The following is a 57,671-nucleotide window of genomic DNA, read 5'->3' as shown; positions in this document are numbered from 1 at the left end:
GCGGCGTCGTTGGTCACCTGCCCGCTGCCCTTGTACGGGATGTGGTTGAACTGCACATGCGCCTTGCGCGATATCTGCGCCAGCATCAAGTGGCCCACGCTTCCCATGCCGCTCGTGGCGACGCTCAGTTCGCCTGGGCGCTCCTTGGCCTGGGCGATGGCGTCGGCGAAGGTCTTGCCCTTGAACGCGGACGTGGCGACCACATAGACGGGCGAATACATCACGCGTGCAACCGACACGAAATCCTTCTGCGGGTCGTAGGGCACCTTGCCCAGATGCGGATTGAGGGTGATGGGGCTGACGGCCGCGAAGGCCAGTGTGTGGCCGTCGGGCACCGATTTCGCGACGGCGTCCATGCCGGTCATGCCGCTCGCCCCGGCGCGGTTCTCTACGACCACCGCCTGGCCGAGTTGCATGCGTTCGGCCAGCAGGCGCGCAACCGCATCGCTCGGGCCGCCGGGGGCATACGGCACGATGAGGCGAATGGGTTTGGAAGGCCAGCCCTGCGCCTGGACGGAGGCCGCAACCAAGGCGGCGGCTGTGATGAGAAAGGTACGGCGGGGAAGATGGCGACTCATGGCGGATGGGGCCTCGGCGTGTGTGAACGGTTCAGTCCTGGCATTTTCCGCGAAGATTTTCACGGGTAGCCGGCACCCTCCCCGATCCGCAACCAGGGCCACCGCGACTGGTAAGACCGCGCCTTCGCCTCAAACAGCGCCCGGTGCGGCACCAGCGGGTTCGGCGTGAGGTGGCCCTCGTACACCAGCGCCAGCCCGTTCGGGGCGTACACCTCGTACCCGTCTCCAGCCGGCCGCACGCCCACGCAGGTGGCCGGCACCAGGAACCGGTCGATGCCCTCGCGTGAGCTGTGCAACGCCGGATACGGGTGGCCGAACCATTCGGGGTACCAGGTGTGCACGCGGGCCTGGTTCTTCGCCTCGACGGTGATGCCGAGGTCCGGAATCACGGCGTCCACGCGTGCCTGCACCGCGGTTTCCGCCTCGGCGGAGAGGTCGCTGGCATCGAAGTAGAAGAGGTCGTAGTCCTTGATCTGCGCCTCGGCAGGAAGGCCCGAACACCGGTTCCACACGCTCTGGAACAGGCAGCCCGCGACGAGCCAGCCATCGGGCAGCGCGAGGCGGTCCCAGCGGTCGAGGATGGTGCGGTTGTGGCGGTTGGACAGGATGTCCTGCAGGAAGCGGGTCTGCATGTCAGAGAGCCTGCCACTCGCCAATGCAATGCCGCGCCAGTGCCGTGACCCAGAACGGTTCACTCGGGTCGAACGCCAGCCCGAACCGCGGGCTCACGAGGAAACCGGCCCGGCGGAACGCGGCCTCGTCCTGGGCTTCGACAAACGCCTCCAGGCGGGCGAAGGGTACCGCTACCACCCCGAGGTGCAACACGGCGGTGGCCAGCGTCACCTCTTCGAGCCTGCCGCTGTCCTGGAAGCGGAACACCGCGTCGCCGTAGTCGAGCGCGGTGAGGCCCACGCCGTTGCGCACTTCGGAGCGAGGGGCGCCCCGCGCGCGGACGATGTCATCGCGGGTTGCCGAAAAGGGCGTCGTGCCGACGCACACAAAGGGATCGAGTTTCATCGGATCAAGAGAATGCTTTTTTTGCCGTGGCCATCAATATTTCCCGCGATGATGCGTCTTCCCCTGCATGGACCTGACGCCGAGCCTCCCCAACGCCATGAGCACGACCGAAAGCGGCATCACCGCCACCATCGTGCGCGAGCGTGGCCGGCTGAAGGCGTTCATCCGCCGCCGCGTGGCCGATCCCGGCGAGGCGGAAGACATCCTGCAGGACGTGTTCTTCGAACTCGTGCAAGCCTACCGGCTGCCCGAGCCCATCGAGCAGGTGGGGGCGTGGCTCTTCCGGGTGGCCCGCAACCGCATCATCGACCGTTTCCGCAAGAAGCGGGAGGAACCGCTTCCGGCCGACGACGACCCCGAGGATGGGCTCGGCTGGCTCGATGACTCGTTTTCGTCCGAGTCCGGCCGGCCCGAAAGCGCGTACTCGCGCAAGGCCCTGCTGGTGGCGTTCCAGCACGCACTCGACGAGCTGCCCGACAACCAGCGCGAGGTGTTCCTCGCGCACGAGTTCGACGGCCGCAGCTTCAAGGACCTGGCCACGGACACCGGCATCAACGTGAACACGCTGCTCTCGCGCAAGCGCGCCGCCGTGTTGCACCTCCGATCGCGGCTGCGGCCGCTGCATGACGAATTCAATCGCTGAAGGACAACTCACCATGAACGACAAACGCTGGATCGCCGCGAAGGTGCTCTTCGTGCTGCTGGTCATCCCGCTGATGGGCGCGGTGGTCATGGGCCTCTGGAACTGGGTCGTCGTCGACCTGTTCACCGGCGCCCGCGCCATCGACTTCCCCCATGCCGTGGGCCTGCTGGTGCTGAGCCGCATCCTGTTCGGGGGCTTCCGGGGCCGCGGCGGCTGGCACCACCGGCGGCATGGGCACCCCCGCTTTCGCGGCGGCGAAGGCTGCCGGAACCGCCAGGCCCGGCCGCAGGAAGAACTGAAGGCCGACCTGGCCGCAGGCGCTCGGTAAGCCCCCCGGGGCCACGCCCCGGAACCCTCCCCTACCTCCCTCAGGAGTTCCCATGTTCCTCCCGGTTTCGTCACCCCGGGGCGGCGCCCTGCGCGCGCCCCAAGACCCACCCGGCCTGCTGGGCCAGACCGTGCTGCGGTGGCTGACCCACCGGGCCACCGTCGTGTCGGCGCAGTCACTGACGCCGAGCTTCCGGCTCGTCGCGTTGCGCGCCACCGCGTTCGGACAGGCGGACTGGGCGAACGGCGACAAGGTGCAGGTGCGTGCCACGGGCATGTCGTTCCGCACCTACACGCCGTTCCGGCTCGACGGCGACACCGACGTGGTGCACCTGCTGGGCTACGTGCACGGCGCGGCGCCCGGAGCCCATTGGCTGAGCCGCGTGGCCCGCGGCGACACGTGCGACGTGATGGGCCCGCGGCGGTCGGTGAACCTCGGCGGGGTGCCGGACTCGGCCACGTTTTTCGGCGACGAAACGTCCATCGGCCTGGCGGCGGCGCTGGGCCACGCGGTGCACCGGCACGTCTTCGAGGCCAACGACCCCGACGAGGCCCGGAACGCGCTGGGCGCGGTGGCCCCGGGTGCTGCGAATGCGGCGCGTTTCATCGGCCGCACCGCGGACGACGGCCACCTCGCCCACGCCGAGGCTCTGCTGGACGAACGCGCGGCCGCGTCCCTGCACCACGTGCTGAGCGGCAAGGCGTCGTCCATCCAGCGCCTGCGCCGGCACCTGGTCGCACGCGGGGCACAGCCCGCGCGCATCGTGTCGAAGGTGTACTGGGCGCCGGGGAAAAACGGGCTGGATTGACGCCGGCGTCAGCCCGCCGCCTGCGCATAGATCGGCCCCAGCCGCCGGTCGAGTTCGGTCAGGACCCAGCTCGACCCGTCTGGTGACATGTGGCCGGTGTTGGTGACGGCAAACGCGGCGTGGGAGCCGTCCGCGGCCACCGCCACCTCGGCCATGAACCCGCCCAAGTGCCCGGTGTGCATCCAGAGCCGACCGGTCGGCACGGTGACACTCTGCCAGCCCACCGCGTAACGCTCGGGCGCGGCGTTCATCAGCCGCTGCACGTATCCCACGGCCAGTGGCGACGGCCCGCCGCGAAAAGCCAACAGATGCCACCTCAGCCAGTCGGCGTAGCTGGCGGGCGTGCAGTGCCACGAACCCGCCGGGTCGAGCACCTGCAGCCACGGGTCGGCGGCGCGCGTCTCATCGTCGGGGTCGACCACGACCAGCGCATCGACGGGGCCTTCGTGCCCGGCCGGTGCGCCTTCGGCCGGAGGCATCGACGCGCGGTGCCACGTGCCGGCCAGGCCCAGCGGCCGGGTCAGCACGGTCTCGAACAGCGCCTCGAATGGTTCGCCGGCCAAGGTCTCGACGATCGATGCGGCCACGGCGTAGCCAGCGTTCGAATAGAAGAAGTCGCGTCCCGGCACGATGTTGCCGGGAGGCGCCTGCGTCAGCAGCCACGTCGCGAAGGCGTGCCGGCGTTCGGCGATGGTCGCCGGCACGGGCTGCCCGGATTCGGCCCACGCCGACAGGAAGCGCACCTCGTCATCAGCGGCGCCGTTGAAGGCGAGCAAGCCGGCGCGGTGGTCCAGCAGGTCGCCCAGCGTGACCGCGGCGTGTGGCGAACCGGCGGGCAGCGGGAACACCTGCGACAAGGGCGTGGTCCATGCCGCCACGCCGCGGTCGATCAACGCGGCGATCGCGGCGGCGCTCATGGCTTTCGTGTTGGAACCGAGGCCGAATGTGTCTCCGGGCTGGATGGCCTCCGCGCGGCCGAGCCGTCGCCGGCCGGCCACCGCGATGTCCCGGCGGTCGACGCGCACGCTGCCCACGGCCAGGCCAACCAGGCCGGCTGAGACGCCCTCGCGGGCGGCTCGGGCGGTCTCGGTGTCGGCAGGCGGCTGCACCGTGTCATCGTCGCCGCCGCATGCAGCGAGCGCAGCGGAGGCCGCGGCGGCGAGCAGGAGGGTACGGCGGGTGAGTCGGGTGGGGCGGGCGTGGATGGGCAGAAACATGATCGGCTCCAGGTTTGAGGTGCCGCGATTCTTGGGCGCCGAACCTGAGCCGATGCCCAAGGCCGCGCACGGCGTCTTTGGCAATGCCAAAGGTTCGGCTTGCTACATTCCGGCCCATGCACCTGCTGATCGTGGAAGACGACCTGGATCTCGGACAGGCCCTGCTGGCCGCGCTGCAAGGCGAGGGATTCACGTGCGTGTGGATCCGCCGCCTCGCCGACGTGCCGGCGCGGCCACAACCCGAGGTGGACGCGGCGTTGCTCGACCTGACGCTGCCCGACGGCGAGGGCCTCGCGCTGCTGCGCCGCTGGCGCGCCTCGGGCGTCACGACGCCGGTGCTGGTGATCACGGCACGTTCCGCGCTGGATGACCGGCTGGCCGGGCTCGACAGCGGGGCCGACGACTACATCATCAAGCCGTTCGCGATGGCCGAACTGATATCGCGCCTGTGGGCGGTGCACCGGCGCACGGTGCAGCAGGCGAGCGCCGTGTGGTCGTTCAACGCGCTGGCGATCGAACCCCGTGCACACCGCGCCACGCTCGCCGGCCAGCCGCTCGACCTGTCGGCCCGCGAGTTCCACCTGCTCGTCGAACTGGCTCGGGCGCCGGGCGAGGTGGTGTCCAAGGGCATTCTTGGGGAAAAGCTCGAGCCATCCGGCGATCCGGTGGACCCCGCCACCATCGAGGTGCATGTGTCGAACCTGCGGCGCAAGATCGGCGCCGCCCGCGTGCGAACAGTGCGCGGTGTCGGCTACCAATTCGTGCCATGAACACGTGGTTCGCCCCGTCGCTGTCGCGCCGTGTCGTGCTCGCGCTGGTGATCGCCTTCGTGCTGGTGTGGCTGGTGCTCGTGGCCATCGACGCCGCGGCGTTCAGATCGGCCGTCGCGCGGCAACAGGTCCTGCGCCCCGCCGCCGAAACGCTGATCGAAACCCTCGCCAACGCTGACGCCGATGCGGCAGCGCTGATCGTGGGGGCGTCGGAGGTGCAGTTCAATCGGTCGCGCCAGGGCGTGGGGCTCGACGGGGTCGGTGACCTGTTGTTCCGCGTCGAATCCCCCGACGGGCGGCTGGCGTATGCGTCGGGGCCGCTCGCCCCCCTGCCCATCCGCTCCGTGGCCGCGAAGGGCGGACCGGTCACGGTCGCCGGCATCGCGTACGACTCCATCGTGGTCGACTCGCCGGCGTGGCGGCTGTGGCTCCTGGAGCCGGTGGTGAGCACCCCGGCCCTGCTGCGATGGCTGTCGGCCGAACTGCTCGTGCCCCTGTTCATCGCCTTCCCGCTCGTGGTGCTGCCCGCCTGGATCGCGGTGCGCCGCGGGCTGGCCCCGCTGCGAACGTTGGCCGAACAGATTTCTGCCCGCACGCCGTTCGATGTGTCCCCTCTCGGCGTGACACCCCGCCATGCCGAGCTGCGCCCGCTCATCGAGGCCTTCGAGACACAACTGAAGCGCTCCCGCGAGGGCATCGCGCGGGAGCGGGCTTTCGTACAGGACGCCGCGCACGAGCTGAGAACACCCCTCGCGGTGATCTGCGCGCAGGCACACCGGCTTGCCCGCGCGGACGGCGAATCCGAACGCGCCGAGGCACGCTGCGCGCTGGAACGGGCAACCGACCGAACGTCGCACCTCGTGCACCAGCTGCTGACCCTGGCGCGCCTCGAGGCGGGAACGATCCGCCCGGCAAACCCGATCGACCTGGTGGAAACGGCGCGCCAGGTGCTGATCGGCCTCGCGCCGCGGGCCGAGGAGGCCGCTGTCGAGGTGTGCCTGCAGTCGCCAGACCGGCTCGTCGTCGTCGCAGATGCGGGTGCCCTCCACTCGATCCTCGAGAACCTCGTCCGCAATGCCCTCACGTACTGTCCTGCGGGGTCGATCGTGGAGGTGGCGCTCGGCCAGGACGAAGGGGGCGTGCAGATCGCCGTGCGCGACGATGGACCAGGCATCGCACCCGCGGACATGCCGCGCCTGTTCGAGCGGTTCGAGCGTGGTGCAGGCGTGGAGGCCGTCGGCACGGGACTGGGTCTCGCGATCGTGCGCGAAGCGGCTCGGCGCCTGGGTGGCTTCGTGTCCACCGGGCCGGGCCTGCACGCCCGCGGCGCGGGGTTCACGGTGCGCTGGCGTGCGCCCGCCTCATGACGCCGGGCGCCTGGCGACGCCGATCTCAGCGACGGGGGGCGCGCCCCACCGCGCGGGCGGGCTTCACCGCACCGCGCCCCAGGTTCGCGGCCAGCAGCGCCGCGGCGAGGGTCACGAGCCATGAGAAGTACACCCACAGCAGGAACACCGGGAACGTGGCGAACGCGCCGTACACCGCCTTGTACGTGGGGAACTTGAGCACGTAGGTGGCGAACACCCGCTTGCCCAGTTCGAGCACCCCGGCGGCGAGCACGCCGCCGAGTGCTGCCTCGTGCCAGCGCACCGGGGCGTTGGGCACGAAGCGGAACATCGCCGTCAGGCCCAGGGCCCCGAGCACGACCGGGCCGAGCGCCAGCGCGAACTGCGCCGCTGGCGGCACGGTGCCGATGAGGCCGATGGACACCCCGAGCACATACGACATGGCCCACAGGCTCACGCCCAGCGCGGCCGGCCCGATGGCGAGCATCAGCACGTACAGGCCCACGCGCCGCAGGATCGGGCGCGGCTTTTTCACGTCCCAGATCTGGTTGAGGGCGTTCTCGATGGTGAGCAGCATCGCCACCGCCGTCACCAGCAGGAACAGCGACCCCACCAGCGTGAGGCCGCTGGCGTTGTCGGCGAACTGGTGCAGGTACCGCAACACCGTGCGCGACATCTCGGCCGGCAGCAGGCTCTTGAGCAGGTGTTCCTCGATGGCCCCCTCGAACCGGCGGAACAGGGGGAAGCGCGTGAACAGCGCGAAGGCCACCGTCAGGAACGGCACGATGGACAGCACGGTCGTGAAGGTCAGGCTGCCCGCCACCTGGGCAAGGCGTTCCTGGCGGGCACGGCGGACGGTGATGCGGATCAGGCTGAACATGGCGGGGCGCATCATCACACGGCCTTGGCACCCGCCCGCCCGCGCCAAGCGCCAAATCGGCGTTTGTTCACAGCGCCGGAGCTTGTGCGATGCGAACCTGAAGAGCGCCCAGTTCGGCGGCGCCGACCTGCGCTCCGTGGACCTCGGCAAGGGAGCCATCATGTCGACCGACCAGGCGGCGATGTTGATCGGCGGCCTCGGGGTGCGCGTGGTGTGAACGGCAAGCACTGAGCGGCGGCCTACCGCGAAATCGCGCCAACGCGCCCCCCGCGATCAGTGGGGTTTCGAGCCCTCCCCCCTAGAACACCTCCTGATACAGCTCTGGCCCATTTCCGTGACGGATTGCACGGGAAAATCCTGATATTCGGTTTCGGACAAGTCTGCTTTGCGCGGGCACGACACCCGGCCGAACAAACCAGAATTTCGAGAACAGACAGTCCCGCGATTTCCATGGATGCGGGCTGGGGAGTGGTCTGCGTGTCCTTTTCTTTGTATCCCCGCCGCGTGCGGGGCCGGTCTTGTGTTGCCGTTTTCGTTCTTTCAGCAGGGCTGGTCGTTGGCGGGTCCAGTGTGGCCGCCGACCCGACGTCACCCGACGCCGTGGGCGCCGCGGCCGCACAGGAACAGCGCCGCTTGCAGGAGCGCGAACGCGCACAGTCCCAGCAGCTGCGGCGTGCGCCCGACGTCCGCCTCGACACGGCCACCGTGCCGGACGCGCTGCTGCCGCTGCCCACCGATGAAACGCCGTGCTTTCACATCGTGCGTGTCGAGCTGGGCGGTGCTTCGTCCGAGAAATTCCAGTGGGCATTGAACGCCGCGTACCTGCCCACCGATCCCCCGCCCCAGGCGATCGGCGACGCCGCACCCGGGCGCTGCCTGGGTTCCGTCGGCATCAACCGCATCATGAAGCGCGTGCAGAACGCGCTCATCGCACGCGGTTTCATCACCAGCCGCGTGACGGCCGCGCCACAAGACCTGCGCAGCGGCACGCTCGCGCTCACGCTGGTGCCCGGCCGGGTGCGCGCGGTGCGTTTCACGGACGGCACTTCACCGCGGGCCAACGCGTGGAACGCGGTGCCCACCCGGGCGGGCCAGCGCCTGAACCTGCGCGACATCGAGCAAGGCCTCGAGAACTTCAAGCGGGTGCCCACCGCCGAGGTCGACATGCAGATCGCACCGGCCGAGGGCCCCGATGCGCAACCAGGCGACAGCGACCTCGTGATCGGCTGGCAGCAGGGACGCCCGGTGCGCTTCAACGTGTCCGCCGACGACTCCGGCACACGGGCCACCGGCAAGTACCAGGGCAACGCCACGGTGTCGCTCGACCATGGCCTGCGGCTCAACGACCTCTTCTACGTCAGCGTCAACCACGACCTGGGCGGCGGTGACCCGGGGGCCCGCGGCAGCAAGGGCGGTGTCGTCCACTACTCGGTGCCGTTCGGCCACTGGCTGCTGTCGATGAACGTGGGCCGGTCCGACTACCACCAGACGGTGGCCGGCGTGAACCAGAACTACACGTACCACGGCGACAACAGCAACCGCGACCTGCAGGTGTCGCGCCTCGTGTACCGGGATGCGGTGCGCAAGACCACGGTCAGCGTGCGCGGCTGGGCCCGCTCGTCGCGCAATTTCATCGACGACACCGAGGTGGAAGTGCAGCGCCGCCGCATGGCCGGCTGGGAGCTTGGCGCCGCGCACCGCGAGTACATCGGCGCGCGCACGGTGGACCTGCGGCTGGTCTACCGGCGCGGCACCGGCGCGCAGGGGGCGATACCTGCGCCCGAGGAAACCCACGGCGATGGCACGGCCAGGCCGCGCCTCCTGACCGCCGACGTGCAGTTCAGCGCGCCATTCAGGCTGGCCGGGCAGCCGCTGCGCTACACCGGCAGCTGGCGCGCGCAATGGAACCGCTCGCCCCTCGTGCCGCAGGACCGCTTCTCGATCGGCGGGCGTTACACCGTCCGCGGTTTCAACGGCGAAAGCGTGTTGTCCGCCGAACGCGGCTGGCTCATCCGCAACGACGTGGGGCTGCCGTTGCGGGACACGGGGCAGGAGCTGTACCTCGGCATCGACCACGGCACGGTGGGCGGGGCCTCCAGCGCGCAGCTGGCGGGCAAGTCGATGTCGGGCGCGGTGCTGGGCCTGCGAGGCGCGTGGAAGTGGGTGAACTACGACGTGTTCGCCGGCGGCGCCTTGCACAAGCCCGGCGCCTTGAACGCCTCCGGCCTGGTGAGCGGGTTCACCGCCGGCGCGGCCTTCTGACCTCGTCCCGATCTCGTTCCGACCTCGAACACCGCAGGCGCGCAGCGCCTTGCCACACCGCATCCAGGGATAGACCATGAACCAGCAACTGCACCGCGTCGTCTTCAACCGGGCCCGCGGCCTCTACATGGCGGTGGCCGAGACGGCGCTGGGGCACGGCCGCGCGGCCGGCGCCCGCGTGGGCGGTTCGTCGCACCTGCAGGTGGCGGTGCGGCCGCTGGCCTTGTCGTTGTGGCTGGCGTTGGGCATGGTGGCCGTGGCCGGGTCCGCCACCGCCCAGATCGTGGCCGACCGCAACGCGTCCCGCAACCAGCAGCCCACCGTGCTGCCCACACCCACGGGCGCGGTGCAGGTGAACGTCCAGACGCCCAGCGCTGCCGGGGTGTCCCGCAACACCTACAGCCAGTTCGACGTGGGTGCGGCCGGGGCGGTGCTCAACAACTCGCGCACCGGTGCGGCCTCGGCGCTGGCCGGCGCGGTGGGAGCCAATCCGTGGATGGCCGCCGGCACCGCGCGGGTCATCCTCAACGAAGTCAACTCCAGCAACCCCAGCCAGCTGCGCGGCTACATCGAGGTGGCCGGTGACCGCGCGCAGGTGGTGATCGCCAACCCGGCAGGCATCACCTGCGACGGCTGCGGCTTCATCAACGCGAGCCGAGCCACCGTCACCACCGGCACGGCCGTGATGAACCAGGGCAACCTCGAGGGCTACCGGGTGGAACGCGGCACCGTGGCCGTCGAAGGCCGCGGCATGGATGCGCGCGGTGCGGACTACACCGACATCATCGCGCGCAGCGTCAAGGTCAACGCGGGTGTGTGGGCGAACAAGCTGAAGGTGACGCAGGGCGCGAACCTCGTCAGCATCGACAACAGCCAGGTCACGGCCACCCGCAGCCAGGACGCCGCACCCGCGGTGGGCATCGACGTGTCGAACCTCGGGGGCATGTACGCCGGCCACATCACGCTCGTGGGCACCGACGCCGGCGTGGGCGTGCGCAACGCCGGCACCATCGCGGCGCAGGCCGGAGACGTGTTGGTCACCGCCGACGGCAAGCTCGTCAACGTGGGGCAGGTCAACAGCAGCGGCGCCCTCGTGGCCGATGCCGCTGGCGGCATCGACAACAGCGGCAGCGTGTACGCCAAGGGCGATGCCCGGCTCCAGACCCGCGGCCACCTCCGCAACACGCAGGGCGGGTTCATCGGTGCCGCCGGCGACCTGCGCCTGCTCGCCACCGGCGCCGACAGCCAGGTGCAGAGCGACAAGGACACCACCCTCGCCGCGGGCCTCACCACCAGCGACGACGGCAAGACCACGCAGATCGGCACCACCGGCGGCCTCTTCGTCCAGGCCGGCGGCCGCGCGCTGATCCACGGGCAAGGCGTGGCCGGCGGCGACATCAACGTCACCACCAAGGCCATCGACGCGACCGGCGCGCAATTCAGCGGGCAGAACCTGATGTTCGTCGCGCTCGAAGGCGGGTTCGATGCAACGGGTGCGGCGCTGCTGGCCACCGGCACGCTGCACGGCAGCATCGCCCAGACCTGGCGCACCGACGAGGCCACGGTGTCCGCGGCCTCGTTCGAGGTGTCGGCCCACGACCTGTCCAACCGCCACGGCCAACTGGTCCAGACCGGCGCGGGGGCGCTCGACCTCGCCGTGCAGGGCGGCATCGACAACACCGACGGCATCCTCGTGGCGCAGGCGGGCGGCCTCGGGCTGGCCGCCGCCACGCTGTCCAACCAGGGCGGCCACGTGAGTGCCAAGGGCGCGCTGACCGTGGCGGTGGCCGGCGCACTCGACAACCACGGCGGCACGCTGGCCGCCGAAGGCGACCTCGGACTCCAGGCCGGTGCGCTGGACAACCGCGACGGGTACGTCGGTGGGCGCAACGTGTCGGTCGACACGCGCGACGGCACGCTCGACAACCGCACCGGGCTGATCCAGGCCGATGGCGCCCTGCGCGTCGACACCCATGGCCAGGCGCTGCTCAACAGCCAGTCAGGCGACAAGGGCGGGCTGCTCAGCACCGGGATGATGACCATTCAGGCCGGGGCCATCGACAACGCTGCGGGACGCATCTGGACGGGCGGCGGTGGCACGCTCAACGGCCAGGCCATCGACAACTCCGGTGGCGGCAGCATCGGCGGCATCGGCAGCGCCTCGGTGGTGGGCGCCGGGCTCGACAACCGGGGCGGGCAGGTGCAGTTCACCGGCGGCCTCCAGATCGACGTGGGCACTGGCACCCTCGACAACACCGGCAGCCTCATCCGCGCGGGCGATGCGCTGGATGTCCAGGCCGGCACGGTGATCAACACCGGCACCCGCGAAGGCACCCTGGGCCTGCAGGGCCACGACGTGCGTGTCAACGCGGCGGCCATCGTCAACCAGCGCGGCGCCATCCTGGCCGACAACGACGTGACGCTGGGCAGCACCGGCCACCTCGACAACACGGGCGGCCTGCTGTCGGCCGTGGGCACGCTGACGCTGCGCGACACCGGGGCCACCGACCTCCAGCACCAGACGCTCGAGATCACCAACACCGGTGGCACGCTGGTGGCCGGACGCCACGTGGGCATCGACGCCAGCCAGGTGGGTTTCGACGGCAAGGTGTATTCGGCCGGCACCCTCGACCTGCGCGTGAACGCCGACCTGGGCGACGTGGGCGACCTCCATGCCGCGGGCCGCACGAGCCTCACCACCACCGGCCGCTTCGCGCTCGACGGCCAGATGGAAGGCGGTGAAGGCCTGGCGATCCACGCCCAGCGCATCGACCTCGGCGCCAACGCCAGCATCATCTCCGCGGGCGACACGCTGCTCCAGTCGGACACCAGCATCAGCAACCGCGGCCTTGTCGACGGCGCCCACACCACGGTGCAGGCCGCCACCACCGTCGACAACATCGGCGGACGCATCTACGGCGACCACACGAGCGTGCAGGCCGAGACGGTCAACAACACGTCCGCGACGCGGCGGTCCTACACGGTGACCAACGCCCAGACCGGCGAGGTGAGCACGTACCACACGCCCTGGAACGCCTCCTACTACCGCGGGTTCGGGCGCCACCGCGGTGACGTCGAGACACGCAGCGGGGTCATCGCCGCGCGGGACCGGCTCGACGTGGCCGCGGGCCAGGTGAACGTGGGGTCGGGCGCGGAACTGCTCAGTGAAGGCACGGTGCATTTCGGCCGCACGCTCGACGCCCAGGGGCAGGCGCAGGGCATCGGCGACCTGCTGCGGGTCACCGGGGGGGCCGTGCGCGCGGCCGGCGAGATCACCTACGGTGTCGACCAGGTGATCGTGGAGCGTGACCGGCCCGTGGTGATCTCCACCCGCCCGGCCACGGGGTTCGTGCCCACCAGCACCCACAGCGTGCTGTGGGACACGGGTGGCAGCGGCAACTACCGCACCGAGCAGACCCGCACCACGACTCAGACGGAGAGCTACTTCAACGAAGCGGCGAGTGGCCGCGCCGGGGTGCTGGAGTCAGGCGGGGCCATGCACTTCGGAGACGCCCGGGTGCACAACGACCAGAGCCGCGTCGTGTCGCTCGGCACCGTCGACCTGCGCCTGGACCACTACACCACCGGCACGTACAGCGGGGAACGGGCCACCACCGTCACCACGACCACGTTCATGCTGCATCGGGACAAGTGCAGTAGCGGCAACTTCTGCAGCTACAAGAATCGTCGCACCGACACCCGCACGGAATCCGTCACCAGCACCCTCGACAATCCCGACAACACGAGCGTCGCGCTCGACCTGAGCACGGCCGAACTGCGCGGCGCCAACGTCAACCTGCACGGCCAGGGCAACGGCGTGCAGGCGGTCACGGTGGCCGACGCCGCGGCCACCGGCCCCGCCACGGGCGCGCCAGCCGCGGTGGGCACCACCGGGACCACCGGCCCGGCACCCGGCGCCGCAGGCACGGTCGCGGACCCCACCATCCTCCACCGCGCCGCCACCGTCGACCTGACCCTGCCCACCAGCGGTCTCTACACGCGGCACCGCGATGCGGGCGCACCGGTGCTGGTCACCACCGATGCCCAGTTCTCGGGCTACCGCACCTGGCTCGACAGCAACTACCTGCTCACGCAGCTGGGCGTGGCGCCCGGCAGCCTGGGCCCACGGCTGGGTGACGGCTACTACGAGCAGCGCCTCGTGCGCGAGCAGACCAGCCAGCTGCTCGGCACCCGCCTGCTCGATGCCAACCAGAACAACGAAACCGAGTACGTGCTGCTGATGAACGCCGGCGTGGCGTTCGCGCGGGCCCACAACCTGCAGCCGGGCCAGGCCCTCACGGCCGACCAGCTGTCCAAGCTCACCACCGACATCGTGTGGATGGTGCGGCGCGACGTCACCCGCGCCGACGGCTCCACCGTGCAGGCCCTGGTGCCGCAGGTGTACGCACGCACCACCGATGCCGAGGTAGGTGCCACCGGCAGCCTCATCGCGGGCAACCGCGTCAGCGTCACCACCGCGGGCGACTTCACCAACACCGGCACGGTGGTGGGCCGCGACACCGTGCGGGTGAACGCCGAGAACATCCACAACCCGGGGTTGATCCGGGGCGGCAGCATATCGCTGCAGGCCCGCAACGACATCACCAACCTGGGCGGCCAGATCACCGCCGACAGCCAGCTGGTGCTTGACGCCGGGCGCGACCTCACCGTGGCCAGCACCACCCGCACCACGGGTTTCCAGATCGACCTGGGCGGCGTGAAGCTGCAGGAACAGCACACCGACATCGACCGCCTCGCCAGCCTCACCGTGCGTGCGGGCCAGGGCCAGCTGTCGCTGCAGGCGGGGCGCGACACCACGCTCACGGCGGCCGCGCTGAACCAGGCCGGCAGCGGCGGCCAGACGTGGATCGACAGCGGCCGCGACCTGCGGTTCGGCACCGTGGACGTGCACCACCGCAGCGGCTTCCATGCCGGCGACGACCTCAACCACCTCGAAGACCAGCGCGGCGAGGCGGGCACCGTGGTCGCGGGCCAGGGCGACATCACGCTGCGCGCCGGCGATAACCTCATCGCACGCGCGGCCACCGTCAGCAGCGAAGGCGGGTTGCTGTCCGCCCAGGCCGTGCGGGGCAACATCGACCTCCAGGCGGGCGCCGCCAGTTCTCTCACCGAGGATGCGCGAGTGGCCGTGCACGACGGCACGTTCAAGACCCGCACCACCATCACCCACGACCGCACCGCCATGACCCAGGCGGTGGGCAGCACCTTCAGCGGCAACGCGCTGCTGCTGAAGGCGGGCCAGGACATCACCGTGCAGGCCGGCGAGCTCAACGCACAAACGCAGCTGGAAGTCGACGCCGGGCGCGACTTCACGCTGAGCGCCTTCACCGCCACCACCGACACCAGCCACGAGCGCCAGAGCTTCCAGCAGGCCAACTCCCTGGGCCGCCTCAACGGCCAATCGTTCAACTCCGCGGGCCTCTTCGACGTGGGGTTTGCGTTCCTCAAGAAGGCGTCGGAAAGCCAGCTGCGCACGCAGTCGTCCACCCAGGCCCAGGGCAGCAACGTGACGGCCGGCACCCTGAGCACCCGCAGCGGGCGCAACACCACGCTGGTGGGCGCCACCGTGGCGGTCGAGAAGGACCTGCGCATGCACGCGGGCGGCGACCTGAGCCTGCTGGCGGCGGAGCAAACCCAGTCCGACTTCAGCCGCACCCACAGCTACGCCAACGGCCAGATCGGCAAGTGGTGGCAGCCGGCCATGGGCACGGCCCAGCAAGGCGACGAACAACGCGGCAGCAGCACCACGCATGCGGCCACCCAGGTGGCCAGCCTGCAAGGCAGCGTGGCATTGAGCGCCGACGGCCGCTACACCCAGACCGGCAGCACCCTCGCGGCGCCCGAGGGCGACATCGGCATCCGCGCCCGCGCCGTGCAGATCGACGCGGCGTACGACCGCGGCGAGTCCACCCAGGGCAGCTCGTCCAGCCGCAGTGCGGTGGGCGGCACCGTCAGCATCCCGCTGGTGGACGCCCTGCTCGCGGCCCGCAGCGCCATCAACTCGGGCCAGGACACCCGCAACACCCGCATGAAGGGCATGGCCGCCATCAACGCCGGGCTCGCCGCGAGGGATGCGGTGAGCGCCGTCTCTGGCATGAAGAACGTCGCGGCCGGCATCAAGGTCAGCGTCAACATCAGCCACAACGAGAGCCACTCCGACTTCACCCAGAGCGGCACCAACGCCGTGGGCAGCACCGTGGCCGCGGGCGGCGACCTGCGCATCGAGGCCGCCGGCGCCGGCGCGGACAGCACCTTGAACGTCATTGGCAGCGACCTCAATGCGGGCAACAACACCCTGCTGAAGGCCGACGGGGCCATCCGCCTGGCCGCCGCCGAGAACACCGCGGTGCAAAAGAGCACGGACGGTTCGAGTGGTGCCAGCGTGGGCATCGGCTTCGCGTTGCTGGGCGACCAGAACGGCTTCACCATCGACCTCGCCGCCAGCCGCACCCGCGGCCGTGCCGACGGCAGCGACAGCACGTGGACGAACAGCCACGTCACCACCGGCAAGACCCTCACGCTCGTGTCGGGCGGCGACACCACGCTGCAGGGTGCGGCGGTCAACGCGCAGCGCGTGGAGGGCCAGATCGGCGGCAACCTGCGCATCGACAGCCTGCAGGACAAGAGCACCTACGACAGCAAGCAGGAGAGCGCCGGCATCAACCTGAGCCTGTGCATCCCGCCCATCTGCTACGGCGCCTTCGTCTCCGCCGCCGGCTTCAACTACGGCACCACGCGCATCAACGCCAACCAGCGCTACGTGGCCGAACAGAGCGGCATCTTCGCCGGCGACGGCGGCTACGACATCCGCGTGGGCGGCAACACCGACCTCACCGGTGGCGTGGTCGCGGCCAGCCAGCTCGCACTCGACCGGGGCCTGACCCGCTTCGAGGGCAAGGGTGGGGTCACCCAGCGTGACCTCGTCAACGTCGCCGACTTCAACGCCCAGGCCTTTGCGGTGAGTGCGCAGGTCAGCAGTGCCACCACGCGCAAGGATCCGGCGAGCAGTGCGCCGGCCCCTGCGCCAGCGCCCCGGCCGTCGGGAGACAAGAAGGCCTCGTCGGGGGGCAAACCCACGGCGAGCGTGGGCTTCGGCGAAGACGGCGAACACCTCGAAAGCGTGACCCGCAGCGGCATCGGCGTGTCCACCGCCACCGACACCGCCGGCATCCTGCGCCCCACCTTCAACGCCGAACGCACCCGCCGCGAGATGGCCGCCCAGGTGCAGATCACGCAGACGTTCAGCCAGAAGGCTCCCAAGGCGGTGGCGGAGTTGTCTGACTCCATCGTGAACAGCGCCGGACAACAGATCGAGCAGGCGCGCACGTACCTCGCGCTGTGGCGCGAGCGTGAGGAAGGACGGTTGGCCGAGCCGGAAAAGGTGAAGGCGCTGGACGAACTGGAGCAGAACCGGGGGTTCACGCCGGAGGCGGCGGTGGCCACGTTGCGGGATCCTGATCTCCGCGCGCAGCAGGAACTGTTCGCCGAAGGTGGGGCCGGCCGGGTGGTGTTGCACACGCTGACTGGGGCACTGGGTGGAGGTGTTCAAGGCGCCCTGGGCGCGGGGGGCGTGGCCGCAGCGGCGCCGCAGATCGACGAATGGCAGCGCAGCGTCGTGTCGACCGCTCGCGCGGTCACAAGCGACCTGGGCATCAACGACGGCTACGCCACCATGTTCGGGCAGGCGTTCGGTCAGCTGACGTCCAGCGGGTTGGGTGCAGCCCTGGGGTCCGGCACAGGCGCGGGCTTCGCGCTCGCGGTCGATACCAACAATCGCCAGCTTCACCAAAGCGAACTGCAGCGCATCAAGGCGCTGGCCAAGGGCGACAAGGCGGTGGAGCAGCGCCTCCTCGCTGCTGCGTGCGCGCTCGTGCATTGCGCCGATGGCGTTCCCAAAGACGATCCCAACTACGAACTTTTGGCCAAGCTCCAGGCGATCGGGGCCGGGATGAAATCCGAGCAGGCCTTGCTTTCCTCGCAGATCGGGCAGAACGGGCGAGTCGTCGAGCGATTGTTCCAGTACAGCTGGGTCGACGCCTACCTGGTCGAACCGGCCACGCGATCGAAGATGGTCACACGCACGGCCGGTGGCGGCCAGTTCGTTCTGGGCGGTCTGGGCGTGGCCGCCAGCGGAGCCTCATGTGTGACGGGATGGGGGTGCGCAGCGGGCTTGGTTGGCGGAACCGTCAGCCTGGACTACGCGCAAGCCGGCCTCAGGCAAGCGTGGAATGGCACAACATCAGTGCCATATGGCGAGCAGGTGCTTCGTTCGTTTGGGGCAAGTGACGAAGGGGCTGCCTTGGGATATGGTCTGCTCGGACTCAGTGCAGCGGCCGTTGAAGGGGTGGTCGCTAACAGGGTGAGCCGGCTCCACGGCGCGAATCCCAAAGCTCCTGAAACATCGACGTCAATTGACGATCTGAATGGCGTTTCGGTGCGCGGCAGACCAAAGGTAGAAGTCAACAGCCCGGCCAACTTAAATTACACCGGGCAATGGCCGACCACTACGCTGCCCGCGGTCGACAGCGCGATACCCACTGGCCACCTTACCGGCAACTCAGTTCTGCCTAGCCTGCAGTTCTCAAATAGTTTTGGAAAGGCCACTAAGGACGGCAACCTCGCATTCCAAGGATATTCCAACAACCATATTGGTGCAGCTTGGGATGTGCCAACATATACCAGATGGAATCCATCCGCAAAATCCGAGAACTGCATTGCCTGCGTTGCCTCCTACATGACCGATAGGGAAAACAGAATCTTCATGACTGCCGACGACATCGAGCGGAATGTCGCATCGGTCCACCCAGAGCGAGGGATTCAACTCGCTGAAGCCGTTCGCATCATTCGAAAGGCCGTCAGCACCGAGTCCGCACCTATTTGGACCTCGCCATTTGGTGCAAACAAGCCAATCGGCGACTATGCCATGTTCATCGGGCCGGAGAGAGACCGACTTAGGCATGTCTTCCATGCCCAGCGCCTCGACGACGGCTCGGTTAAAATGTTTGACCCGCAAAACGGCCAAGCAATTTCGGCCGACGACCTCCTGTCTCTTCGAATTCTGTGGGGCGGGCGTTCCGACGCACCTATCGTGCCCGTATTCATTACCAGAAAATGAACGGATAGACATTATGACAAAAGCTCAGTATGCCGGCATGTACACCTGCTTCACTTGCCTAGGCGACTCGACAAATGCAATGATATGCACGAACTGCGGCGCAGCGATTGAAGAGTTCGACCCGAACTTATCAACACTCTTCCCGCCAAAATTCGGAAAATATTCCGCGCGATTCTCAGAATTTCAAAGAGACGAATTGGCATCCGCCTTAAACAGGGCAAAGACGGACTTCCTTCAATCAATTTCCCTCCAAGAAACCGACGAAGGCTTCGAATTAAGGTCAAACAGCATCGCATATGAGAAATTTATCGATCTCCTTTGCGAAAAGTCCAAATCTGACGCTTCTCGAATTAAGCAGATGATTCAATTTACGCCAGACTAGCAGGCGCAGCCATGAGGGCTCAGTCTCGAGTCTAAAGCCAAAACTCGAAACCTGCCCTCGACGCCCCCACTGACCGCCTCGCGCTCGCCAGCGGTAACCGCTTTGGCAATGTCGACGACCTCGTTGGGGCTGCAGATAAGGATGCAGCGGTCCAGCAACTTGCTGCAGCGCTCAGATATCGAGCGCTCGGATGGAACCATGAACAAGGCAAGTTCAGCATCATTGAAACCATGGCCATCTCCCGCGCAGAGAAGACGTTCGGGAAAGCCTTCCAGCTGTCAACTACCGAAGGCGTTGACATCATTGACCTGAGTGGATGGGGGAATGTGTCTTTGAAGGGACCTTTCCTCAATGGAGATTTGGAGCCTCTGACGGATACGCAGCAGATGAAGGCGGTTTCCAATGTGGCGAAGCATATTCAGCAAAACACGGCGGTAGACACGCATATCATTGATACGACTGGCATGTCGACGGCGGCAGAAGAAACGTTGAGGCAAGCGGTGCGAAACGCAAATCAAAGAATCATTTTCATGAGAGGCGACTGATGCCTCAAAGCGCGATTAGATATAAAGGCCATGCTGCATACATCAAGGACGAAGACTTGAGGGAGTTCTTGAAATTTCTCTCATTTCACCTAGAAGATGCGCTGCGCGACGGGAATGGTTTGAACTGGATTGCCGACGCCACAAGGGGATGGATGGACGACCATGAGGGCCTACCGCCTGGCCTCCGAGACATCGAACTAGATGAAGTCGTAACTGGCCCTGATAGGGCCGATGTTCTCAGTCATTTTCTTGACGGGCTTTTGAAACCGCCTATGGGCGAAGGCCCATACGACAAGGTACGTGCAGCGCTCGTTGTGGAAAGAGTGCTAAGTGAATTGAGTTCCACTAAATAGTCGGCCATTGCAGGACCGACTAAGTAGCCAGAAGCCCGTCGAGTACTGTCTGTCCCGAGGGCGGCGGTGTGGAGACCCAAGACGTCGGAGACTTCGGAATTGAGCTTGGCTATGGCTAGCTTCGTCTCGGCGCCACGGCAACAAGGCAACAAGGCGACCAACGGTCGGCCCTTGGTCCGCTACAACGAATCGGTGGATTGAACAGTGCCCAAGGCATATATGAGTTCAATCCTACGACGATGGCCAGGGAAATCATTACCACCTATCCCGCCCCCACTAGGATGAGAGAGTGCCATGACTGAATTTTGAGTCAGGTTTCGAATCTAAAGCCCAAACTCGAGACCTGCCCTCGTCGCACCCCATTGGCCGCCTCGCCAGCCTCGCCGTGCGTGCGGGTCGGGGCAAGCCTCAGGCTGGGCGCGACACCGCGCTCACAGTAGTTGCGCTGAACCAGGCCAGCGACAACAACATCCGAGGACCAGCGGCGAGGCTGCCACCGTGATCGTGGGCCAGAGCGACGTCACGCTGCACGCCGGTGACAACAACCTCATCGCACGCGCGGCCACCGTCGGCGGCCAGGGGGGTTGCTGTCGGCCCAGTCGGTCCGCGGCAACATCGACTTCCAGGCGGGCGCCGACAGTTCGCTCACCGAGGATGTGCGAGTGGCCGTGTACGACGACGGCACGTTCAAGACCCTCACCACCATCACCCACGACCGCACCGCCATGACCCAGGCGGTGGGGCGGCAACGCGCTGCGCTGAAGGCGGGCCAGGACATCATCCGTGCAGGCCTGCGAACTCAACGCGCAAGAGCAGCTGGAAGCCGATGCCGGACGCGACTTCACGCTGGGCACCTTTCCGTGACGGATTGCACGGCCTTCCACTGGCCATCACGTTGCGGAATCAAATCGACCGTCGGCACCATCACGAACGGTGATCATGCTCAGTAGGGTGCGTTTAGGCCAGCGGTACCGGGACGCGTTTTATTGCAACAGCCTGCGGAGTTGGATGAATTTGGCAGGACCGACCATCGGCTGAGCCAACCGCCCAGTCAGAAGAAATCCACAAGGAAATAATTACATGCAGACCATTAACTACAAGATGGAGTACTCGATCCTTGAGTACATTTTCGGGCTTATTGGCCCGGCAATCATCATCGCCGCAGCTTTTTACCCGATTCCCGATCTGAAAATAGGAACCCTGCGGCTTCATCTGCCGCCAGGTGTGGCCAACGGCGTCCTCATGCTATTCGGCGCTTATGCCACGTACCTTACGGTTGGGGCGCTTTTCGAGAAGCGCGCGGCCAATAGCCAAGGGGCGAACATTGTTCTTGATGAGAAGAGCATGTCTTTCACGACGGTCAAGAAATTCGCCGGCGTACTGACGACCGTGAACTATGACGCAATCGACAAAGTCACCATCACGGATATTCCGGAAACCAATACATCGAGCGCCGAGAAAACAATAGAAATCAGCGCACGATCAATGGCGTCTAAAAAACATGAATTCGATGCCATTCACATGGCGAAAGACTCGGACTTTGAGGCGCTTGTGGATGCGCTCAAGCATCGCGCCATCAATGCGGCCTTCAAGCAGATCTGATCCATGAGTTTCTCGACTCTCCTGCACAAATTGCTCCAGATAGTTTCCGGGAAAAAATACAGAAATTGCCCCGGTGGAGCCGCAGTGGATCCGGCAGCGCAGCGGGCACTTCAAGCTGGGCTCATCAACTCCGAGCAGATCATGGCGTACTGCGACAGTTACACAACTGGACTGTCTGACGATGTTCTCACCGAGGGGCTTGGCTCATACTGGGACACCAACTCGCCTCAGGAGGCTGCTGAAACCCTGGCGTGGCTCGGAAGCTATGGCCATCGCTTTTTCTACGACATTGTTTTTCGGGTTTACAGCGATGGTGCTTCAGGAGATGGGCGCCAAGAGGTTCTCGAGGCATTGGTAGCCAGTGGCCGATACGGTTCCCCGGAAACGCTGCGCAAGCAGCTTGCCGCGCAGGGGCCGTGCGAGGAAAAAGATCTCGTCTTCTCGGCTTTGGAGCAGGCCATGGAGATATTGGGGAATCTGCGATCCGTTTTTCGCGTTCTCGAAGACAAGGTCAATGGCTCGTATCTCCCCAAGGATTACAGCGCTGGAATACTTGCCTGGGATCTCGGCCGCTTGGTCACTGTTGCAAGGATGTCACTGGACTGCAAGTACATTGAGCAAGATGAATTCGGCCGCATTCTTGCGCATGTAGATAAAGAACTGCGTTCGAATTTTTCGTCTTGGCCACAGTTTGCAAAGAGCTACATCATTGGCCGGGCCAGTTGGGGGGGGCAGAACATGACACTGGGCGGAATTATCGGTATTGCTGAAGATCTCATGACCGATAAAAAGAGCCCTTGGGTGCTGTCTCCCCTGTGATGCGTTGCGCCGCCGCCCAGGGACTTCAGCGCCGCACCGGCGCGACGCCGACGGGATCCAGTCGCGGTGAGTGTTCGAAGTGGCTGATGGCACGCTGGTACATCTCGATCTGCTCCTGGTCGAGTTCTGCCTTCAGGTCTTCGGGTTCGATCGGCTCGTCCTGATCGGAGACGCCGTAGTCCGGATCGATCAGGTGAGCCCCATCGCGCCTGTCCACGGCGGTGGGCTCGTCGCTGCTGCTGGCCGCCTTCAACGCTTCAGCATGCGCTTCGCCGATGTCCCGGAAGTCCTTGAGATTCTTCGCGGACAGCACCGCGAAGAGGGCGTTGTCGATGTCAGGCTGCCGGGCTGAAACATCGAAATGGGTCAGGCGGACCTTGCCTTGCCCGGCATGGCCGGTGCCGCGCAGCATGGCCTGCAGGCGATCACCGAGCAACTTGGTCAGGCCCTCACCGCCCCCCTCGCGCAACAAGGGCGAGCCGGTGCCATCGACGACGACCAGCGAGACATGGGCGTGGTTGTCGGGGTCGTGTCGAGCCGACAGCGCGGCGTGGTGCCCGCCGAGATCGAGCGTGGCATGCCAGTCGGCGCCGCTGCGCACGCCCGTGGCGACCGATTGCCACAGGTCGTTGATGGCGGCAGGGTCCAGCGCGGCAAGCTGCACCGGGTCGACACGATGGGCCGACAGGCGCAGTTGCGGATCAAGCGTGTTCTCCACGTCGATCAACAGGCCCATGAACTCGGCGTCGCGCGGGGTGGGTTGTGGGGCCTCGCCCTTGGCCGCGCGGCCCAGTTCATGCACGTACGCTTCCATGCCTTGCAACTGCTCGGCCATGACCACAGGCTCGAGGTGCGCGATGGCGCGCTCGTACATCCGCAGGCGCTTTCGCTCGAACGAATCGCTGTAGGCGTAGGAGACACCGAACGGCGGCCGGTGCGAGACCACATGCTCGGCCTGATGCTGACGCAGCGTCGTCCCCTTCTTGTTGACCGGTGCATCTTCCAGTTCGGGACGGCGCTTCAGCAGGTCCTGCAGGGCGCCCGGGTGAGTCATGTGCTTGAAGAAGCGGGCGCCGAGCAGGTGGTTGTCGGCCGTCAAGCGAGCCGTCGCGGATACGGAATCCTCGGCAGCCTGCCCCAGGACATCTTTGTGCAGCTTCTGAATGTCCGGGTCGTGCGGCATTTCGCGCGCAGCGGCCAGCGAGAAGATGGTGCTGCCTCCGCAGGTCGCGGTCACCTCGGTCGAGGTGCTCAGGCAACTCACCCATACCTGGGCGTCGGTGGGCTTTCCTTCGTCGGCCAAGGCGCGGTTCATGTGCTGCCCCACCAGCCGCGCGATCTGCCGCCATTGACCGGAGGACAGGAGCGACGAGGCGCTGTCCACCACGATCAGCGAGAGCCGCGCCGGATGTTTTTCGTCGTGCTCGGCCGCCACCGCCACCTCGTGGCCGTCGACGCTCAGCACGGCATGCCAGGAGCCCTGCCCCATGCCTTCTATCGCCGCGCGCGCCAGTCCGGCCACCGCCTTCATGGCCGCTGCGTCGCCCTTGTCCAGCGCCTCATGGTCGATGGCCTGCGCGCTGAGCCGCAGCGAGGCGTTGCGGGCGTTCTCCATCACCACCAGCAGATCGAGGAACTGCGTGTCACGCGAGCGCGGCAGTTCTCGCCCGGCGGCATGCATCAACCGCAGTTCCGCGAGATAGCCTTTCATCTCCTGCAGGCGGTGCGCGATGCCGAGATGCTGGCCCGCGGACGTGAATGTGGGTGGCTGGGTGGTCGTGGGCGGCAAGGGCTGCCGTGCCGGCCGCGTTTGCGCCGGCGAGGGATCCCCGGCGCGTGTTGTCACGGGCGACGTGGCCCGCCGCGCCGGCAGCACATGGGCCAGCGAATCCGCGTGGCTCGCGCGGGAGCCACTGCCGGGATCCGCGGCGCGGTTGGGCGTTTCCTGGGGCGATGCCGGCTTTGAAGTGGGCGGCGAGGTGCGGATGTTCAGCAAGTCATATTCTCCCTGTGCATGAATTCGGGCCCTGTTCGGGCTCCGCGGCCTGCACTGTGGCTCGCGCGCTGCATCGCTTCGCTGGCGTGGCCGAACGGGTGTGTGCCGGCCCGAAGCACGGGTGCGGCGCCGATGGCTCTTTCCTGCGGCCCCAGACTTGCATGCGCCGCTTGCGCCGGGTGATCCCTGGCTGCCTCTCAACCCCGCGGACCCACGGCCGCCCGGCGCGTCATATGCGGTAGCCGTTGTCCCATCGTTCCTGGTCGGCACGCCTTCTCTCTTCCTCGGCGCGCGCCCGCTCCTCGGGGGTGGTCTAAACGCTGCCGCCCCCGGCGCCCATGGCCTTCAACTTCTGATCGGTCTGACGGACCATCTCCTTGAGCTGGCTCACCTGTTCGAGCTTGCTGTCGATGTTCAGAGTGGCCAGCTCGCGCATCTGCTCGAGTTCATCCGGAGGCAGGCCGTTGAATGCGCCGCTCTTCAGCGCCTGGCGCACTTGCCCTTGCGTAGAAATCAACTCATCGCGCTTGCCCTGGAGGTGGGCCTGGTCGCGCAGGGCTTTTTTGTTGCCGCGGATCACAGCGTTTTGCACGCCCGCGAGCGGACTGTCAGTCTGCTGCGGACCGTTGACTTTGGTCAGTTCCGTGAGCGTCCGCACCATTTCGTTGGCCGCGGGCTTCTCGATGAAGTCGAGCTGGACCAGCACGTTCTTGCGGATGGTGATCAGTTTCTTGCGCTCCCGGGTCACAGCCGCCAGGTCCCTCTCGATCTTCGCCTCTGCCTCCGGTGTCTCCCCCTCCGGGGCCGTCTGCAGTTCATCGTTCGTCCTGTCCAGGACTTTCATCCTCTTCGCCAAGTCTTGCAGCACGCCACGCAAACTGTCGGCCTTGGACGGCGCAGGCGCCGGCGCGGGCCGAGGATTCGGGCGAGTTTCCGCACGTTCGGCGCGCTGGGGCGGCCTGGCCGGCGCGGCTGCCTGGGCGCCATTCGTACGGTACCCGCCCGCAGGCGCGTCCTGACGCAACGGAGGCTGTGGGGGCTTGCGTGCAGGTGCTGGTGCCGGGGTTGGTGCGGCGGTCGGCGGCGCCTTGTGCATCTTCCCGAAGTACACCGAATGCTGCCGCAGCGGAGGCTCTGGCGGCCTGCGTGTCGGCCCCGGCTGCACGTCACGCCGGGACAACGCCGACGGCGCGTGCGCAAGCGGGGTAGCGTCACGACGCGAAAGAGACTGCAGACTGATTCGTGGCTGCGGGGGCATGGGTTCGGGATGAACCCTGCCCCCTCCCCGCGATCTCAGCCCCGCAAAGACACCCAGAAAGTGGGACTGCCCCGGCTTGGACTCTCGCCCCGTCGTCTTCGGCTGCGCTGTCGAAGACTCCTGGGAGATCTTGGAAGAGATGAACTTCCGGATTGAAGAAACAGACATAGTCTTCCTGCCACTGCACACAGCCGACCACCACTGGGGCTGCTCCAACTCTAGGGAGCTGGGCGAGCCGATCCGCGACTCATGCGAAGTCGTCTCCGAGAATCCGATGCCGCTCCCGCAGATCAAGCGCAGATGTGCTGCGTGACGACGATTGAAAGCCTGCCCGTGCGGCCCCGTTGGACAATCCCACGCAAGTCTTCCCCCGCTGGTGGAAGCAACAAGAGTCACGGAACTGACACGTCGCGGCCTCGTGCACCCTTGCGCTACAGTCCGCCATCAACTCCACGCAGGAACAGTCATGGGCTTCATCTGGACGATCGTGATCGGATTTGTCGCGGGCCTGATCGCCCGAGCCTTGATGCCGGGGCCAAACCCCATGGGGTTCGTGCTGACCGCCGTGCTCGGCATCGTCGGCGCCGTGGTCGCCAGTTTCCTCGGCCGTGCGCTGGGCTGGTACGGTGACGGCGAAGGGGCCGGCCTCATCGCCTCGGTGATCGGGGCGATCCTGGTGCTGGTGGTCTACGGCTGGGTGGCGCGCAAGCGGGGCGGCTGACGGCGGGTTCGTCCGATCGAACGGCCAGGAGCCGGCCAACGCCGGCCCAGGCCGCTCAGGGCACGCAAGTCACGGCCACGGCCGTGGCGGTGCCCGTCGTGAACGTGCCGCTGCCGTTGGCCACGGTGCAGGTCTGTCCCGGCGGCTGAGCCTTGACGGTCACGCTGTACGCAGTGCCCGAGGCCAGGGTGCCCGGAAATGCCCAGGCGCCGTTGGCGGCCACCACCAGGTCGGCGGTGCCCGTGGTCAGCGTCAGGTTCACGCCAGCCGCCAGGCCCAGCACCGTGCCGGAGACGGACGACGTGGCCGTGCAGGTCACCACCACCGAGGTGATGTTGGCCGAGGAATCCTGGGCCACGGTGCCCGTGCCGCCCGACACCGCACAGGTGGCGCCCGCAGGTTGGGTCAAGACGGTGACGTTGTAGCTTTCGCCGTCGCCGACGGGGTCGGCGAACAGGAACGAGCCGTCGGCCGTCAACGTGAGGTTGTCGCCCCCATTGTTCTGCAGCGTCACGGACGCGCCGCTGGGCAGGCCGGACAGCGTGCCGCCGATGTCGACGGAACCCAGGCACCCCGCCAGCGAGAGGGGCAGCAGCAGCAACAGGGGTCGGCAAATGTTCATGGGGTTCTCCGCAAACGGATTCTGCCACTGAACCTGGAATTCAAACGCCAGGCCTGCCCCTCAATCCGGCTTCACATTCCCCGCCTTCACCACCTGCGCCCACCGCGGAATCTCCCGCGCGATCAAGTCCGCAAAGGCCTGCGGCGTGCCCGGGGTCGGAATCGCCCCTTCCCCATCCAGCTGCTTGGCCACGGCCGCGTTCTGAAGCGCCTTGTTGATCTCTGCATTGAGGTTCGTGACCACCGCGAGAGGGGTGCCCGCAGGCGCCACCACGCCGTACCACTGGTCGGCGTCGAAGCCGGGATACCCGCTCTCGGCCACCGTGGGCACGTCGGGCAAGACTGCCAGCCGCTGCGGGCTCGACACCGCCAGCGCGCGCAGGCGCCCGCTGCGCACGTGCGGCAGCACGGCCGGTGCACCGGTGAAGGTGGCGTCCACCTGGCCGCCGATCAGGTCGGTGACGGACGGTGCCGTGCCGCGGTACGGGATGTGCAGCATGAAGAAGTTCGCCTTCAGCTTCAGGTACTCGAAGCTGATGTGCGCGGCGCTGCCGTTGCCGCCCGACGAATAGGTCATGCGGCCCGGCTGCGCGCGGGCGCGGGCCACCAGGTCGGCGAGGGTCTTGATGGGTGAGCTGGCGTTGACAACCAGCACGTTCGGCACGCGGGCCACCCAGGCCACCGGCGCGAAGCTCTTGACGGCGTCGTACGGCAGCTTCGGGTACAGCGCCGGGTTGACCGCCAGCGTGCCGACGTGGCCCATCAGCAAGGTGTTGCCATCGGCCTCCGCACGCGCCACCTCGGACGCGCCCAGCGAGCCGCCGGCACCGGGCTTGTTCTCGATCACCACGGTTTGCACGAGTGCGGTGCCGAGCCGCGCGCCAATGGCCCGCGCCAGGATGTCGGTGGACCCACCGGGCGGGAACGGCACGACGAGCCGCAGCGGTTTCGCGGATTGCGCGCGGGCGCCAGGCCAGGCGGCCGTGGCCAGGGCGCCGAGCAGCATCGTGCGCCGCAGGCGCGTGCGGTCGTTGTCGGTCATCGAAACTCCAGCAGGGTCAGGGGTTGGGGGCGGCGCGCGCGTGTGCCAGCAAGCGATCGGCTTCGCTGCGCCAGTCGGGGCTGCGGGCGAAGCCTTGGCTGTCGCGCGGGCCGAAGAGCCCGCCGTCGGCCAGGTCGGCCATCCACGCCTGGCGGTCGGCCGTGCCGTCGGCGCTCCACGGCGTGAGGCCCGCTTCACGCACGGTCTGAGCCACCTCGCGCACTTCTTCGCTGCGGCGGCGGCCGTGTTCGATCACGCGCTGGAAGAAGTAGGCCGCCTGCTGCTCCCAGTCCACGCCAGGGAAGGTCTCGGCCAGCGAGGCGAGCACCGCGTCCTCCACGCCATGGTGGCGCGCGGTGGTGAGGCTCTCGATCATCATGGCCTCCATGCCCTTGATGATGACGCTGCGGCACATCTTGGTGGCCGAGGCCACGCCCAGCCGGTCGCTGGCCACGCGGGCCTGGAAACCGAACGCGTTGATCTGTTCCACCAACCCCGCGGCATCCGGGCCGCCGAGCAGCAACGGCACGCGGATGCGGTACGGCGGCACGCTGGTCATCACCGCGCCCTCGACGTAGCGCCCGCCCGCGGCGTTCACGCCCTGTGCGGCACGCGCCTTCGCGCCGGGCGACGCCGAGTTGAGGTCCAGGAACCAGGTGCCGGCCCCGCAACCCGGGGCACAGGCCTCGGCGACCGCCAGGGTCTGGCTGGCGGTCACCGCGCTGATGACGAGGTCCGACACCTCGGCCACCCCGCGGTGCGAGGCGACCACCTGCACCCCATGTTCGGCGGCATGCCGGCGCAGCGGGTCGCCCGCGCTGTCCTGGCCGAACTTCAGGTCGATGGCCCGCACCACCACGCCGTGGCGCGTGAGGTCTTCCGCGAGAATGCGGCCGACCTCGCCGTACCCGGCCAGGCCGATGTGCTTCAGGGGTGAAGTGATCGCCATGCGGTCACCCTCTCAGTCGAGCGAGGCCTTGGCGCGCTTGATCACGTCGGCGTACTTGGTGCTTTCGGCCGCGATGAACGACGTGAACTGGGCGCGGGTGACCGGGAAGGTCTCGTAGCCGAACGTGGCATAGCGCTCCTTGATGTCCGGCTCGGCCAGCGCGGCCTCGATGTCGCGCTGGATCTTGTCGGCCACGTTCCTGGGCAGGCCCTTCGGTGCCGCCACCGTGGTCCAGCCGGTCACCTCGTAGCCGGCGGGACCACCCGACTCGGACACCGTCGGGACGTCCGGGAACGCCGGGTGGCGCTTCTGCCCGGTCACCGCGATGAACTTGATGCGGCCCATGCGTTGCATCGGGCCGGCCGTGGCCAGCGAACCCAGCGCGAAGTCGAGTTCGCCGGTGGCCACGCCGGTGTACAGCATCGACGTCTCCTTGTAGATCACGTGCTGCATCTGCGTGTTGGTCATGCTCTCCAGCAACGCGCTGCCCAGGTGCACCGGGTTGCCAACCGACCAGCTGCCATAGTTCAGGACACCCGGATGCGACTTGGCCTCGGCGACGATGTCGCCCACCGTGCGGAACTTGCTGGTGGACGGCACACCCACGAAGAAGTACGTGCGGAACAGCGGTGTGATGGGCTCGAAGTCCTTGACCGGGTCGTACGGCAGTTTCTTGAAGAGGTACGGGTACGCCACCAGGTGCACGTTGTCCAGCTGGATCAGGTCGTACCCGTCCGTGGCACCACGCTTGAAGGCGTCGATGGCGATGAACCCGTTGCCACCGGGCCGGTTCTCCACGATCACCGGCTGGCCCCACTTCTTCTGCAGCTTCTCGGCGAGCACACGCAACACGGCCTCGGGGCCGGCGCCTGCGGGGAACGGCGTGATGATGCGAACCGGCTTGGTGGGCCAGTCATCTGCGGCAACGGCCAGGGCCGGGGCCAGGCCGGCAACAAGCAGGCCCACGCCAAGGGCTCGGCGGGTGATGGACGTCATGGAAGTCTCCTTCAGGGTAACGGGCGTTGCGTTCGGCGCCGCATCGAATCAGGGGTGCACCGGGGTCATGCCGTGACGGCGCTTCGCGTCGTCGGTGGCGGAGGAACGCAGGAAGTCCAGCCAGGCCAACACGTCATCGGCATGGCTGCCACCCCGGCACCGTGCGGCACTGAACGTGGTGATGATCTCGAGTCCGGGCGGCATCGTTCCAATCACCTCGATGCTGGGCATGCCGACGAACTCGCTCAATTGCTGGAAACCCAGGTCAGCGTCCCCCTGGGCGAGCAGGCGCGCCACCGGCACGCCGGGCGGCGCCTGCACGAGCCGGTGGCGCAAGGTGTCGAGGACACCCCAGCGGGTAAACAGCTGCTGCAGCGCCGTGCCGCTCGGGCCGGTGGAAAACGCGATGCGCCCGGCGTCCAGCACGGCGGTGCGCAACGCCTCCTCGTCGCCCAGCGCGGGCCGCCGCGCGCCCTGGGGTACGGCGATGGCCACCTCGCATTGCACGACGCCGGTGCAACTGCCGGCCACCAGGTGGCCGCCCTCGGCCAGCCGGCCGATGGCGTCCGACGCCAGCACCACCACGTCGAACAGTTCGCCTGCCGCCACCCGCCGGGCGGCGTCCACGCCACCCACGGACTCGACACGCACGTGCGCCCCGCCACGCGCATGCCAGGCCTCGGCCAGTTCGGCCAGCAGCGCACGGGTGGCCATCGACGAGATGACGTGGATCTCGCGGGTCATTGCTTGTCTGCCTTGGCGTCCCACGCGGGGGCCTGGCCCCCGCCGCCGGACACCGAGTACAGCGCGCCCGGTGCGTTGCGGGTCTTCTGGAAGTCGGCCAGCGTCTGCCCGCGCATCGCGGCGTACACGTGCAGGTTCGACACACCGACGACGGCCGCGAGCTTTTCCAGCAGGAAGAAGATGACGCCGTAGTGCATCATCGCGCGCCAGTCGCGGCGGGCGATCAGGTCGCGCTCCACGCCGGTCAGCCCGGCGGCGAGCATGCACCCGGCTTCGTCGGCCGCGAAGCGCTCCCGGTGTTCCGGGTGGACCAGGCCGTGCAGGAACTTGTTGATGCGGTAGCCCTTGACGCTGCGTGCCAGGTCGAACGGGTACGTGCCTTCGAGCTGCTCGATGCCACGCATCTCGCGCGCCACGTGGTCGCGGTGCCGTTGCACTTCGGCGGCCGTGGGCGGCGTGGCTTGGTTCTCGAACACCAGCGTGGCGATGCCCGTCATGGACGGCAGGTAGTACGACTGGTGCAGCGTCGTGACCTGGGCCGACAGCGCGCCGCGCATGATGAGCCACATCACCACCTCGGCGCTCTCGAAACCACCGATGGTGGCCAGCTCGGCGAGGGTCATCCCGGTGAGGCGCACCGGGTCCTTCTCGAGCAGGTCGAGGAACTTCGCGTCCCATTCGGGGTTGTTGAACCCGGCCCGCTCCCCGTGCACCTGGTGCGACAGCCCGCCCGTGGCGATGATGACCACGCGCAGGTCTTCCGGGAAACTCTCGATGGCCCGGCGCAGCGCCTGGCCCAGCTTGTAGCACCGGCGAGCGCTCGGGCCCGGGGCCTGCAGCACGCCCACTTGCAGCGGGATGATCGGGAACGGCCACGCGGGGTCGTGGTCGCACAGCACGGACAGCGGCGAGAAGCACCCGTGGTCGAGGCCCTTGTCCTGGAAGAAGGACATGTCGAACTCGTCGGCCACCAGCGACTCACCGATGTGGGCGGCCAGGGCCGGGTGCCCCGCGATGGCAGGCAGCTCGCGCGGCCCGCCACCTTCGTCGGCCACCGTGAACTGCGAGCCGATGCCAAGCGTGAACGGCGAGTAGTGGTCGAAGAAGAACGACGTGACGTGATCGTTGAAGATCACGATCGCGGCGTCGGGCTGCTTGTCGTGGAGCCAGCCCTTGATGGGGGCGAACGCCTCGAAGATGGGCGCCCACACGGGGTCGTCCTGCTTGTTCTTGTCGTGGGCGAATCCGATGGTGGGCGTGTGCGAACACGCCACCGCGCCGATGATGCTTGCCATGTCCAGGCTCCTCGGGTTCGGGGACTCAATCGACGTAACGCAGGCCGGCCTCGGCCAGGCGCTCGCGCATCTTGTAGATGTCGAGCCCGAGTTCACCGGCGGCCAGCCGCAGGCGCTTGCTTTCTTCATTGGCTTCGCGCGCGGCGGCCGCGGCAGCCACCTCGGCCGCATCTGCGGCGGGCACGATCACCACGCCGTCGTCGTCGGCCACCACCACGTCGCCCGGGTTCACCAGCGCGCCGGCGCAGACGATGGGCACGTTCACCGAACCCACCGTGGCCTTCACGGTGCCCTTGGCATGGGCCGCGCGGGCGAACACGGGGAAGTCCATCTGCCGCAGCGTCTTCACATCGCGCACGCCGCCGTCGATCACGAGCCCTGCGCAGCCACGGGCCCGGAACGACGTGGCCAGCAGGTCGCCGAAGAAGCCGTCGATGTTGTCGGTGGTGCAGGCGGCGATGACCACGTCACCGGGCTGGATCAGCTCGGCGGCCACGTGGAACATCCAGTTGTCACCGGGCTGCAGCAGCACCGTGATGGCCGGGCCGCACAGCGCGGCACCGTCGTACATGGGCCGCAGCACCGGCTTGGCCAGGCCCACGCGGCCCATGGCCTCGTGGAGGGTGGCGACGCCGAAACGGGAAAGCTGCGCCACCGCGTCGCGGGGCGGGCGCGTGATGTGGCGCTTGACGATGCCGAGCGGGTTCATGGTCAGCGTCCTGCGGTGGAGGTTGCGGAAGCGCGCGCGCGCAGCGCGGCGTCGAGGCGGGGGTAGACCCGCCGGGCGTTGCCTTCGAAGATCTGCGACCGGTCGGCCGCCGTGAGGCCGGGGGCAGCGTCGATGTAGCGGCGCGTGTCGTCGAACGCGAAGCCGGTCTCGGGGTCGATGCCACGCACCGCACCGATCATCTCGGACGCGAACAGCACGTTGTCCACCGGCATCACGCCAGTGAGCAGGTTGATGCCCGGCTGGTGGTACACGCAGGTGTCGAAGAAGATGTTCTTCAGCAGGTGTTCCGTCAGCAGCGGTTTTTTCATCTCCTGCGCCAGGCCGCGGAAACGCCCCCAGTGGTACGGCACGGCGCCACCACCATGGGGAATCACGAAACGCAGCGTCGGGAAATCCGTGAACAGGTCGGACGTGAGGCACTGCATGAACGCCGTGGTATCGGCGTTCAGGTAGTGCGAACCGGTGGTGTGGAAACACGCGTTGCAACTCGTGCTCACGTGGATCATGGCCGGGATGTCGTGCGCCACCAGACGCTCGTACACCGGGTACCAGTGGCGGTCCGACAGCGGCGGCGACGTCCAGTGGCCGCCCGAGGGGTCCGGGCTCAGGTTGACGGCGACGAACCCGTGTTCGTTGATGCAGCGGTCGAGCTCGGGCAGGCAGGTCGCCGGGTCCACACCCGGTGACTGCGGCAGCATGGCCGCGCCGATGAAGCGGTCAGGGAACAGGCCCACGACGCGGGCGATCAGCTCGTTGCAGATCGCCGACCAGGCCGCGCTGGTCTCGAAGCCGCCGATGTGGTGGGCCATGAAGCTCGCCCGCGGCGAGAAGACGGTGAGGTCGATGCCGCGCTCGTTCATCTTCGCGAGCTGGTTCAACTCGATGGACTCGCGCAACTCATCGTCACTGATCTTCAGCGATGCGGCAGCGGGGGTTCGGGCGGGATCGGACAGCCCCTCGATCTGAAGCGCTCTCCAGCGCTCCAGCGCCTTCGGGGCGGTGGTGTAGTGGCCGTGGCAGTCGATGATCATGGTGTGGGGCCCGCAGGTTTCGTCGTGGAGAAAGTGTCGTTCCGGCAGGCCCTCCTTGCGGCGAATACGGTTTGCCGAGCGTTCTAACTTTCTGATATCCGAGGGTATTCCCCAAGCCCCTCCGGCCGGGGCACGCCGGACCATGCGGCCATGGCGAAGCAAGAGAAATTGATCGATCACCCGCCATCGGGGGCACTTGGCACGAACCTTCGCCACCTCCACGTGCTGTGTGCCGTGGCCCAGGCGGGCAGCATCGCGCAGGCGGCCGAAGGCCTGTTCCGGGTGCCGTCGGCCGTGGCCCGGTCCATCACCGAACTGGAGGCCGTGCTGGGGGTCCCGTTGTTCGAGCGCCGCGCCCGCGGCATGGTGCCGAACCGTCATGGCGACATCGTGCTCACCCGCGCGCGGCGCATCGAGCAGGCGTTCGACGAAGCGCGCCAACAGCTCATGGCCCGGAGTGGCGTGCGGTCGTCGGCAGACGTGCACACCCTGTTTGCATCCATCATGAACGGGCGCCGCCTGGCCGTGATCGCGAGCCTGGCGGAGCAGCGCAGCATGGCGTCGGTGGCCCGCGAGTTCGACATCACGCAGCCGGCCATCAGCGCAGCCGTGAAGGACCTGGAAACCCGCCTGGCCATCACCCTCTTCGAACGCACGGCCCGGGGCCTCGTGCCTACGCCGGCCGGCGAGATCCTCGCGTTCCATTTCAAGCGGGTGCTGGCGGAGCTGCGGCACATCGCCCCCGACCTGGCCGCGAGCGAGGGCACGCTGCAGGGCAGCATCCACGTGGGCGCCCTGCCGCTCGGCCGCACGCACATCCTGCCCATGGCCATCGCCTCGCTGCTGGCGCGCCACCCGCAGTTGCACGTGGGCACGGTGGAGAGCCCCTACGAAGCCCTGGCCGCGTCGCTGCGCAGCGGCGACGTGGATTTCATCCTCGGGGCGTTGCGCGGGCCCGAGGGCACGAAGGAACTGGAACAGCAGTCGCTGTTCGAGGACCGGCTCTCGATCATCGCGCGCGCCGGGCACCCGCTGGCCCGCGCGCGCCCGCTCGACTTCGACACGCTGCGCCGCGCCCGCTGGGTGCTGTCGCGCCATGGGTCACCGTCGCGGGAGCTGTTCGAGACGTTCTTCTCGGACGCCCGCCAGCCGCCGCCCATTCCCGCGGTGGAGACGGGCGACCTGGCCGTGCTGCGCGGCCTGCTGCGCGAGAGCGACATGCTGACCGCCATCTCCGCCCACCAGCTGCGCTACGAGATCCGCGACGGCAGCCTGGTGGTGCTCGACTTCCCGCTCGAACCCACCCGGCGGCAGATCGGACTGTCCCAGCGGCTCGGCGCACTGCCGTCACCGGGCGCGCTGGCGCTGATGGCGGAGATCCGGAACGTGGTGACGCAGTCGGAGGAATTCGACACGCCCGAACGGGCGGCGCGCGGCTGACGCCGCGGGGCGGCCTGCACTCTCGGCGGGTCGTCAGCGTTCGAGCGGTTCTCCGGGCGCGCGGAACTTGTCCTGCAACGCGCCGAGCCAGCGGCCCACCACATCCATCTCGGCGGGCGTGAAGCCGTCGCTCAGGCGATTGTTCAACGTGGCCAGCACGGTCTTCGCGCGCTGGCCGGCCTCGCGGCCGTCGCTGGTCAGGTGCAGGCGGATGGCCCTGCCGTCCACCTCGTCCCGGCGGCGCTCCACCAAGCCCGCGATCGCCAGCCGGTTGGCCAGCCCCGACATCGCCGACGCGCCGATGTGCAGCGCCTGGGCCACCTCGCCGATCAGCGCCCCATCGTTGCGCGACAGGAAAAACAGCGTGCCCGCCTGCGGGGCCGACAGCGCCAGGGTGTCGTCCGCCTGGCCCTCGATCCAGCGCTCGACCGCGCGCTGCCCCAGGTTGAGCAGGAAAATCAGCCTCTTCTCTGGACCTGTCATGCGGGTCGTGCCTCCGGCCGGGACCGGACCTCGGGCTGCGGGACGCCACCGGTGGCCAGCAGCCAGTCCGCGATCCCCGGCCACAGGGCTTCGCGGTGGCGCCGGCGGAAGAACCCCATGTGACCCACCGGCGCACCGGCCGCGGCGGGGTTGATCTGGCGCCGCTGCACGTCGCAGTTCACCAGCTTCCCCACCAGCAGGTCGATGCCGGGCGGCGTGGCCCACGGGTCGTCGTCGAAGCCCACCGCCAGCACCGGCAGCCGCCGCCGGGCGAACCGGGCTTCCGCCAGCAGACTCGCGTCATCGAAGAAGTACCGCGGCAGGGATGCCCACTGGCCCCACTCCAGGAACACACCGGCGGGAAGGTTCTCGCCGAGCCCGAGGGCGCGGCCCGGCATGTACCCCAGCGTGTGGCACAACAACGGCCCGAGCGCGCGAAGCAGGAACGTGGCCCGCCAGCGTTCCAGGCGCCCCCGGATGACCCCCAGGTACCCGGCGTGCGACGCGATGAACACGGCGGCCTTCAGGTGCCGGCTGCCCTCCCCCAGGCCGATCGCATGGCCGCCGAAGCTGTGGCCCACGGCCAGCAGCGGCACGCCGGCAAACCGCTCACGGGCCCAGGTGGTGACGGTCTCGACGTCCAGGTCTGCCCAGTCGCGCATCCGCGCGCTGAACCCGCGGAGCGTGGCGGGGGCCGACCGGCCGATGCCACGGTAGTCGTACGTCACGGCCGCCAGGCCCCGGCTGGCGAGGTACTCGGCAAACGGTGCGTACAAGCTCTCGGGCACGGCCGTGGCCGGGTGGATCAGCACCACGGCGGCGGGCGCCTCGGCTGGTGTCCACAGGGTGCCGTGCAGCACGTGGCCGTCGTCACACGTGAATTGCACCAGCGATCGGGCAGGGGAAGAAGGCATGTCGGGCTCCCAGCATGTATTTCGCTCACGAAGTATATACTTCGTACGCGAAATACATGCAAGGCGGCCAACCCGATCGATCAACCGACCGCGCGGCGGTCCACGATCACCTGGCCGTCGTTCGGCAGCGTCCCCACGCCGCACAGTTCCACCTCGCCGCGCAGCCGTGTCACGTCCCGCAGGCTGTCACCGAGGCGGTCGGCCAGGGTCTCCGGGGTGCCGTCCACCTCCACCTGCAGCGTCATGCTGTCGCGGGCCATCTCGCCATCGATCACGAGGCGCGCCCGGCGCACGGCGGGGTACCGGCGAACCACCTCGGCCACCTGGCCCGGGTGCACGAACATGCCACGCACTTTCGCGGTCTGGTCGGCCCGGCCCAGCCACCCGCGAAGCCGCGCATTGGTGCGGCCCGTGGGGCAGTGCCCGGGCAACACCGCCGACAGGTCGCCGGTGCCGAACCGCACCAGCGGGTGGTCTTCGTTCAGCGTGGTGACCACCACCTCGCCCACCTCGCCGTCGGGCACGGGGTCGCCCGTGCCGGGGCGGACGATCTCGACGATCACCCCCTCGTCGAGCACCAGCCCCTCGCGTGCCACGGTCTCATAGGCGATGAGGCCCAGGTCGGCCGTGGCATAACACTGGTACGCCGTGATGCCCCGGTCGCGCAGCCAGTCGCGCAGGGCCGCGGGGAAGGCCTCGCCCGACACCAGCGCCTTCTTCATGAACGGCAGCGCCAGCCCCTGCGCGGCCGCCTTTTCCACCAGGATGCGCAGGAAACTCGGCGTGCCCACGTACGCGTCGGCCTTCAGCTCGGCCATCGCCTGCAGTTGCAGCTCGGTCTGGCCCACGCCCCCTGGAAACACCGCACACCCGATCGCAAACGCGCCGCTTTCCATGAGGCTGCCGGCGGGCGTCAGGTGGTAGCTGAAGGCGTTGTGCACGAGGTCGCCGGCACGAAAGCCCGCCGCGTACAGCGCCCGCGCCGAGCGCCAGCCGTCCGGCGTATCGCCCTCCGGTTCGTAGATGGGACCGGGGGACTGGAACACCCGCCGGGCCCGGCGCACGCGCGGCACGTTCGCCCATCCGACGGCGGAAAACCCGCCGAACGGGTCGGCCGCCACCTGGGCACGTTGCCGCGCCAACAGGTCGCTCTTGCGGGTCACCGGCAACTGCGCGAGCGCGGCGCGGGTGTCCACGGCAGCGGGGTCGAGCCCCTGCAGGATCTCGGCAAAGGCGGGCGAGGCCTGCCGGGCCCACGCCACGGCGCCGGGCAACGCGGCGAACAACGCGGCCTCGCGGCCGGCCGGGTCACGGGTTTCGAGGGAGTCGTAAGGTTGGTCGGTCATCACGCGCCTTCACGTCAGCCAGCGCTTGCGCCGCCGGTAGCTCTTCACGTCGCGGAAGCTGCTGCGTTCGCCAGCGCCCCCACCCATCCCGAGGTAGAACTCCTTGACGTCCTCGTTCTCGCGCAGCGCACTGGCGGCGCCGTCGAGCACCACGCGGCCGCTCTCCAGGATGTAGCCATGGTCGGCAAAACGCAGCGCGATCTGCGTGTTCTGCTCGGCCAGCAGGAACGTCACGCCCTCGCGCCGGTTCAGGTCCTGCACGATGCCGAACACCTCCTCGACGATCTGCGGCGCAAGCCCCATCGACGGCTCGTCGAGCAGCACCATGCGCGGGCTGGCCATGAGCGCGCGGCCGATGGCGCACATCTGCTGCTCACCGCCCGACGTGTAGGCCGCCTGCGACGTGCGCCGGGTCTTGAGCCGCGGGAAATAGGCGTACACCTTCTCGAGCGTCTCGGCCACCGCGGCCCGGCCGTCGCGGCGCGCGTACGCGCCAGCCAGCAGGTTCTCCTCGATGGTCAGGTGCGCGAAGCAGTGCCGGCCTTCCATGACCTGCACCACGCCGCGCTGCACCAGGTCGCCAGGGGTGAGTTGCTCCACCCGCTCGCCGCGCAGCTCGATGCGCCCCTTCGTGACTTCCCCCCGCTGGCCCGCCAGCAGGTTGGAGATGGCCCGCAGCGTGGTGGTCTTGCCCGCGCCATTGCCCCCGAGCAAGGCAACCACCTTGCCCTCGGGCACCGACAGCGACACCCCCTTCAACACGAGGATCACGTGCTGGTAGATGACCTCGATGCCGTTGACGTCCAGCAGCGGCGGGGCCGGTGATGTGGAGACGGTTTCCATCGTGGTTCAGCTGCAGCTGCGCGGCTTGATGTTCTTGTCCTTCGCGTACTTGGCCGCGAATTCCTTGACCAGGTCGTCGATGGGCTGCTTCGCCGGCTGGTACCAGTCGGACTTGACCTGCCACTTGGCCCCGTCCCACTGGGCCACGCGCGCCCAGCCGTTGCCCATGTGGTTGCTGCAGCTGGTCTGCACCGGGCGCATGATCTCGCCGAAGCCCAGCACCTTCAGCCGGTCGGCCGTGAGGTTGAGGTTCTCCAGGCCCCAGCGCACCTGCTCGGGGGTCATCACCTTGCCCTTGCCGAACTTGTCCTGCGCGGTGCGGATGCCCTCGACGATGAGCATCGAGATCATCATGCCGCGGGTGTGCGCGAGCGTGCCGATGTCGGTGGGCGCGCCCGACCCCTGCCCCTTGTCGTACACCAGCTTCTTCAAGTCGGCGTGCACCTTGTCCGTGGCCGCGCTGTTGTGCAGCGTGATCGCGTTGTAGCCCTTGGCGCTCGAGCCCAGGTCCTTCACGTCGTGGTCGGAGCCGGCCCACCAGATGGCGTAGATCTTCTCGCGCGGGAAGCCCGTGGCCTGGGCCTCGCGGATGCCTGCGGGTGTCATCACGCCGGCCGACCAGAACAGCACGTAGTCGGGCCGTTGCTGGCGGATCTGGAGCCAGGTGGACTTCTGCTCCACCCCCGGCGGCGTCACCGGCAACGGGATCAGCTGGAAGCCCTCGGCCTCGGCACGCTTTTGCAGCAGCGGGAGGGGTTCCTTGCCGTACGGCGAGTCGTGGTACACGAGCGCGATCTTCTTGCCCTTGAGCGAGCCGCCCTCCTTCTTCGCGATGTCCTGCAGCATCACGTCGGCGGCGGTCCAGTAGGTGCCCAGCAGCGGGAAGTTCCACTCGAAGACCGAGCCGTCGGCCGATTGCGACAGCCCGTAGCCCGGGGTGATCACCGGGATCTTGTCGGCCGTGGCCTTTTCGGTGACCGCGAACGTGATGCCGGTGGACTGCGTGTCGAAGGCCGATGCGCCGCTGCCCTTCATCTTGAGCCGCTCGTAGCACTCGACGCCCTTGGCCGCGTCGTACGCCGTCTCGCATTCCTCGAACGCGAGTTTGACGCCGTTGACACCGCCGTCACGGGCGTTCACAAGTTTCAGGTAGTCCTGCTTGCCGTCACCCCACGGGATGCCCAGCGGCGCGAACTGCCCGGTGCGGTACACCAGCAGCGGCACGAACTGCTCCTGGGCGAGTGACGGCAGCGGGGCCAGGCCCGCGAGTGCGGCGGCGAACAGGATGGGGCGGATCAACGATGGCATGGTTCGGCTCCTCGGGTTGTTCTGCGGGATCAATAGGGGAACGGCCAGACGCGCAATTTCTGCCGCACCGTGGACCACAGCCGGGCAAGCCCGTGCGGTTCGACGATGAGGAAAAAGACGATCAGCGCGCCGAAGATCAGGTGTTCGAGGTGGGACGCGGTGCCGGTGGAGATGGGCACGCCCAGCCAGTGCGGCACGTGGTTCAGCAGCAGCGGCAGCAGCACGATGAAGGCCGCGCCGAAGAAGGCGCCGGAGATCGACCCCAGGCCGCCGATGATGATCATGAACAACAGCTGGAACGACTTGTCGATGCCGAACGCCGCGGGCTCCCAGGCGCCCAGGTGCACGAAGCCCCACAACGCGCCGGCCACGCCCACGATGAAGCTGCTCACCGCAAACGCCGTGAGCTTCGCGTACACCGGGCGGATGCCGATGACGGCGGCGGCCACGTCCATGTCGCGCATCGCCATCCACTCGCGTCCCACCGCACCGCGCACGAGGTTCTTCGCCAGCAGCGCGAACACCATCACCAGCACCAGGCACAGCACGTACTTCTGCGCGGGGGTGTCGAAGTGCACGCCGAAGGCCTGCAGGGTCTGCACGCTGACCGACCCGGACGACGAGTCGTTCGTGACCCACTTGACCCGGTTGGTGAACCAGTCGATGAAAAACTGGGCCGCGAGCGTGGCCACCGCAAGGTAGAGCCCGCGGATGCGCAGGCTCGGCAGGCCGAACAGCACGCCCACCGCGGTGGCCGCCGCACCGCCCCCCAGCAGCGCCAGCAGCAGCGGCATGCCCTCGATGCGCACCTGCAGGTTGTACGCCGCGTAGGCACCCACCGCCATGAACGCGCCGGTGCCGAGCGAGATCTGCCCGCAGTAGCCCACCAGGATGTTCAGGCCGATGGCGGCCAGCGACAGGATCAGGAACGGGATCAGCACGGCCCGGAACAGGTAGTCCGACGCCAGCCACGGCATCGCCACCAGGCTGATGCCCAGCAGGCCCAGCATGAACCAGCGGTCCTGGGCCACGGGGAACAGCGCCAGGTCGGCCCGGTAGCTCGCCTTGAACTGGCCGTTTTCTCGGTAGAACATGGCGTGCTCCTCAGACCCGGTCGATGATGCGGTCGCCGAACAGGCCCTGTGGCCGCACCAGCAGCACCACGAGCGCCAGCACGTACGCGAACCAGTTCTCGATGCCCCCGCCGAGCGCCGGGCCGAGGTAGATCTCCGAGAGCTTCTCGCCCATGCCGATGATCAGCCCGCCGGCCACCGCCCCGGGCACCGACGTGAGCCCGCCGAGGATCACCACCGGGAAGGCCTTCAGCGCCACCATCGAGATCGAGAACTGCACGCCGAGCTTGCTGCCCCAGATGATGCCGGCCACCAGCGCGACGAGCCCGCCGATGGTCCACACGATCACCCAGATGCGGCCGAGCGGGATGCCGATGGACTGCGCGGCCTGGTGGTCGTCCGCCACGGCACGCAGCGCGCGGCCGGTGCGCGTCTTCTGGAAGAACAGCGTCAGCATGGCCACCAGCACCGCGGCGGCCAGTGCGGAGTACAGGTCCTCCGTGCTCAGCAGCAGGCCGCCCTCGAAGGTGTCGCCCAGCACCACGAGCGGGTCCTTCGGCATGCCGATGTCGATCTTGTAGGTGGCGCTGCCGAACAGCAGCTGGCCGCCGCCATCGAGGATGTAGGTGATGCCCAGTGTCACCATCAGCAGCGTGATGCCCTCCTGGTTCACCAGGTGCCTCAGCGCGAACCGCTCCACGGCCCAGGCCACCGCGAACATGCACACGCAGGCGGCGAGGAACGCGAGGATGTTTGCGAGCACGGCGCTGTCGAAGCCCAGCCACTGCGGGAACCATTCGGAGAACCGGGCCATCGCGAGCGCGGCGAACAGCACCATCGCCCCCTGCGCGAAGTTGAACACCCCCGACGCTTTGAAGATCAGCACGAAGCCGAGGGCCACCAGCGCATAGAGCATGCCGGTCATCAGGCCGCCGAAGACAGTTTCGAGAAAGAAGCCCATGTCAGTTCCCCTGGCCCAGGTAGGCCTTGATGACCTCGGGGTCGTGCCGCACCTCGTCGGGTGTGCCGTCGCCGATCTTGCGGCCGTAGTCGAGCACCACGACCCGGTCGCTGATGTCCATCACCACGCCCATGTCATGTTCGATCAGCACGATGGTGGTGCCGAACTCGCTGTTGACGTCGAGCACGAAGCGGCACATGTCCTGCTTCTCCTCGACGTTCATGCCGGCCATCGGTTCGTCGAGCAGCAGCACGCCGGGCTCCATCGCCAGCGCACGCCCGAGGTCCACGCGCTTTTGCAGGCCGTACGGCAACTGGCCCACCGGCACCTTGCGGTACGCCTGGATGTCGAGGAATTCGATGATGCCCTCCACCACCTGGCGGTGCCGGATCTCCTCGCGCAGCGCCGGCCCGATGCGCAGCGCCTGCTGCAGCAGCCCGCACTTCATGCGCAGGTTGCGGCCCGTCATGATGTTGTCGAGCACCGTCATGCCCTTGAACAGCGCGAGGTTCTGGAACGTGCGGGCCACGCCCATCTCCGCCACCTGGCGCGGGTTCATGTGCGAGAACGTCTTGCCGCGGAACGTGATGGCGCCGTCCTGCGGGGTGTACACCCCGTTGATGCAGTTCAACATCGAACTCTTGCCGGCGCCGTTGGGGCCGATGATCGAGCGGATCTCGTGCTCCCTCACGTCGAAGCTGATGTCGGCCAGCGCCTTCACGCCACCGAAGCGCAGCGAGATGTTGCGCACGTCGAGGATCACGTCCCCGATGCGCGGCACGTGCCCGGCGCGCACGGCGTGGTCGGCCGGCACGGGCGGCACCAGGGTGGGGTCCATGGCACGCAGCGCGGTGATGGCGTTCATGCGGCACTCCTCACGGGCGGGTAGGTCTTGGCGTCGAGGATCTGCAGGTCGGCGGCGATGGTGCCGGTGCGGCCGTTCTCGAAGCGCACCTCGGTGGCGATGTGCTGGTGGTCGCGCCCGCCGTACAGGGCCTCGATCAGCACGGCGTACTTCTCGGCGATGTGGCCGCGGCGAACCTTCCGCGTGCGCGTCAGTTCGCCGTCGTCCGCGTCCAGGTCCTTGTGCATCACGAGGAACCGGTGGATCTGCGAGGCGGCCATCTGCGTGTCGGCGGCCAGGTCGGCATTGACCTGCTCGATGCAGCCGCGCACCAGCGCCAGCACCTCCGGCTTCGACGCGAGGTCGGTGTACCCGGTGTATGCGAGGTTGCGCCGCTCGGCCCAGTTGCCCACGGCCTCGAAGTCGATCGTCACGAACGCGCACACCTGGGACCGGCCGTTGCCGAACGCCACCGCCTCCTTGATGTGCGGGAAGAACTTCAGCTTGTTCTCGATGTACTTCGGCGCAAAGAGCGCCCCGCCCGCCAGGCGGCCCACGTCCTTCGCGCGGTCGATGATCTTCAGGTGCCCGTTCTCGGCAAAGAAGCCGGCGTCGCCCGTGCGGTACCAGCCGTCGTCGCTCAGCACCTCGGCGGTGGCTTCGGGGTTCTTGTAGTACCCCTTCAGCAGGCCGCTCGACCGCACGAAGATCTCGCCACCGTCGGCCAGGCGGATCTCCACCCCCTCGATGGGCACGCCCACCGTGTCGGCCAGCACCTCGTTGTCGGGCTGCAGGCACACGAACACCGCGGTTTCCGTGGAACCGTAGAGCTGCTTCAGGTTGATGCCGAGGGAGCGGTAGAACGCGAACAGGTCGGGGCCGATCGCCTCACCGGCCGTGTACGCCACCCGCACCCGCGACAGGCCCAGCGTGTTGCGCAGCGGGCCGTACACGAGCAGGTCGCCGAGGCCGTACAGCAGCGCGTCGACCACCCCCACCCGCCGCCCGTCCATCCGCGCCGGCCCCACGCGCCGCGCGAGCGCCATGCACCGGTCGAACAGCCAGCGCTTCGGGCGGCCCGCATCCTCCATGCGGATCATCACGCTGGTGAGCAGGGCCTCGAACACCCGCGGTGGTGCGAAGTAGTAGGTGGGGCCGATCTCCTTCAGGTCGATGCCCACGGTCTCGGGCGATTCCGGGCAGTTGACGACGTAGCCACACACCAGCCACTGCGCGAAACTGAAGATGTTCTGCCCGATCCACGCAGGCGGCAGGTAGGCCAGCACCTGCTCGTGTTCGGTCAGGCGGTCGAACCGGGCGCCGGCCTGCGCCCGGTCGATCAGCGTCGCGTGGGTGTGCACGACCCCCTTCGGTTGCCCGGTGGTACCCGACGTGAAAAACATCGCCGCCACATCGTCCGCCCGGCCCGCCGCGATCGCGGCGTCCACCCGCGGCCCGAGGTCGGTGTCATGCTGCCGGCCACTGGCCACGAGGCTGTCGAGCGACGCCAGGCCCGGCTGTACATAGTCGCGCAGGCCGCGCGGATCGTCGTACCAGACGTGCTGCAACTGTGGGCAGCGGTCGCGCACCTCGAGCAGCTTGTCCACCTGCTCCTGGTCCTCCACGATGGCGTGGGTCACCTCGGCGTTGACCAGCGGGAACACGTACTCGCCCGGGGCGGCATCCTGGTAGAGCGGCACCGGGATGGCTCCGATGGCCTGCGCGGCGATCATCGACGCGTAGAGCCGCGGCCGGTTCTCGCCGATCACGGCCAGGTGCTGGCCGGGCCGGAGGCCCGACGCCAGAAGCCCGATGGCGATGTCCCGCACCAGCCCCTGCAATTGCAGCCAGGTGAGGCTTTGCCAGATGCCGTACGCCTTCTCACGCAGCGCGGTGGCGTGCGGTCGCTGGCGGGCGTGTTCCAGCAGCAGCGCGGGGAACGTGGAAGCCATGGGTCTTCGCTCCTTCCAGCCCCGTGGCGGGGCCAATCAGTGCAACCCATTGTGCGAGCGCTTTGACGCCAGGATGTCGTCGCGACGACAATCTGCGGGTCCGTCCTACCCGGTATTACCCGCATGACCCTCAGTCCGAAGGCGCAGGCGTTGTTGCTCCGGCCCCGGTTGCCAACCGCCACCGAGGTGGCCGGCATCCCGTGGCTGCGGGTGCTCCCGCTGGACACGCGCGAGCGCGCCGTGGCGGAGGTGCGGGTGATCGACATCGCGCGGGGCGAGCAGGTGTGCCGCCACGGCCGGGAGGCCACCCACTGGCTCGGGGTGGTCAACGGGCTGCTGAAGATGAGCAGCGACCGGCCCGACGGTGTGCCGATGACCTTCGCCGGCCTGCCGTCAGGGGCGTGGTTCAGCGAAGGCACGGTGCTCAAGCGCGAACCGTACCGCTACAACGTGGAGGCCCTGCGCAACAGCGTGGTGGCCGGCATCCCCACCGGCACCTTCCACGACCTGCTGGACCACAGCATCGAGTTCAACCGCTACGTGATGCAGCAGCTCAACGAGCGGCTCGGCCAGTTCATCGCCGCGCGCGAGATCGACCGGATGACCAGCGTCGAGGAACGGGTGGCGCGCAGCCTCTGTGCGCTGTTCCACCCGGTGCTGCATCCCGGCGTGGGCCAGGTGCTGCGCATCAAGCAGGAGGAACTCGCCTACCTGGTGGGCCTGTCACGCCAGCGGGTCAACGAGGCCCTGCAGGTGCTGCAGGCGGCGAAGCTGCTGCAGCTGGAGTACGGCGGCGTGCGGGTGCTGGACCTCGACGGCCTGCGCACCTACGCCGCGGCGCCCTCGGCCTGACCGCGACGGGCCTGGAACCGCTCATTCACCTTCGAGGTTGGTCTTCACCCGCGCGAGCAACACCATCAGCGACGCACACTCCGCGTCGCTGAGGCCCTTCACCGCCTGCGTGGACAAGCGCCGCCGCTGCTTCTGCAGCACCGCCTGCACCTCCTTGCCGGCGGCGCTCACTTCGAGGTGCACGCTGCGGCGATCGGCCTCGTCCGCATGGGCGTCGAGGAACCCGCGCTCGCGCAGGCCACCGATGAGCCGCGCCACCTGCCCCTTGTCGCGCCCGGCGCTCTGGGCCAGGTCACGCGGCGTGGCGCCGGGATGCCGCGCGAAAAACCCCAGGGCCTTGGCTTCCATGTGGGAAAGATCGTGCGGACCCTCCTTCAGCACCCGGTATTGGCGGGCGCGGAAAAGGTGCATGACCTCGTGGATGGCCTCGACCACCTCTTCCGCGTGCTGAAGAGGGGATTGGTTGACAGTATCAACTGGTTTGCGCATGATGGATGACATTATCAACGATCAGAACAAAGCCATGCTGCCTCCCGTCCACACCGCCCGCCGCATCCAGCGCGTGCGCCACGAACTCGTCCGCCGCGACGTGCAGGTGGCCCGTGTCGAACCCATCGGCGCCAGTTTCGTCAGCGTCACGTTCACCGCAGAATCCCTCGCCGGTTTCACGTCCGATTCCTTCGACGACCACGTCAAGTTCATGTTCGACAACGGGTCGGGCGACCGGGTCATGCGCGACTACACACCCCGCAGTTTCAACCGCGAGCGCCGTGAACTCACCCTCGAGTTCGCGATGCACGGCGACGGCGCCGCCAGCGACTGGGCGCGGCAGGCGGCCGTGGGCCAGTCCGCCGTGATCGGCGGGCCGCGCGGCTCGATGATCATCCCGACCGACTACGCCTGGCACCTGCTGGTGGGCGACGCCACGGCGCTGCCCGCCATCCACCGCCGCATCGAGGAGCTGCCCGCCGGTGCACATGCGATCGTGGTCGCGCACGTCGATGACACCGCCGACCGCCGCCCCCTCGCGGGCGCCGCGCAGGTGGACCTGCACTGGGTCGACAGCGCCGACGCGCTGATGTCCGCGGTCCGTGCACTGGCGCTGCCGCCCGGCGAAGGATTCGTCTGGTGTGCCGGCGAAGCCCATACCATGACCCGCCTGCGCGCCATGCTCGTGCAAGAAAAATCGCTGCCGAAGGAAGCGATGAAGGTGGCCGTCTACTGGAAACAGGGCGCCACGGACTTCCACGAAACACTGGACGACTGACACGGTCACATCACAACGAACCGGCGATGTGCTCACGCAGCCACTGGTGCGCCGGGTCGCGGTGTACACGCTCATGCCACAGCATGGCCATCTCGTAGCCCGGCACCGCCACGGGCGGCGCCACCACCTTCAGTACCGGGGTGTTGCGCACCAGTCGCAACGGCAGCATGGCCACGAGGTCCGTGCTCGCCAGCGCCGACATCACGAAAAGAAAGTGCGGCACCGACAGCACCACGCGGCGCGTGAGGCCCACCTTCGCGAGCGCCTCGTCCGTGACCCCCTGGAACCCGCCGCCGTCCGGCGACACGATCACGTGTTCGAGGTCGCAGAACTGCGCCACCGTGGGCCGCCGCTTCAGGCGCGGGTGACCGGCCCGCCCCACCAGCGCGTATTCCTCCGTGAACAGCGCACGGCAGTGCAGCTCGGGTGGCGCGCCTTCGCTCGTGCGGAAGGCCAGGTCGATCTCACCCCGTTCCGCCTGCCGCGCCAGGCGCGGCGGCACCGCCTCAACCACGGCCAGCCGGCTGCCCGGTGCGGCAGCTCGCAGCCCGGCCAGCGCTGGCAGCAGGATGGTCGACTCGGTGTAGTCGGTGGCGGCCACGCACCACGTGTGGGTTGACTTGGCAGGATCGAATGGCAGGGCGGGTGCCACGGCACGGGTCAGCGACGCCAGCGCCTGCCGCAACGGCTCGCGCAGTTCATCGGCTCGCGCCGTGGGCCGCATGCCGCGGGGGCCCGGCAGCAACAGCGGGTCGCCGAAGATGTCCCGCAGCTTGGCCAGGTGCACGCTGATGGACGGCTGCGAATAGTTCAGCCGCTGCGCCGCGCGGGTCACGTTGTGTTCGGACAGCAGCACGTCGAGCGTGACGAGCAGGTTGAGATCGAGCCGACGGAGATCATTCATCGCAATACCTGGCATGTCGAGGATTCATTTCCAATATACCGGTCGGGCCCCTATCGTTCCTTCTCCCTGCAACGAAATGCCCTCGACATGAACGTCCTGATCGTCCACGCCCACCCCGAACCCCGGTCATTGAACGGCACCCTCAAGGACTTTGCGGTCCGGCGCCTGGAAACGGCGGGGCACACCGTCCAGGTCTCGGACCTGCATGCCATGCAGTGGAAAACCACGCTCGACGCCGACGACAGCCCACACCGGCCGCCCGGCACACGCTTCGACCCGGCGCTGGACTCCAAGCAGGCGTTCGAGGCTGGCAACCAGCCCGACGACATCGCCCGCGAGCAACAGAAGCTGCTGTGGGCCGATGCCGTGATCCTGCAATTCCCGCTGTGGTGGTTCTCGATGCCCGCGATCCTCAAGGGCTGGGTGGAACGGGTTTTTGCCTACGGGTTTGGCTACGGCGTAGGCGAACACTCAGACGCCCGCTGGGGCGACCGCTACGGCGAAGGCACGCTGACCGGCAAGCGCGCGATGCTGGTCGTCACCGCGGGCGGCTGGGAATCGCACTACGGCCCGCGCGGCATCAACGGCCCCATGGACGACGTGCTGTTCCCCATCCACCACGGGATCCTGTACTACCCCGGCTTCGATGTGCTGCCGCCGTTCGTCGTCCACCGCACCGGCAAGATGGACAGCGCCCGGTTCGAGGCGGTCAGTGAAGCCCTGGGCCAGCGCCTCGACACCCTGGCCACGACACCGCCCATCGCATTTCGCCCGCAGAACGCGGGGGCGTACGAGATCCCGGCGCTCACCTTGCGGGCAGACGTGGCACCTGGGCAGGTGGGCTTCGCGGCACACGTGGAGACGCCGGCGGTCACCTGAACTGCGCCGGCCGCGCCACGGCCCCCTTGTCCATGCAGACGCCGAACAGGCGACTGCCCAGCCACGCCGCCAGCCACGACTGCACCGCCGGCCAGGGCTGCCCGGCAAACCAGGCCGGGGCCACCGCGGCGAACTGGCGCACGAAGGGAAAGATCGCCAGGTCGGTGGCACACGGCGCCGCGCCGCCCAGGTAGGGCTCGTGCTGCAGCCGCGCCTGCAGCGGCAGGAGCAACACGGCCACCGCCTGCGCGCGGTGGTGGTCCCGCAGGCCGTCGGGCTCGCCAAAGCGCTCGGGGTACTTGTAGCGGTCCAGGTGGTGCTTGAACGCACCGTCGTTGCGCGCCAGCAGATCGAGGTTCACGGCCGACTGCGCCCGGGACCACACACCGTCGTGGTCCTCTGCCGCCAGCGCCCACCGCATGATGTCCCAGCTCTCCTCCAGCACCCGCCCGTCAGGCAACCGCAGCACCGGCACGGTGCCCTTGGGCGACAGCGCCAGCAACGCGGCGGGCTTGTTCCGCAGGTCCACGTCGACGACCTCGAACGCATGGCCCGCCTGGAGCAAGGCCATGCGCGCCCGCATGGCATAGGGGCAACGGCGGTAGCTGTAAAGCAGCGGCAACGGGTCGGTCATCGCCCATTGTGGAGCGGTCACGGCTTGAAGGTCGGTGCCGAGGAGTGACTGGCCGCGGGCCGATCGGAGCCCGGGCAGCAGTCATGCCGCCCGGGCCCGCGTCACCGTCAGTTGCAGCTCAGCTTGGCAAGCGCCTTGCCGGCACCGGCCACGGTGGCCAGCTTCTGCTTCACGCACGCGGGGTCCTGCACGGTGTAGCTGTACGGGATGCCCACCGGGAACGTGGCGGTGCTGACCCAGTCTTTCGCGTCACGCGTGGGCGACGACTCGCTCGCCACCCAGGTGATGCCGTACTGGGCGAAGTCAGCCGGCGACTTCACATTGTTGTTGCGCAGTTCCCAGTAGCCGATGGCGGAGCTGTCGCGCGAGGTGACGGGATTCTGCGCATTCTCGAAGTAGTTGCCCTCGATCAGCGAGAAGCCGCCCATGCGCACGTTGGCGCCCGACGTCAGCACACCGCTGTACAGGTTGTTGTACAGGTGGGTGTAGCCGCCGCGTTGCAGCGGTATCCGCGACTTCACGTTCTGGTAGACGTTGTGATGGAACGTGATGAAGCGGTCGCTGGAATCGCTGTCGCTCGAACCGATCAGGCCCACTTTCTGGTGGTCGTGGATGTGGTTGTACGAGTAGGTGATGTGGTGCGCGCCGGCCTTGCTGTCGATCAAACCGTCGAACTCCAGGTCACCCGCGCCGGAGCATTCCTTGGTGCTGCTGAACAGCGTGTTGTGGTCCACCCAGATGTAGCCCGGGTACTGCCCGCCCTGCCCTTCGATGCCGATGGCATCGATGGAGCCGGGCAGCAGGCCGATCGTCATGTTGCGGATGATGATGTTCGTGGCCCCCCCCTTGATCGCCAGCCCGAAGTTCGCGGCCGAGCCGTCAGCACCTTCGATGGTGACGTTGCCCTTGTTCTTGATCTCGACGATCGCGCCCGCGTTCTTCTGCCACTGCGCGCACGTGTCGGTGATGGCGCTGTAGTCGAACTTGCCGGTGTAGCGGACCACGAGGCCGCCGGTGCCGGTGTAGGCATCGATCGCGGCTTGCATCTGCGCCGCGGTGGCGGCCGTCACGGCCGTGACACTGCCTCCACCGGTGACCGATCCGCCGTACCCACCCGACGCGCCGCTCGGAGCAGGTGCGGGGGCCGGGGTGGGCGCCGGTGTCGGGGCAGGCGTAGGTGCGGGTGCGGGTGCGGGTGCCGGCGTGCCGGCTGGGCCCACAGCGCACTTTTCCGTGCGGCCCGGATTCGGGTCCGCGTTGTCGAACGTGGCGCTGGCGCACGACACCGTGCCCGACAACGTCTTCAGGACCCACTTGTCCTTCACGCCAAAGGACACCTGGCGCGGCGTGGTGCCGACCTTGCAGCTCTCGCCTTCGTCGGCGCACTTGGAAAAGCCGGACGGCCAATCGACGGCCAGCGCGGGGGTGGCAGCGGCACATGCCACTGCGAGGAATGTCAAACGCAGGGGACTCGGGATCTTTTTCATTGGGCTTCTTTCTCGGGTTGTTGAGAACTCGGACTGACCACCTGTTTGCGCCCTTCCGAACGGAGAAGACGCGGGGTCCTGCAACAGGCCTCCGGAGACGCCAAAGCGCCTTCCACGTTGCCGCGCGCCCTTCTGCCCACGGGTCGACACCGGTGCAGTTGCGCGCATTGACGTCAGACATCAGACGTCCGACAACGGCGCGGAGCCTAACCGGGACCGCGAGAAAGAAACAGCATTCCCATACTCTGAAACAATGCTTTCTGGATTCGACACAGCCACTTACAGCCACGCCGTCGAAGGCGGCCAAGGAATCGCCCTCTGGAAACTCGCGAGCGCGAGTATTCAACGACCCAACGGGCCTACATTGACGCAGGAGTCAGCGCCAACAAACTGTTTCCCGCGAGCCCGCGGGAGGGTAAATACCCAGTTTCAGCCGACGAATTCCAATGGTATAGCGCCCGTTTCCAGGCTCTTGAAGGGCCCGCCGAGAAACTCATTGGCCGCGGCGACAGCCAGCGGCCTGGCAAAGAAGTAACCCTGGAGAAGGTGGCACCCCAACGCCCGCAACTGGCGCGCCTGCGCCTCAGTTTCAACGCCTTCGGCCACGATGTCCAGACCCAGGTTTCTCGCCAACCCGATGGCCGTGGCGCATATCTCGAGGTCTTTGCCGCCCTTGCCGATGTCCCGCACAAAACTGCGATCCAGTTTGAATGCGTGCACCGGCAATACCTTGAGGTAACTCAACGATGAATAACCCGTTCCAAAATCATCGATCGACAGGCGCACACCAAGGCTCTTCAGCGCACCGAGGCGTGCAATGGAACTCTCGGGGTCCTGCATCAGCACGGATTCCGTGATTTCCAGTTCGACGTTGGCCGCCGCGAGGCCGAATCGCCGAATGGCCTGCGCCACGGTTTCTTCCAGGTTCGACACCAGCAACTGCTGGGCCGACAGATTCACCGCCACCCTCAACCCGTCATACCCCATCGCATGCCAGCGGGCCAACTGCTCGCACGCAGACTCGATTACCCACGAACCGATGGCGGCGATAAGCCCCATCGATTCCGCCAACTGGATGAATCGGTCCGGCAAGACCAGGCCATGCGTCGGGTGCTCCCATCGGATCAGGGCTTCCATGCATACCGTGCGCCCATCCGACGCACGCACCTGCGGCTGGTAGCAGAGAAAGAACTGGCGCTTGATCAACGCCGCTTTCAAGGCATTCTCGAAATCGATCCGCTCCTGGATGTTCCCCTTCAGGGATGGGCGATACACCCCCAGGCTGCCCGGACCGGACCGCTTGGCGTCGTGCAACGCCAGCTCGGCAGCGGCCAGCACATCCTCGGCCGCGCCACCGTCGTCCGGGAACACGGCCACCCCCGCACTGGCGGTGATCCGCAGCTCACTGCCGGCCACCAGGAACGGCGCCTCCAGCGCGGCGGCCAGCCTGTCGTACAGCACGGCCACGCCGCCTTCGCCCACGAGGTTGCCGGCGGCCACGAGGAAGCCCCCGTTGTTCAACCGCGCCACCAGGTCGCTGTCCGTGACGTTGTGCCGCAGGCGCTCCGACACCTCGACCAGCACCTGGTCGCCCACCTGGTGGCCGCGGGTGCCGTTGATGATGCCGAGCCGATCGACGTCGAGCAGGAACACCGCCAGCACAGTGCGATTCAGCCCGTTGAGGTCCACCAGGATGTGCAGCCGGTCCAGCGCGCCCGAACGATTGGGCAAGCCCGTCAAGGGGTCGTTGTTCAGCGCGTGCTGGAACCGCTGCTTGGCGATCTCGTGGCGCTCCACTTCCTGGACCAGCGCGCTGCTGATCCGGACCTGCTCGAGTTTCCGGTTCGAGAAGTTCGTCCGGACCATGATCGAAAAGGAGGCGGCCAGGAACAGGAAGCCGAACCCGCCGAGGTAAGGCACTTTCAACGTCCCGGCATCCGACAGGCTTGCGGCGCCGGTGGTCAGGAACATCAGGCCGACGGAGCCCCAGATGAGGGCACTGGCAAACCGCTCCCCCAGCCTGTGGACCCGTACCGAGAACAGCAGCGCGTAGACCATCAAGGCAAGCGACACCACGCGCACCACCCGGGAAACCGCAGAGGGTTCACCGGAAAGAACGGCGATCCTCTCGCCCCACGGCAACACGACGGCTATATCCGGGTGCACCGATGAAAACCGGAATCCGAACGGCGCGGCAAAGTTGCAGGCGATCACCACGCCAATCAACACGGCAATGCCGTGTGACATCACGGGTGCGTACCACGCGTCGTCGAAAGCAGCCACCAGATACCAGATGAGCGCGACGATCAGCAGCAGAAACAGATTCACCCACTTGTGGGCATCCACCGCCGCCGGCAGATCGCCCGCCGTGTATTGCGCCGCGTTGGAAACCTGAAACAACGAAAAGGCCAGGCAAATGGCGGAGAAAAGCCACGCGGCTTTCACATGGTCGCTGCTGCGCGCCATCAGTGCTGCGTGAAACGAACCCATCAACAACATGCCCGCAGAGACAAAGTAAAGACTTGCGATGGGGGCGTTCATCTCAGCCTCATGGTTCGGGGGCCGAGATACTAACTTCAAATTCTCCGCTCGATGCATCCGATAACCGCCGGCCCCGGGCGGACATCACGACTCTTACACGCATTACGTTCGCGCACGATTCGTCCCACAAATCCGTTCGTGCCTCGGCGAACATGTGAGCCCACGTCGTACAACCACGCCCACCCCGGACCGCGGATGGGTGCCGGTCCTGCCCTTTCATCCTGTGCCTCGCCGACCATGAGCCTTTCCCGCAACTCCACCCATCGCTTGCGCCTGGCCCTGCTGGTGAACTTAGCCGCGCTGGTCGCCGCATGTGGCGGCGGTTCGTCACAAGACAACGTGGCGGCCGCGCCGCCGCCATCCGCCCCTGCCCCTGCCCCTGCCCCTGCCCCTGCCCCTGCCCCTGCCCCTGCCCCTGCCCCAGCTCCAGCTCCAGCTCCAGCTCCAGCTCCAAGCCCTGCGCCGGCCCCCGCTGCCTGTGACACGCTGGCCGAACGGCTCCGGTCCACCTCGCTGACCGTCGGTGGCAACGCGGCCCCCAACGACGAGTACACCCCCGCGGTCATCGCGCCGCGCGCCGATGGCACCGCACTGCTCGCTTGGACCGATCGGACCGCCTCGGCCATCAAGATGGCCACGCTGACCACCGCCGATGCACTCGGCCCATCGCTGCCCGGGGTCGCCGGGCTGGAGGTGCATGCGATGCTTGCCACCGCCACCGGTGCCGCCCTCGCCGTGGTGGCCAACGACCCTGACATCCATTCGGCCAAGTACTGCCGATCCGCCGCGACGCCGGACAACGCGGTGTGCGGGAAGATGGACCTGGTGCGGGTCGACGCCGCCGGCACCACGCTCTCACGCACCACCCTCACCAAGAAGGGCAATGTCGACAGCGCCGGCGCCCAGTTCATCTGGTGGTACGGCCACACGGCACGGCTGGCCACCGACGGCACGAAGATCGGCGTCTACTACCGCTCGGCGATGTCCACCGCTCGGCCGAACGTGGCCGGCGAGGTCGACATCCATGCCGGCGACACGCTGAAGTTCGTCGATGCAGCCACGGGCGGCTTGCTTGCTGGCGGCTGGGACTGGGGTTGCAGCCACAGCTGGTCCGTTCGGCTCGCCCACAACGGCGCGCAGTGGGCGGCCAGCTGCCACGGCGACGCCTATCCGAACGCGATGCGGACCGCGCGCCTGGCCACCCCCACGTCCACGGCCAGCACGCTGCAATGGCTGGACGGCAGCGACCCGGCCCAACGGGCGCTGGGCGGGCTGGTGCCCACCACCGGAGGCCACTGGCTCAACTACATCGAATCGGTCGGCGGCAAGCTCGTGCTGAAGCTGGCAAAGGTGCCCGACAGTGGCAGCGCACCGGGCGCCACCACCACGATCACCGCCGCCACGGGCATCGATGCCACCTACCCGTTTCGTCCATACATGGCGGCGTACGGCACCGGCAAGTTGCTGATTGGCTGGAAGGCCGGCGGCAAGCTCGTGCTGGCCGTGGCCGATGCCGGCTCCGGCGCCGTACTCGAAGGTCCCGTCACCACCACGCTTGCCATCGACACGTTCCAGGACATGACCCCCACGCCCGCTGGCGACGTGGTGTGGGCCTACAGCCCGGGCGGCACAAGGGTCCAGGTGCAACGGGTAGCGGCCTGCAAGCTGCCGTCGTGACACCGCAGACAACAAGAACTGATCCATCACACAGGGAAGGAACCACCACATGCATCGAATGAAATCCGTGGCCGCCGGGCTCGTCCTGGCCGGCCTCTTCGCGGCGAGCGCGCGCGCAGCCAGCCCGGTCACGTTGACCTACGTGGTCCACAACAAGTGGAACGGCGGGTACTGCGCCGGCGTGACGGTGGTGAACCCGAACAACGAACCCGTGCAGTGGAGCGGCTCGCTCACCGTGCCGGGCCGCGTCAACAACGTCTGGAACGCCCAATGGCAACAGACGGGCACCGCGCTGTCGCTCTCCGGGGTGGCATGGAACAAGACCCTGGCGGCCAGGGCCAGCACCGAGTCGATCGGGTTCTGCGCCACGAACACGGCCGCCCCAGCCCCAGCCCCAGCCCCAGCCCCAGCTCCAGCTCCAGCTCCAGCTCCAGCTCCAGCTCCAGCTCCAGCTCCAGCTCCAGCTCCGGCTCCAGCACCAGCACCAGCACCAGCACCAGCACCAGCACCAGCACCAGCACCAGCACCAGCACCAGCACCAGCACCAGCACCAGCACCAGCACCGACTCCTGCTCCTGCTCCTGCTCCTGCTCCCGCTCCGGCGGTTGACCAAGGCACCACGGTGACCACCTGGGCACCGGCCAACGCCACCCCGAAGCCGGCCGTCACCCCGGGCACCTGGCGCGCCGGTGGCCCCAACCCCGAACAGTCGCACTTCAAGCTGCTCAAGGAATCGGCCCACTTCGCCTTCTATTCGGACGAGRCCCTCTCCGAGGCCGACCTGACCCTGGCGGCCGAGACGCTCGAGAACACGGTCTGGCAGAACCTGTTCAATTCGAACCTGCTGATGCCCGAGCCGTTCTACAACAAGGCCGACAAGATCAAGCCCGCCATCCACATCCACTCCGGCTGGGGCCTGACCGSCGGYGCCTGGGTGGATCCCCAGCGCAACCTGCACATGGGCATGTGGATCGCGCCCGGTGCGCTGAAGGACCGCTGGGGCCTCACGCACGAGTTCACGCACGGTTGGCAGTYSTGGGCCACGAACAACGGCGGCATGGCCTGCAACCAGTCGAACACCTGCGGCTGGATCCACGAGAGCCACGCGAACTTCACGCCGCACCAGCTGCCCGAGTACCAGGGCAACCTGCACTGCTCCGAGATGCTGCCCAACGCCCCRCACCTGTACCTCGGGTCCACGCGCGACCGGTATTGCAACTGGCAGTTCATGGAGTACCTCAAGGACAAGCACGGCCCCGAGGCCGTCACGCAGATCTGGACCACCGCAGGCCCCGACCCGTTCACCAACATCCAGACGTCACGCGGCTGGTCGATCGCCCAGCTCAACGACTTCATCGGTGACTGGGCGATGCACAACGTGGTGTGGGACTACAAGGCCACGCCCGCGGCCTTCCGCAACAGCTACGGCAACATCACGCTGACCGACAGGGCCGAGCGCATGCGCCGGCTGATGCCGCTGGAAGCGCTGGACACCAACTGGGCCACCAACCGCCGTTTTGCTTCGCCGTTCTACGGCGCGCCGCAACGCTTCGGCTACAACGTCGTGCGCCTGTACCCGGTCAACGGGGCCACCACCGTGACGGTCAAGTTCCGCGGCATCAACCAGACGGGCTCCGACACCGACTTCCGCTGGGGGCTGGTGGCCACGAACACGCAGTTCACCTCGGGCCGCTACAGCGCCTTGCAGAAGGGGCTGGACGCCGACCTGACCTTCCGGGTCAACCCGGGCGAACCGCTGTTCCTGGTGGTGACGGCCACGCCGTCGGTGTTCAAGACGATCGTCTGGGACCAGGCCTACGGCACGATCTGGCGCCACCCCTACATGATCGAGCTGGCCAACGCGTGGCCGCAGGGCTTCCAGAACGGGCAGCGTGATCCGTGTCCGTCGGGCACCGTGCGCCATACCAACGGTGGCGGTTGCGCACCGTCGGGCACGCCGACGACTGTGTACGTCGGCCCCTACGCGTCGATCCTGCCGGGCGGCCGGGCCTCCGGCACCGCGCGCATCGAAGACCAGGCCATCGTGGCCAACGGCTCGGTCACCGGCGGCACCGTGGGCGGCCTCAGTGTCATCGGCGTGACGGGCAGCCCGTGGGGCAACAACGCCTTCACGGTGTCYGGCTCCGCGCAGGTGCGCACCACGTTCTACGGGTGGTGACCAGAGGAAGCACCGCAA

General features: G+C 67.9%; 49 protein-coding genes and 1 pseudogene (1 of these 50 running past the window's edge). 20 read left to right on the top strand and 30 right to left on the bottom strand.

The annotated features are described in order from the left end of the window. The 3 genes in view from ASC87_RS04930 to ASC87_RS04920 are tightly spaced (at most 59 nt apart) and all read right to left on the bottom strand, a layout consistent with a single transcriptional unit that may run on beyond the window. Positions 1-578: the 5' portion of a tripartite tricarboxylate transporter substrate binding protein gene (locus ASC87_RS04930; protein WP_056657614.1), read on the bottom strand. It extends 391 nt beyond the left edge of the window; the window shows 578 of its 969 coding nt (coding positions 1-578); it begins with the start codon at positions 576-578; its stop codon lies beyond the left edge, outside the window. Positions 579-637: 59 nt separating this feature from the next. After that, complete coding sequence (locus ASC87_RS04925; RefSeq protein WP_056657612.1) at positions 638-1,210, bottom strand: nucleotidyltransferase family protein; 573 nt, start codon at positions 1,208-1,210, stop codon at positions 638-640. Between the two features lies 1 nt (position 1,211). Then, positions 1,212-1,595, bottom strand: a complete 384-nt coding sequence (locus tag ASC87_RS04920) for a hypothetical protein (protein ID WP_056657609.1) — start codon at positions 1,593-1,595, stop codon at positions 1,212-1,214. Between the two features lie 97 nt (positions 1,596-1,692). Between ASC87_RS04920 and ASC87_RS04915 the strand changes: the two genes are divergently transcribed. From ASC87_RS04915 to ASC87_RS04905, 3 genes are read left to right on the top strand one after another with little or no spacing between them, the layout of a single operon-like run. Next, complete coding sequence (locus ASC87_RS04915; protein ID WP_157603850.1) at positions 1,693-2,238, top strand: RNA polymerase sigma factor; 546 nt, start codon at positions 1,693-1,695, stop codon at positions 2,236-2,238. Between the two features lie 13 nt (positions 2,239-2,251). Beyond that, positions 2,252-2,566, top strand: coding sequence for a hypothetical protein (locus ASC87_RS04910; protein WP_056657603.1), 315 nt, complete (start codon positions 2,252-2,254; stop codon positions 2,564-2,566). Positions 2,567-2,618: 52 nt separating this feature from the next. Beyond that, positions 2,619-3,374 (top strand): siderophore-interacting protein, encoded by a 756-nt coding sequence (locus ASC87_RS04905; protein WP_056657600.1) that lies wholly within the window; start codon positions 2,619-2,621, stop codon positions 3,372-3,374. A gap of 8 nt (positions 3,375-3,382) precedes the next feature. Here the strand turns inward: ASC87_RS04905 and ASC87_RS04900 are convergent, their stop codons facing one another. Further along, a complete protein-coding gene (locus tag ASC87_RS04900; protein WP_157603849.1) occupies positions 3,383-4,591 on the bottom strand; it encodes a serine hydrolase in 1,209 nt (402 codons plus the stop codon). 116 nt (positions 4,592-4,707) lie between these two features. On the opposite strand from ASC87_RS04900, the gene ASC87_RS04895 reads away from it, so the two are divergent. Together ASC87_RS04895 and ASC87_RS04890 are read left to right on the top strand one after the other, a co-directional pair. After that, positions 4,708-5,361, top strand: coding sequence for a response regulator transcription factor (locus tag ASC87_RS04895; protein WP_056657594.1), 654 nt, complete (start codon positions 4,708-4,710; stop codon positions 5,359-5,361). After that, positions 5,358-6,728, top strand: a complete 1,371-nt coding sequence (locus tag ASC87_RS04890) for a HAMP domain-containing sensor histidine kinase (protein WP_056657591.1) — start codon at positions 5,358-5,360, stop codon at positions 6,726-6,728. Before ASC87_RS04895 ends, ASC87_RS04890 begins: the two co-directional genes overlap by 4 nt. Before the next feature lie 25 nt (positions 6,729-6,753). On the opposite strand, the gene ASC87_RS04885 is transcribed toward ASC87_RS04890, so the two are convergent. Next, the gene (locus ASC87_RS04885; RefSeq protein WP_056657588.1) at positions 6,754-7,587 is read right to left on the bottom strand and encodes a YihY family inner membrane protein; all 834 of its coding nucleotides are present in this window, start codon (positions 7,585-7,587) and stop codon (positions 6,754-6,756) included. Between the two features lie 82 nt (positions 7,588-7,669). Here ASC87_RS04885 and ASC87_RS33045 point away from each other — a divergent pair, with 82 nt between their 5' ends. From ASC87_RS33045 to ASC87_RS04850, 7 genes are all read left to right on the top strand, one after another. Beyond that, positions 7,670-7,804, top strand: a complete 135-nt coding sequence (locus tag ASC87_RS33045) for a hypothetical protein (protein ID WP_369820733.1) — start codon at positions 7,670-7,672, stop codon at positions 7,802-7,804. Between the two features lie 353 nt (positions 7,805-8,157). Further along, positions 8,158-9,849 (top strand): ShlB/FhaC/HecB family hemolysin secretion/activation protein, encoded by a 1,692-nt coding sequence (locus ASC87_RS04875; RefSeq protein WP_235582054.1) that lies wholly within the window; start codon positions 8,158-8,160, stop codon positions 9,847-9,849. A gap of 76 nt (positions 9,850-9,925) precedes the next feature. Further along, positions 9,926-18,985 (top strand): hemagglutinin repeat-containing protein, encoded by a 9,060-nt coding sequence (locus tag ASC87_RS04870; RefSeq protein ID WP_056657578.1) that lies wholly within the window; start codon positions 9,926-9,928, stop codon positions 18,983-18,985. 612 nt (positions 18,986-19,597) lie between these two features. Beyond that, positions 19,598-19,912, top strand: coding sequence for a hypothetical protein (locus tag ASC87_RS04865; RefSeq protein ID WP_056657576.1), 315 nt, complete (start codon positions 19,598-19,600; stop codon positions 19,910-19,912). A 937-nt stretch (positions 19,913-20,849) separates the two neighbouring features. Beyond that, positions 20,850-21,215 (top strand): hypothetical protein, encoded by a 366-nt coding sequence (locus ASC87_RS31605; protein WP_157603847.1) that lies wholly within the window; start codon positions 20,850-20,852, stop codon positions 21,213-21,215. Between the two features lie 130 nt (positions 21,216-21,345). Next, positions 21,346-21,867: a hypothetical protein gene (locus tag ASC87_RS04855; protein WP_056657570.1), complete on the top strand. Its 522-nt coding sequence runs from the start codon at positions 21,346-21,348 to the stop codon at positions 21,865-21,867. 3 nt (positions 21,868-21,870) lie between these two features. Further along, positions 21,871-22,686: a DUF1266 domain-containing protein gene (locus tag ASC87_RS04850; protein ID WP_082568398.1), complete on the top strand. Its 816-nt coding sequence runs from the start codon at positions 21,871-21,873 to the stop codon at positions 22,684-22,686. A 25-nt stretch (positions 22,687-22,711) separates the two neighbouring features. On the opposite strand, the gene ASC87_RS04845 is transcribed toward ASC87_RS04850, so the two are convergent. Together ASC87_RS04845 and ASC87_RS04840 are read right to left on the bottom strand one after the other, a co-directional pair. After that, complete coding sequence (locus tag ASC87_RS04845; RefSeq protein WP_056657563.1) at positions 22,712-24,682, bottom strand: YopJ family acetyltransferase; 1,971 nt, start codon at positions 24,680-24,682, stop codon at positions 22,712-22,714. Between the two features lie 313 nt (positions 24,683-24,995). Further along, positions 24,996-25,526 carry a hypothetical protein gene (locus ASC87_RS04840; protein WP_056657561.1) on the bottom strand — a complete coding sequence of 177 codons (531 nt, stop codon included), beginning with the start codon at positions 25,524-25,526 and terminating at the stop codon, positions 24,996-24,998. Positions 25,527-26,406: 880 nt separating this feature from the next. On the opposite strand from ASC87_RS04840, the gene ASC87_RS04830 reads away from it, so the two are divergent. Continuing rightward, the gene (locus tag ASC87_RS04830; RefSeq protein ID WP_056657554.1) at positions 26,407-26,661 is read left to right on the top strand and encodes a GlsB/YeaQ/YmgE family stress response membrane protein; all 255 of its coding nucleotides are present in this window, start codon (positions 26,407-26,409) and stop codon (positions 26,659-26,661) included. A gap of 55 nt (positions 26,662-26,716) precedes the next feature. On the opposite strand, the gene ASC87_RS04825 is transcribed toward ASC87_RS04830, so the two are convergent. From ASC87_RS04825 to ASC87_RS04790, 8 genes are read right to left on the bottom strand one after another with little or no spacing between them, the layout of a single operon-like run. Then, positions 26,717-27,283 (bottom strand): hypothetical protein, encoded by a 567-nt coding sequence (locus ASC87_RS04825; RefSeq protein ID WP_157603846.1) that lies wholly within the window; start codon positions 27,281-27,283, stop codon positions 26,717-26,719. A gap of 60 nt (positions 27,284-27,343) precedes the next feature. Next, positions 27,344-28,324: a tripartite tricarboxylate transporter substrate binding protein gene (locus ASC87_RS04820; protein WP_056657548.1), complete on the bottom strand. Its 981-nt coding sequence runs from the start codon at positions 28,322-28,324 to the stop codon at positions 27,344-27,346. A 16-nt stretch (positions 28,325-28,340) separates the two neighbouring features. Then, positions 28,341-29,273 (bottom strand): NAD(P)-dependent oxidoreductase, encoded by a 933-nt coding sequence (locus tag ASC87_RS04815; protein WP_056657545.1) that lies wholly within the window; start codon positions 29,271-29,273, stop codon positions 28,341-28,343. Positions 29,274-29,285: 12 nt separating this feature from the next. Next, positions 29,286-30,269 carry a tripartite tricarboxylate transporter substrate binding protein gene (locus tag ASC87_RS04810; protein WP_056657542.1) on the bottom strand — a complete coding sequence of 328 codons (984 nt, stop codon included), beginning with the start codon at positions 30,267-30,269 and terminating at the stop codon, positions 29,286-29,288. Between the two features lie 48 nt (positions 30,270-30,317). Continuing rightward, on the bottom strand, positions 30,318-31,013 hold the full coding sequence (locus ASC87_RS04805; RefSeq protein ID WP_056657540.1) for a substrate-binding domain-containing protein: 696 nt from the start codon (positions 31,011-31,013) through the stop codon (positions 30,318-30,320). Then, positions 31,010-32,308, bottom strand: a complete 1,299-nt coding sequence (locus ASC87_RS04800) for a gallate dioxygenase (RefSeq protein ID WP_056657537.1) — start codon at positions 32,306-32,308, stop codon at positions 31,010-31,012. The genes ASC87_RS04805 and ASC87_RS04800 overlap by 4 nt, the downstream gene beginning before the upstream one ends. Positions 32,309-32,333: 25 nt before the next feature. After that, complete coding sequence (gene ligK, locus ASC87_RS04795; protein WP_056657533.1) at positions 32,334-33,017, bottom strand: 4-carboxy-4-hydroxy-2-oxoadipate aldolase/oxaloacetate decarboxylase; 684 nt, start codon at positions 33,015-33,017, stop codon at positions 32,334-32,336. A 2-nt stretch (positions 33,018-33,019) separates the two neighbouring features. Continuing rightward, a complete protein-coding gene (locus tag ASC87_RS04790; RefSeq protein WP_056657531.1) occupies positions 33,020-34,069 on the bottom strand; it encodes an amidohydrolase family protein in 1,050 nt (349 codons plus the stop codon). A 150-nt stretch (positions 34,070-34,219) separates the two neighbouring features. Between ASC87_RS04790 and ASC87_RS04785 the strand changes: the two genes are divergently transcribed. Then, on the top strand, positions 34,220-35,509 hold the full coding sequence (locus tag ASC87_RS04785) for a LysR family transcriptional regulator (RefSeq protein WP_056657528.1): 1,290 nt from the start codon (positions 34,220-34,222) through the stop codon (positions 35,507-35,509). Positions 35,510-35,542: 33 nt separating this feature from the next. Here ASC87_RS04785 and ASC87_RS04780 read toward each other — a convergent pair whose 3' ends face one another. The 9 genes from ASC87_RS04780 to ASC87_RS04740 form a co-directional block, all read right to left on the bottom strand. Continuing rightward, on the bottom strand, positions 35,543-35,992 hold the full coding sequence (locus ASC87_RS04780; RefSeq protein ID WP_056657525.1) for a MarR family winged helix-turn-helix transcriptional regulator: 450 nt from the start codon (positions 35,990-35,992) through the stop codon (positions 35,543-35,545). Then, a complete protein-coding gene (locus ASC87_RS04775) occupies positions 35,989-36,906 on the bottom strand; it encodes an alpha/beta fold hydrolase (RefSeq protein WP_082568397.1) in 918 nt (305 codons plus the stop codon). Before ASC87_RS04775 ends, ASC87_RS04780 begins: the two co-directional genes overlap by 4 nt. Before the next feature lie 80 nt (positions 36,907-36,986). Beyond that, on the bottom strand, positions 36,987-38,252 hold the full coding sequence (locus tag ASC87_RS04770) for a phenylacetate--CoA ligase family protein (protein ID WP_056657521.1): 1,266 nt from the start codon (positions 38,250-38,252) through the stop codon (positions 36,987-36,989). A gap of 9 nt (positions 38,253-38,261) precedes the next feature. Next, on the bottom strand, positions 38,262-39,095 hold the full coding sequence (locus ASC87_RS04765) for an ABC transporter ATP-binding protein (RefSeq protein ID WP_056657518.1): 834 nt from the start codon (positions 39,093-39,095) through the stop codon (positions 38,262-38,264). Between the two features lie 6 nt (positions 39,096-39,101). Continuing rightward, the gene (locus ASC87_RS04760; RefSeq protein WP_056657515.1) at positions 39,102-40,403 is read right to left on the bottom strand and encodes an ABC transporter substrate-binding protein; all 1,302 of its coding nucleotides are present in this window, start codon (positions 40,401-40,403) and stop codon (positions 39,102-39,104) included. A gap of 29 nt (positions 40,404-40,432) precedes the next feature. Next, on the bottom strand, positions 40,433-41,497 hold the full coding sequence (locus ASC87_RS04755; RefSeq protein ID WP_056657512.1) for a branched-chain amino acid ABC transporter permease: 1,065 nt from the start codon (positions 41,495-41,497) through the stop codon (positions 40,433-40,435). A gap of 10 nt (positions 41,498-41,507) precedes the next feature. Beyond that, complete coding sequence (locus ASC87_RS04750) at positions 41,508-42,437, bottom strand: branched-chain amino acid ABC transporter permease (protein ID WP_056657509.1); 930 nt, start codon at positions 42,435-42,437, stop codon at positions 41,508-41,510. Position 42,438: 1 nt separating this feature from the next. Further along, a complete protein-coding gene (locus tag ASC87_RS04745; protein WP_235582053.1) occupies positions 42,439-43,302 on the bottom strand; it encodes an ABC transporter ATP-binding protein in 864 nt (287 codons plus the stop codon). Beyond that, a complete protein-coding gene (locus ASC87_RS04740) occupies positions 43,299-45,233 on the bottom strand; it encodes a long-chain fatty acid--CoA ligase (RefSeq protein ID WP_056657506.1) in 1,935 nt (644 codons plus the stop codon). The genes ASC87_RS04745 and ASC87_RS04740 overlap by 4 nt, the downstream gene beginning before the upstream one ends. 123 nt (positions 45,234-45,356) lie before the next feature. Between ASC87_RS04740 and ASC87_RS04735 the strand changes: the two genes are divergently transcribed. After that, positions 45,357-46,085: a Crp/Fnr family transcriptional regulator gene (locus ASC87_RS04735; RefSeq protein WP_056657503.1), complete on the top strand. Its 729-nt coding sequence runs from the start codon at positions 45,357-45,359 to the stop codon at positions 46,083-46,085. Between the two features lie 21 nt (positions 46,086-46,106). Here ASC87_RS04735 and ASC87_RS04730 read toward each other — a convergent pair whose 3' ends face one another. Further along, positions 46,107-46,496, bottom strand: a complete 390-nt coding sequence (locus ASC87_RS04730) for a MarR family winged helix-turn-helix transcriptional regulator (RefSeq protein ID WP_235582052.1) — start codon at positions 46,494-46,496, stop codon at positions 46,107-46,109. A 112-nt stretch (positions 46,497-46,608) separates the two neighbouring features. Here ASC87_RS04730 and ASC87_RS04725 point away from each other — a divergent pair, with 112 nt between their 5' ends. Further along, positions 46,609-47,352 carry a siderophore-interacting protein gene (locus ASC87_RS04725; RefSeq protein WP_056658089.1) on the top strand — a complete coding sequence of 248 codons (744 nt, stop codon included), beginning with the start codon at positions 46,609-46,611 and terminating at the stop codon, positions 47,350-47,352. A 10-nt stretch (positions 47,353-47,362) separates the two neighbouring features. Here the strand turns inward: ASC87_RS04725 and ASC87_RS04720 are convergent, their stop codons facing one another. Continuing rightward, entirely contained in the window at positions 47,363-48,256 is an 894-nt protein-coding gene (locus tag ASC87_RS04720; protein ID WP_056657497.1) for a LysR family transcriptional regulator, read from the bottom strand. Positions 48,257-48,343: 87 nt separating this feature from the next. Between ASC87_RS04720 and ASC87_RS04715 the strand changes: the two genes are divergently transcribed. Further along, positions 48,344-49,135 (top strand): NAD(P)H-dependent oxidoreductase, encoded by a 792-nt coding sequence (locus tag ASC87_RS04715; protein WP_056657494.1) that lies wholly within the window; start codon positions 48,344-48,346, stop codon positions 49,133-49,135. On the opposite strand, the gene ASC87_RS04710 is transcribed toward ASC87_RS04715, so the two are convergent. The 3 genes from ASC87_RS04710 to ASC87_RS04700 all read right to left on the bottom strand — a co-directional run bounded on the left by ASC87_RS04710 (position 49,128) and on the right by ASC87_RS04700 (position 53,797). Then, entirely contained in the window at positions 49,128-49,769 is a 642-nt protein-coding gene (locus ASC87_RS04710) for a glutathione S-transferase (RefSeq protein ID WP_056657491.1), read from the bottom strand. The two genes, ASC87_RS04715 and ASC87_RS04710, sit on opposite strands and share 8 nt — an antisense overlap. A 107-nt stretch (positions 49,770-49,876) precedes the next feature. Further along, entirely contained in the window at positions 49,877-51,256 is a 1,380-nt protein-coding gene (locus tag ASC87_RS04705) for a polysaccharide lyase family 1 protein (protein ID WP_082568396.1), read from the bottom strand. Between the two features lie 429 nt (positions 51,257-51,685). Continuing rightward, entirely contained in the window at positions 51,686-53,797 is a 2,112-nt protein-coding gene (locus tag ASC87_RS04700; protein ID WP_056657488.1) for a bifunctional diguanylate cyclase/phosphodiesterase, read from the bottom strand. A 237-nt stretch (positions 53,798-54,034) separates the two neighbouring features. On the opposite strand from ASC87_RS04700, the gene ASC87_RS04695 reads away from it, so the two are divergent. After that, positions 54,035-55,474 (top strand): hypothetical protein, encoded by a 1,440-nt coding sequence (locus ASC87_RS04695; protein WP_235582051.1) that lies wholly within the window; start codon positions 54,035-54,037, stop codon positions 55,472-55,474. 49 nt (positions 55,475-55,523) lie between these two features. Then, positions 55,524-55,802: pseudogene (locus tag ASC87_RS33685) on the top strand (cellulose binding domain-containing protein); the annotation flags it as partial. Here ASC87_RS33685 and ASC87_RS33040 read toward each other — a convergent pair. Next, positions 55,723-56,112 (bottom strand): hypothetical protein, encoded by a 390-nt coding sequence (locus ASC87_RS33040; RefSeq protein WP_235582050.1) that lies wholly within the window; start codon positions 56,110-56,112, stop codon positions 55,723-55,725. The pseudogene ASC87_RS33685 and the gene ASC87_RS33040 sit on opposite strands and share 80 nt — an antisense overlap. Here ASC87_RS33040 and ASC87_RS32395 point away from each other — a divergent pair. Then, the gene (locus ASC87_RS32395) at positions 56,097-57,653 is read left to right on the top strand and encodes a DUF6055 domain-containing protein (protein ID WP_056657485.1); all 1,557 of its coding nucleotides are present in this window, start codon (positions 56,097-56,099) and stop codon (positions 57,651-57,653) included. The two genes, ASC87_RS33040 and ASC87_RS32395, sit on opposite strands and share 16 nt — an antisense overlap. Positions 57,654-57,671: the final 18 nt, after the last annotated feature.

Source organism: Rhizobacter sp. Root1221, from assembly GCF_001425785.1.
GTDB lineage: Bacteria > Pseudomonadota > Gammaproteobacteria > Burkholderiales > Burkholderiaceae_C > Rhizobacter.
Note: the sequence above shows the minus strand (reverse complement) of the source record. Positions and strands in the feature narration are given on the sequence as shown.

Bases quoted from the DNA above. Each gene is read 5' to 3' on its own strand.
- ASC87_RS04865 (WP_056657576.1), top strand. From the start codon at position 19,598: ATGGCCATCTCCCGCGCAGAGAAGACGTTCGGGAAAGCCTTCCAGCTG.
- ASC87_RS04840 (WP_056657561.1), bottom strand. From the start codon at position 25,526: ATGAAAGTCCTGGACAGGACGAACGATGAACTGCAGACGGCCCCGGAG.
- ASC87_RS04890 (WP_056657591.1), top strand. From the start codon at position 5,358: ATGAACACGTGGTTCGCCCCGTCGCTGTCGCGCCGTGTCGTGCTCGCG.
- ASC87_RS04720 (WP_056657497.1), bottom strand. From the start codon at position 48,256: ATGAATGATCTCCGTCGGCTCGATCTCAACCTGCTCGTCACGCTCGAC.
- ASC87_RS04725 (WP_056658089.1), top strand. From the start codon at position 46,609: ATGCTGCCTCCCGTCCACACCGCCCGCCGCATCCAGCGCGTGCGCCAC.
- ASC87_RS04810 (WP_056657542.1), bottom strand. From the start codon at position 30,269: ATGACGTCCATCACCCGCCGAGCCCTTGGCGTGGGCCTGCTTGTTGCC.
- ASC87_RS04785 (WP_056657528.1), top strand. From the start codon at position 34,220: ATGGCGAAGCAAGAGAAATTGATCGATCACCCGCCATCGGGGGCACTT.
- ASC87_RS04775 (WP_082568397.1), bottom strand. From the start codon at position 36,906: ATGCCTTCTTCCCCTGCCCGATCGCTGGTGCAATTCACGTGTGACGAC.
- ASC87_RS04815 (WP_056657545.1), bottom strand. From the start codon at position 29,273: ATGGCGATCACTTCACCCCTGAAGCACATCGGCCTGGCCGGGTACGGC.
- ASC87_RS04790 (WP_056657531.1), bottom strand. From the start codon at position 34,069: ATGATCATCGACTGCCACGGCCACTACACCACCGCCCCGAAGGCGCTG.
- ASC87_RS04750 (WP_056657509.1), bottom strand. From the start codon at position 42,437: ATGGGCTTCTTTCTCGAAACTGTCTTCGGCGGCCTGATGACCGGCATG.
- ASC87_RS04740 (WP_056657506.1), bottom strand. From the start codon at position 45,233: ATGGCTTCCACGTTCCCCGCGCTGCTGCTGGAACACGCCCGCCAGCGA.
- ASC87_RS04760 (WP_056657515.1), bottom strand. From the start codon at position 40,403: ATGCCATCGTTGATCCGCCCCATCCTGTTCGCCGCCGCACTCGCGGGC.
- ASC87_RS04915 (WP_157603850.1), top strand. From the start codon at position 1,693: ATGAGCACGACCGAAAGCGGCATCACCGCCACCATCGTGCGCGAGCGT.
- ASC87_RS04850 (WP_082568398.1), top strand. From the start codon at position 21,871: ATGAGTTTCTCGACTCTCCTGCACAAATTGCTCCAGATAGTTTCCGGG.
- ASC87_RS04705 (WP_082568396.1), bottom strand. From the start codon at position 51,256: ATGAAAAAGATCCCGAGTCCCCTGCGTTTGACATTCCTCGCAGTGGCA.
- ASC87_RS04895 (WP_056657594.1), top strand. From the start codon at position 4,708: ATGCACCTGCTGATCGTGGAAGACGACCTGGATCTCGGACAGGCCCTG.
- ASC87_RS04870 (WP_056657578.1), top strand. From the start codon at position 9,926: ATGAACCAGCAACTGCACCGCGTCGTCTTCAACCGGGCCCGCGGCCTC.
- ASC87_RS04885 (WP_056657588.1), bottom strand. From the start codon at position 7,587: ATGTTCAGCCTGATCCGCATCACCGTCCGCCGTGCCCGCCAGGAACGC.
- ASC87_RS04800 (WP_056657537.1), bottom strand. From the start codon at position 32,308: ATGGCAAGCATCATCGGCGCGGTGGCGTGTTCGCACACGCCCACCATC.
- ASC87_RS04700 (WP_056657488.1), bottom strand. From the start codon at position 53,797: ATGAACGCCCCCATCGCAAGTCTTTACTTTGTCTCTGCGGGCATGTTG.
- ASC87_RS04715 (WP_056657494.1), top strand. From the start codon at position 48,344: ATGAACGTCCTGATCGTCCACGCCCACCCCGAACCCCGGTCATTGAAC.
- ligK (WP_056657533.1), bottom strand. From the start codon at position 33,017: ATGAACCCGCTCGGCATCGTCAAGCGCCACATCACGCGCCCGCCCCGC.
- ASC87_RS04755 (WP_056657512.1), bottom strand. From the start codon at position 41,497: ATGTTCTACCGAGAAAACGGCCAGTTCAAGGCGAGCTACCGGGCCGAC.
- ASC87_RS04745 (WP_235582053.1), bottom strand. From the start codon at position 43,302: ATGAACGCCATCACCGCGCTGCGTGCCATGGACCCCACCCTGGTGCCG.
- ASC87_RS04730 (WP_235582052.1), bottom strand. From the start codon at position 46,496: ATGCACCTTTTCCGCGCCCGCCAATACCGGGTGCTGAAGGAGGGTCCG.
- ASC87_RS04710 (WP_056657491.1), bottom strand. From the start codon at position 49,769: ATGACCGACCCGTTGCCGCTGCTTTACAGCTACCGCCGTTGCCCCTAT.
- ASC87_RS04820 (WP_056657548.1), bottom strand. From the start codon at position 28,324: ATGACCGACAACGACCGCACGCGCCTGCGGCGCACGATGCTGCTCGGC.
- ASC87_RS04910 (WP_056657603.1), top strand. From the start codon at position 2,252: ATGAACGACAAACGCTGGATCGCCGCGAAGGTGCTCTTCGTGCTGCTG.
- ASC87_RS04905 (WP_056657600.1), top strand. From the start codon at position 2,619: ATGTTCCTCCCGGTTTCGTCACCCCGGGGCGGCGCCCTGCGCGCGCCC.
- ASC87_RS04780 (WP_056657525.1), bottom strand. From the start codon at position 35,992: ATGACAGGTCCAGAGAAGAGGCTGATTTTCCTGCTCAACCTGGGGCAG.
- ASC87_RS04855 (WP_056657570.1), top strand. From the start codon at position 21,346: ATGCAGACCATTAACTACAAGATGGAGTACTCGATCCTTGAGTACATT.
- ASC87_RS04900 (WP_157603849.1), bottom strand. From the start codon at position 4,591: ATGTTTCTGCCCATCCACGCCCGCCCCACCCGACTCACCCGCCGTACC.
- ASC87_RS04920 (WP_056657609.1), bottom strand. From the start codon at position 1,595: ATGAAACTCGATCCCTTTGTGTGCGTCGGCACGACGCCCTTTTCGGCA.
- ASC87_RS04695 (WP_235582051.1), top strand. From the start codon at position 54,035: ATGAGCCTTTCCCGCAACTCCACCCATCGCTTGCGCCTGGCCCTGCTG.
- ASC87_RS04765 (WP_056657518.1), bottom strand. From the start codon at position 39,095: ATGGAAACCGTCTCCACATCACCGGCCCCGCCGCTGCTGGACGTCAAC.
- ASC87_RS04770 (WP_056657521.1), bottom strand. From the start codon at position 38,252: ATGACCGACCAACCTTACGACTCCCTCGAAACCCGTGACCCGGCCGGC.
- ASC87_RS04925 (WP_056657612.1), bottom strand. From the start codon at position 1,210: ATGCAGACCCGCTTCCTGCAGGACATCCTGTCCAACCGCCACAACCGC.
- ASC87_RS04805 (WP_056657540.1), bottom strand. From the start codon at position 31,013: ATGACCCGCGAGATCCACGTCATCTCGTCGATGGCCACCCGTGCGCTG.
- ASC87_RS04735 (WP_056657503.1), top strand. From the start codon at position 45,357: ATGACCCTCAGTCCGAAGGCGCAGGCGTTGTTGCTCCGGCCCCGGTTG.
- ASC87_RS04830 (WP_056657554.1), top strand. From the start codon at position 26,407: ATGGGCTTCATCTGGACGATCGTGATCGGATTTGTCGCGGGCCTGATC.
- ASC87_RS04825 (WP_157603846.1), bottom strand. From the start codon at position 27,283: ATGAACATTTGCCGACCCCTGTTGCTGCTGCTGCCCCTCTCGCTGGCG.